General features: G+C 44.2%; 66 protein-coding genes and 1 riboswitch (1 of these 67 running past the window's edge). Of the genes, 9 read left to right on the forward strand and 57 right to left on the reverse strand.

The annotated features are described in order from the left end of the window. Positions 1-10: 10 nt before the first annotated feature. The 30 genes from ACQRBN_RS05950 to ACQRBN_RS06095 form a co-directional block, all read right to left on the reverse strand. Complete coding sequence (locus ACQRBN_RS05950; protein WP_427738068.1) at positions 11-646, reverse strand: major tail protein; 636 nt, start codon at positions 644-646, stop codon at positions 11-13. Positions 647-648: 2 nt separating this feature from the next. Then, the gene (locus tag ACQRBN_RS05955; protein ID WP_117800697.1) at positions 649-1,011 is read right to left on the reverse strand and encodes a hypothetical protein; all 363 of its coding nucleotides are present in this window, start codon (positions 1,009-1,011) and stop codon (positions 649-651) included. A 9-nt stretch (positions 1,012-1,020) separates the two neighbouring features. Further along, positions 1,021-1,470, reverse strand: a complete 450-nt coding sequence (locus ACQRBN_RS05960) for an HK97-gp10 family putative phage morphogenesis protein (protein WP_427738069.1) — start codon at positions 1,468-1,470, stop codon at positions 1,021-1,023. A gap of 29 nt (positions 1,471-1,499) precedes the next feature. After that, complete coding sequence (locus ACQRBN_RS05965) at positions 1,500-1,817, reverse strand: phage head closure protein (RefSeq protein ID WP_427738070.1); 318 nt, start codon at positions 1,815-1,817, stop codon at positions 1,500-1,502. Continuing rightward, positions 1,814-2,122: a head-tail connector protein gene (locus ACQRBN_RS05970; RefSeq protein ID WP_173899388.1), complete on the reverse strand. Its 309-nt coding sequence runs from the start codon at positions 2,120-2,122 to the stop codon at positions 1,814-1,816. Before ACQRBN_RS05970 ends, ACQRBN_RS05965 begins: the two co-directional genes overlap by 4 nt. A 51-nt stretch (positions 2,123-2,173) precedes the next feature. Beyond that, positions 2,174-3,406: a phage major capsid protein gene (locus ACQRBN_RS05975; protein ID WP_427738071.1), complete on the reverse strand. Its 1,233-nt coding sequence runs from the start codon at positions 3,404-3,406 to the stop codon at positions 2,174-2,176. A 19-nt stretch (positions 3,407-3,425) separates the two neighbouring features. Continuing rightward, on the reverse strand, positions 3,426-4,253 hold the full coding sequence (locus ACQRBN_RS05980; protein WP_427738072.1) for a head maturation protease, ClpP-related: 828 nt from the start codon (positions 4,251-4,253) through the stop codon (positions 3,426-3,428). A 2-nt stretch (positions 4,254-4,255) separates the two neighbouring features. Then, positions 4,256-5,587 (reverse strand): phage portal protein, encoded by a 1,332-nt coding sequence (locus tag ACQRBN_RS05985; RefSeq protein WP_427738073.1) that lies wholly within the window; start codon positions 5,585-5,587, stop codon positions 4,256-4,258. 75 nt (positions 5,588-5,662) lie between these two features. Then, entirely contained in the window at positions 5,663-7,462 is a 1,800-nt protein-coding gene (locus tag ACQRBN_RS05990; RefSeq protein WP_427738074.1) for a terminase large subunit, read from the reverse strand. 3 nt (positions 7,463-7,465) lie between these two features. Further along, the gene (locus tag ACQRBN_RS05995; protein WP_427738075.1) at positions 7,466-8,005 is read right to left on the reverse strand and encodes a phage terminase small subunit P27 family; all 540 of its coding nucleotides are present in this window, start codon (positions 8,003-8,005) and stop codon (positions 7,466-7,468) included. A 77-nt stretch (positions 8,006-8,082) separates the two neighbouring features. After that, positions 8,083-8,592, reverse strand: coding sequence for a hypothetical protein (locus ACQRBN_RS06000; protein WP_427738076.1), 510 nt, complete (start codon positions 8,590-8,592; stop codon positions 8,083-8,085). Positions 8,593-8,819: 227 nt separating this feature from the next. After that, positions 8,820-9,263: a hypothetical protein gene (locus tag ACQRBN_RS06005; RefSeq protein ID WP_427738077.1), complete on the reverse strand. Its 444-nt coding sequence runs from the start codon at positions 9,261-9,263 to the stop codon at positions 8,820-8,822. Further along, the gene (locus ACQRBN_RS06010; RefSeq protein ID WP_427738078.1) at positions 9,232-9,597 is read right to left on the reverse strand and encodes a hypothetical protein; all 366 of its coding nucleotides are present in this window, start codon (positions 9,595-9,597) and stop codon (positions 9,232-9,234) included. Before ACQRBN_RS06010 ends, ACQRBN_RS06005 begins: the two co-directional genes overlap by 32 nt. Positions 9,598-9,620: 23 nt before the next feature. Continuing rightward, the gene (locus ACQRBN_RS06015; RefSeq protein ID WP_427738079.1) at positions 9,621-10,049 is read right to left on the reverse strand and encodes a single-stranded DNA-binding protein; all 429 of its coding nucleotides are present in this window, start codon (positions 10,047-10,049) and stop codon (positions 9,621-9,623) included. Next, positions 10,024-10,176, reverse strand: coding sequence for a hypothetical protein (locus tag ACQRBN_RS06020; RefSeq protein WP_427738080.1), 153 nt, complete (start codon positions 10,174-10,176; stop codon positions 10,024-10,026). The genes ACQRBN_RS06015 and ACQRBN_RS06020 overlap by 26 nt, the downstream gene beginning before the upstream one ends. Next, positions 10,169-10,747, reverse strand: a complete 579-nt coding sequence (locus tag ACQRBN_RS06025; RefSeq protein WP_427738081.1) for a hypothetical protein — start codon at positions 10,745-10,747, stop codon at positions 10,169-10,171. The genes ACQRBN_RS06020 and ACQRBN_RS06025 overlap by 8 nt, the downstream gene beginning before the upstream one ends. Then, positions 10,744-11,259, reverse strand: a complete 516-nt coding sequence (locus ACQRBN_RS06030; RefSeq protein ID WP_427738083.1) for a type II toxin-antitoxin system PemK/MazF family toxin — start codon at positions 11,257-11,259, stop codon at positions 10,744-10,746. The genes ACQRBN_RS06025 and ACQRBN_RS06030 overlap by 4 nt, the downstream gene beginning before the upstream one ends. Before the next feature lie 189 nt (positions 11,260-11,448). Then, a complete protein-coding gene (locus tag ACQRBN_RS06035) occupies positions 11,449-12,753 on the reverse strand; it encodes a ParB/RepB/Spo0J family partition protein (RefSeq protein WP_427738084.1) in 1,305 nt (434 codons plus the stop codon). An 18-nt stretch (positions 12,754-12,771) separates the two neighbouring features. Next, complete coding sequence (locus ACQRBN_RS06040; RefSeq protein WP_427738085.1) at positions 12,772-13,167, reverse strand: hypothetical protein; 396 nt, start codon at positions 13,165-13,167, stop codon at positions 12,772-12,774. Further along, on the reverse strand, positions 13,152-13,304 hold the full coding sequence (locus ACQRBN_RS06045) for a hypothetical protein (RefSeq protein WP_427738086.1): 153 nt from the start codon (positions 13,302-13,304) through the stop codon (positions 13,152-13,154). The genes ACQRBN_RS06040 and ACQRBN_RS06045 overlap by 16 nt, the downstream gene beginning before the upstream one ends. Positions 13,305-13,306: 2 nt before the next feature. Further along, positions 13,307-14,086: a ParA family protein gene (locus ACQRBN_RS06050; protein ID WP_427738087.1), complete on the reverse strand. Its 780-nt coding sequence runs from the start codon at positions 14,084-14,086 to the stop codon at positions 13,307-13,309. Further along, the gene (locus ACQRBN_RS06055) at positions 14,083-14,979 is read right to left on the reverse strand and encodes a DNA cytosine methyltransferase (RefSeq protein WP_427738088.1); all 897 of its coding nucleotides are present in this window, start codon (positions 14,977-14,979) and stop codon (positions 14,083-14,085) included. The genes ACQRBN_RS06050 and ACQRBN_RS06055 overlap by 4 nt, the downstream gene beginning before the upstream one ends. Positions 14,980-15,142: 163 nt before the next feature. Continuing rightward, a complete protein-coding gene (locus ACQRBN_RS06060) occupies positions 15,143-15,445 on the reverse strand; it encodes a hypothetical protein (RefSeq protein ID WP_427738089.1) in 303 nt (100 codons plus the stop codon). Further along, on the reverse strand, positions 15,442-15,924 hold the full coding sequence (locus ACQRBN_RS06065; protein ID WP_427738090.1) for a VRR-NUC domain-containing protein: 483 nt from the start codon (positions 15,922-15,924) through the stop codon (positions 15,442-15,444). Before ACQRBN_RS06065 ends, ACQRBN_RS06060 begins: the two co-directional genes overlap by 4 nt. Beyond that, a complete protein-coding gene (locus tag ACQRBN_RS06070; RefSeq protein WP_427738091.1) occupies positions 15,896-16,039 on the reverse strand; it encodes a hypothetical protein in 144 nt (47 codons plus the stop codon). The genes ACQRBN_RS06065 and ACQRBN_RS06070 overlap by 29 nt, the downstream gene beginning before the upstream one ends. After that, positions 16,036-16,344, reverse strand: coding sequence for a hypothetical protein (locus ACQRBN_RS06075; protein ID WP_427738092.1), 309 nt, complete (start codon positions 16,342-16,344; stop codon positions 16,036-16,038). Before ACQRBN_RS06075 ends, ACQRBN_RS06070 begins: the two co-directional genes overlap by 4 nt. Beyond that, positions 16,341-17,072: a transglycosylase SLT domain-containing protein gene (locus ACQRBN_RS06080; RefSeq protein WP_427738093.1), complete on the reverse strand. Its 732-nt coding sequence runs from the start codon at positions 17,070-17,072 to the stop codon at positions 16,341-16,343. The genes ACQRBN_RS06075 and ACQRBN_RS06080 overlap by 4 nt, the downstream gene beginning before the upstream one ends. Continuing rightward, on the reverse strand, positions 17,017-17,985 hold the full coding sequence (locus tag ACQRBN_RS06085; protein WP_427738094.1) for a rolling circle replication-associated protein: 969 nt from the start codon (positions 17,983-17,985) through the stop codon (positions 17,017-17,019). Before ACQRBN_RS06085 ends, ACQRBN_RS06080 begins: the two co-directional genes overlap by 56 nt. Positions 17,986-18,249: 264 nt before the next feature. Next, complete coding sequence (locus ACQRBN_RS06090; RefSeq protein WP_427738095.1) at positions 18,250-18,432, reverse strand: hypothetical protein; 183 nt, start codon at positions 18,430-18,432, stop codon at positions 18,250-18,252. Continuing rightward, positions 18,419-18,865: a hypothetical protein gene (locus tag ACQRBN_RS06095; RefSeq protein WP_427738096.1), complete on the reverse strand. Its 447-nt coding sequence runs from the start codon at positions 18,863-18,865 to the stop codon at positions 18,419-18,421. Before ACQRBN_RS06095 ends, ACQRBN_RS06090 begins: the two co-directional genes overlap by 14 nt. 85 nt (positions 18,866-18,950) lie before the next feature. Here ACQRBN_RS06095 and ACQRBN_RS06100 point away from each other — a divergent pair, with 85 nt between their 5' ends. Beyond that, positions 18,951-19,217: a hypothetical protein gene (locus ACQRBN_RS06100; RefSeq protein ID WP_004605243.1), complete on the forward strand. Its 267-nt coding sequence runs from the start codon at positions 18,951-18,953 to the stop codon at positions 19,215-19,217. Here the strand turns inward: ACQRBN_RS06100 and ACQRBN_RS06105 are convergent. Next, positions 19,212-19,589, reverse strand: coding sequence for a hypothetical protein (locus ACQRBN_RS06105; RefSeq protein WP_427738097.1), 378 nt, complete (start codon positions 19,587-19,589; stop codon positions 19,212-19,214). The genes ACQRBN_RS06100 and ACQRBN_RS06105 overlap by 6 nt on opposite strands. 90 nt (positions 19,590-19,679) lie before the next feature. Between ACQRBN_RS06105 and ACQRBN_RS06110 the strand changes: the two genes are divergently transcribed. Next, complete coding sequence (locus ACQRBN_RS06110) at positions 19,680-19,859, forward strand: hypothetical protein (RefSeq protein WP_427738098.1); 180 nt, start codon at positions 19,680-19,682, stop codon at positions 19,857-19,859. Between the two features lie 16 nt (positions 19,860-19,875). Here the strand turns inward: ACQRBN_RS06110 and ACQRBN_RS06115 are convergent, their stop codons facing one another. Then, entirely contained in the window at positions 19,876-20,085 is a 210-nt protein-coding gene (locus ACQRBN_RS06115) for a hypothetical protein (protein WP_427738099.1), read from the reverse strand. Between the two features lie 307 nt (positions 20,086-20,392). Here ACQRBN_RS06115 and ACQRBN_RS06120 point away from each other — a divergent pair, with 307 nt between their 5' ends. Beyond that, complete coding sequence (locus tag ACQRBN_RS06120) at positions 20,393-20,773, forward strand: helix-turn-helix domain-containing protein (protein ID WP_427738100.1); 381 nt, start codon at positions 20,393-20,395, stop codon at positions 20,771-20,773. 252 nt (positions 20,774-21,025) lie between these two features. Here ACQRBN_RS06120 and ACQRBN_RS06125 read toward each other — a convergent pair whose 3' ends face one another. Then, entirely contained in the window at positions 21,026-21,223 is a 198-nt protein-coding gene (locus tag ACQRBN_RS06125; protein ID WP_427738101.1) for a helix-turn-helix domain-containing protein, read from the reverse strand. 66 nt (positions 21,224-21,289) lie between these two features. Between ACQRBN_RS06125 and ACQRBN_RS06130 the strand changes: the two genes are divergently transcribed. From ACQRBN_RS06130 to ACQRBN_RS06140, 3 genes are all read left to right on the forward strand, one after another. Then, the gene (locus ACQRBN_RS06130; RefSeq protein WP_427738102.1) at positions 21,290-21,745 is read left to right on the forward strand and encodes a hypothetical protein; all 456 of its coding nucleotides are present in this window, start codon (positions 21,290-21,292) and stop codon (positions 21,743-21,745) included. 173 nt (positions 21,746-21,918) lie between these two features. Beyond that, positions 21,919-22,971, forward strand: coding sequence for a tyrosine-type recombinase/integrase (locus ACQRBN_RS06135; protein WP_427738103.1), 1,053 nt, complete (start codon positions 21,919-21,921; stop codon positions 22,969-22,971). Between the two features lie 9 nt (positions 22,972-22,980). Beyond that, positions 22,981-23,319 carry a hypothetical protein gene (locus ACQRBN_RS06140; RefSeq protein WP_022164639.1) on the forward strand — a complete coding sequence of 113 codons (339 nt, stop codon included), beginning with the start codon at positions 22,981-22,983 and terminating at the stop codon, positions 23,317-23,319. Between the two features lie 217 nt (positions 23,320-23,536). On the opposite strand, the gene rpsI is transcribed toward ACQRBN_RS06140, so the two are convergent. Continuing rightward, the gene (gene rpsI, locus ACQRBN_RS06145; RefSeq protein WP_427738104.1) at positions 23,537-23,929 is read right to left on the reverse strand and encodes a 30S ribosomal protein S9; all 393 of its coding nucleotides are present in this window, start codon (positions 23,927-23,929) and stop codon (positions 23,537-23,539) included. 26 nt (positions 23,930-23,955) lie between these two features. Further along, positions 23,956-24,384 (reverse strand): 50S ribosomal protein L13, encoded by a 429-nt coding sequence (rplM, locus tag ACQRBN_RS06150; protein ID WP_427738105.1) that lies wholly within the window; start codon positions 24,382-24,384, stop codon positions 23,956-23,958. A gap of 256 nt (positions 24,385-24,640) precedes the next feature. Between rplM and ACQRBN_RS06155 the strand changes: the two genes are divergently transcribed. After that, positions 24,641-26,005: an MATE family efflux transporter gene (locus tag ACQRBN_RS06155; protein WP_427738106.1), complete on the forward strand. Its 1,365-nt coding sequence runs from the start codon at positions 24,641-24,643 to the stop codon at positions 26,003-26,005. A 112-nt stretch (positions 26,006-26,117) separates the two neighbouring features. Next, the gene (locus tag ACQRBN_RS06160; protein WP_427738108.1) at positions 26,118-27,428 is read left to right on the forward strand and encodes an alpha-amylase family glycosyl hydrolase; all 1,311 of its coding nucleotides are present in this window, start codon (positions 26,118-26,120) and stop codon (positions 27,426-27,428) included. Between the two features lie 160 nt (positions 27,429-27,588). On the opposite strand, the gene ACQRBN_RS06165 is transcribed toward ACQRBN_RS06160, so the two are convergent. Next, entirely contained in the window at positions 27,589-28,782 is a 1,194-nt protein-coding gene (locus ACQRBN_RS06165; RefSeq protein WP_427738109.1) for a glycine C-acetyltransferase, read from the reverse strand. Positions 28,783-28,844: 62 nt separating this feature from the next. Further along, positions 28,845-29,882, reverse strand: coding sequence for an L-threonine 3-dehydrogenase (gene tdh, locus ACQRBN_RS06170; RefSeq protein WP_427738168.1), 1,038 nt, complete (start codon positions 29,880-29,882; stop codon positions 28,845-28,847). Positions 29,883-30,224: 342 nt separating this feature from the next. On the opposite strand from tdh, the gene sstT reads away from it, so the two are divergent. Further along, positions 30,225-31,436: a serine/threonine transporter SstT gene (gene sstT / locus ACQRBN_RS06175; RefSeq protein ID WP_427738110.1), complete on the forward strand. Its 1,212-nt coding sequence runs from the start codon at positions 30,225-30,227 to the stop codon at positions 31,434-31,436. A gap of 47 nt (positions 31,437-31,483) precedes the next feature. Here the strand turns inward: sstT and ACQRBN_RS06180 are convergent, their stop codons facing one another. The 20 genes from ACQRBN_RS06180 to ACQRBN_RS06275 form a co-directional block, all read right to left on the reverse strand. Next, complete coding sequence (locus ACQRBN_RS06180; protein WP_427738111.1) at positions 31,484-32,875, reverse strand: glycine--tRNA ligase; 1,392 nt, start codon at positions 32,873-32,875, stop codon at positions 31,484-31,486. Between the two features lie 70 nt (positions 32,876-32,945). Then, complete coding sequence (gene recO, locus ACQRBN_RS06185) at positions 32,946-33,689, reverse strand: DNA repair protein RecO (RefSeq protein ID WP_427738112.1); 744 nt, start codon at positions 33,687-33,689, stop codon at positions 32,946-32,948. After that, on the reverse strand, positions 33,637-33,807 hold the full coding sequence (locus ACQRBN_RS06190) for a hypothetical protein (RefSeq protein WP_427738113.1): 171 nt from the start codon (positions 33,805-33,807) through the stop codon (positions 33,637-33,639). Before ACQRBN_RS06190 ends, recO begins: the two co-directional genes overlap by 53 nt. Before the next feature lie 124 nt (positions 33,808-33,931). Further along, entirely contained in the window at positions 33,932-34,828 is an 897-nt protein-coding gene (era, locus tag ACQRBN_RS06195; RefSeq protein WP_427738114.1) for a GTPase Era, read from the reverse strand. 28 nt (positions 34,829-34,856) lie between these two features. Continuing rightward, a complete protein-coding gene (locus ACQRBN_RS06200; RefSeq protein ID WP_427738115.1) occupies positions 34,857-37,778 on the reverse strand; it encodes an insulinase family protein in 2,922 nt (973 codons plus the stop codon). Positions 37,779-37,926: 148 nt separating this feature from the next. Next, positions 37,927-39,537 (reverse strand): Na+/H+ antiporter NhaC family protein, encoded by a 1,611-nt coding sequence (locus tag ACQRBN_RS06205; protein ID WP_427738116.1) that lies wholly within the window; start codon positions 39,535-39,537, stop codon positions 37,927-37,929. A 98-nt stretch (positions 39,538-39,635) separates the two neighbouring features. Continuing rightward, positions 39,636-39,805, reverse strand: a riboswitch (Lysine riboswitch). Positions 39,806-39,941: 136 nt separating this feature from the next. Next, positions 39,942-43,481 carry a pyruvate:ferredoxin (flavodoxin) oxidoreductase gene (nifJ, locus tag ACQRBN_RS06210; protein ID WP_427738117.1) on the reverse strand — a complete coding sequence of 1,180 codons (3,540 nt, stop codon included), beginning with the start codon at positions 43,479-43,481 and terminating at the stop codon, positions 39,942-39,944. 148 nt (positions 43,482-43,629) lie between these two features. Beyond that, positions 43,630-44,571, reverse strand: coding sequence for a GTP-binding protein (locus ACQRBN_RS06215; RefSeq protein ID WP_427738118.1), 942 nt, complete (start codon positions 44,569-44,571; stop codon positions 43,630-43,632). A 53-nt stretch (positions 44,572-44,624) separates the two neighbouring features. Beyond that, the gene (locus ACQRBN_RS06220; protein WP_427738119.1) at positions 44,625-45,797 is read right to left on the reverse strand and encodes a CobW family GTP-binding protein; all 1,173 of its coding nucleotides are present in this window, start codon (positions 45,795-45,797) and stop codon (positions 44,625-44,627) included. A 296-nt stretch (positions 45,798-46,093) separates the two neighbouring features. Continuing rightward, positions 46,094-48,076: a sodium-translocating pyrophosphatase gene (locus ACQRBN_RS06225; RefSeq protein ID WP_427738120.1), complete on the reverse strand. Its 1,983-nt coding sequence runs from the start codon at positions 48,074-48,076 to the stop codon at positions 46,094-46,096. A 166-nt stretch (positions 48,077-48,242) separates the two neighbouring features. After that, a complete protein-coding gene (locus ACQRBN_RS06230; protein ID WP_427738121.1) occupies positions 48,243-49,004 on the reverse strand; it encodes an acyl-CoA dehydratase activase in 762 nt (253 codons plus the stop codon). A 56-nt stretch (positions 49,005-49,060) separates the two neighbouring features. Further along, entirely contained in the window at positions 49,061-49,321 is a 261-nt protein-coding gene (locus tag ACQRBN_RS06235; protein WP_427738123.1) for a DUF3343 domain-containing protein, read from the reverse strand. 31 nt (positions 49,322-49,352) lie between these two features. Next, positions 49,353-50,627, reverse strand: coding sequence for a double-cubane-cluster-containing anaerobic reductase (locus ACQRBN_RS06240; RefSeq protein ID WP_427738124.1), 1,275 nt, complete (start codon positions 50,625-50,627; stop codon positions 49,353-49,355). Between the two features lie 130 nt (positions 50,628-50,757). Next, positions 50,758-51,912, reverse strand: coding sequence for an aminotransferase class V-fold PLP-dependent enzyme (locus ACQRBN_RS06245; RefSeq protein WP_427738126.1), 1,155 nt, complete (start codon positions 51,910-51,912; stop codon positions 50,758-50,760). After that, entirely contained in the window at positions 51,902-52,645 is a 744-nt protein-coding gene (truA, locus tag ACQRBN_RS06250; RefSeq protein WP_427738128.1) for a tRNA pseudouridine(38-40) synthase TruA, read from the reverse strand. Before truA ends, ACQRBN_RS06245 begins: the two co-directional genes overlap by 11 nt. 96 nt (positions 52,646-52,741) lie before the next feature. Continuing rightward, positions 52,742-53,566, reverse strand: coding sequence for an energy-coupling factor transporter transmembrane component T family protein (locus ACQRBN_RS06255; protein ID WP_427738129.1), 825 nt, complete (start codon positions 53,564-53,566; stop codon positions 52,742-52,744). Continuing rightward, entirely contained in the window at positions 53,563-54,417 is an 855-nt protein-coding gene (locus ACQRBN_RS06260) for an energy-coupling factor transporter ATPase (protein ID WP_427738130.1), read from the reverse strand. The genes ACQRBN_RS06255 and ACQRBN_RS06260 overlap by 4 nt, the downstream gene beginning before the upstream one ends. Further along, complete coding sequence (locus tag ACQRBN_RS06265) at positions 54,402-55,253, reverse strand: energy-coupling factor transporter ATPase (RefSeq protein ID WP_427738131.1); 852 nt, start codon at positions 55,251-55,253, stop codon at positions 54,402-54,404. The genes ACQRBN_RS06260 and ACQRBN_RS06265 overlap by 16 nt, the downstream gene beginning before the upstream one ends. 337 nt (positions 55,254-55,590) lie before the next feature. Then, positions 55,591-56,109, reverse strand: coding sequence for a peptidylprolyl isomerase (locus ACQRBN_RS06270; protein ID WP_427738132.1), 519 nt, complete (start codon positions 56,107-56,109; stop codon positions 55,591-55,593). A gap of 85 nt (positions 56,110-56,194) precedes the next feature. Continuing rightward, positions 56,195-56,207: the final stretch of an aryl-sulfate sulfotransferase gene (locus ACQRBN_RS06275; RefSeq protein ID WP_427738133.1), read on the reverse strand. It continues 1,637 nt past the right edge of the window; only the last 13 of its 1,650 coding nucleotides appear in the window; its start codon lies beyond the right edge, outside the window; the stop codon is at positions 56,195-56,197.

Raw genomic sequence — 56,207 nt, forward strand, 5'->3', positions numbered from 1 at the left:
TATCCTCTTATTAGCCTAAACCGCCGTTTTTCTCCTGCACTTTGCCGAACCAATTCTTGATTGCCTCTGCTGCCTTTGTATCTTCTGTTACAAGGTTTGATTCATCAACAGAAATCTCATATGCATTGTCAAGACTTCTCTCATAGAATGAACCCTTGACGCTCTTTGTTGTCGGAGACAATTTTCCCTCTTTTGTGCTTGCCTCCTCGCTGATTCCCTCTGCAAACTTTCCGGCGTACAACCATTTGAAATCATACTTTCCGTTGAGTTTTCTTTCTCTCCATCCTACAGCGACCTCCGGTGCTTTGTCATCTGCCGTCTTTACAAGGAAACCATTTTCGTACAACTGACCGAAAAGAATCTGTCTGTCCTGTGGTGCAAGGGCGTTGACCTCAAGTTCGATTTCAGTTCCCTCATATGAATTGATGACCTCCTCTGTTCCGTCGTCAGAGTAGATTTTCTCCGAACTCCATTTTTCATCGATTTTCGCCTTGATTGCTCTTGCCAGTTTTACGGGTGTACCTGCTACATACCCCGTTGCATCATTCTGTGTGAGTTTTGCGATGTAAAAATCTCTACAACCGCATGTTCTACTTCTGACAATCTTCTGTTCTGTCTCGCTAACCTGTGTTACTGTTTCGCTCATGTCTATTCCTCCATTTCATAAAACTTTGAAAATCTTTGTGCTTTCATATAGATTCCGTCCTCCGGCTTGGAATCGTCTCCGTTCCTGCCCTCAAACGAAAAATCATTTTCTTTCATGATTGACTTGATTTCCCTTGCCAGTTCAACCTCGTCACTTTCTGAAAATATAGTGACCTGCACTGACAGCGTCACTCCCTCTGCATCGTCGTCCGAAAAATTCTCGTCATTTTCTCCCAAATCCCACAATGTCACATGTCTGTCATGGATGTCTTTGTCATACCATCCTTGCATCACAGTGATCCCTCTGTCTGATATAGGTTTCAATGCGTCGGATGCATCTTTGATGATGTCCGGACTGCTGCTCATGCTCTCACCTCATTTCAATGTGTTGTCTAAATAGGATTGATATTCCTGTTCTGCGATTTTTTGCAGTTCCGCATCTGCCTCACGCCCTGTTGCGTAAATAAATTCTTGAGGCGGTTGATAGATAGTTCCCCAGTTTATGAATTTCACATAAAAGTGTTCGCTATTGTCCGACTTTTCCCATCCGACATCTGCTGTCGCTCCTGTGTCTTTCATCTTGACTGCTCCTATTGGTATGCTGTCTGCTGCGTGTGATGTCACGGATGACTTTGAACCGAAACCTCTACCGGACAATTTGATGTCCGCTGATTTTGGAATCTTTCCGGACATGATGTTTTTCACGACTGGTTCACTTTGTTTGACAATCTTTTGATTGACCTCTTTTATATCCTCGTCGCTTGCTGCGTCCTCGAACGCTTTCATAAGTTCTTTCAATCCTTGAAAATCCATCTCAATTTTCATTGCATCACCTCCGGTGTCAGATTATGACACTACGCTCCCGCTCTGCATTTCAACTGATATTTTCTGTCATCGACAAACATCGGACACGCATCATATATCTTGAACTCAACGCCTTTATATACTGCATAGAACTCTTTCAGATTCAATCTGATTTCCTCCATCTTGTCGCAGGCTCTCGTTTCAAACACAATCGTGTTCTCAAGACCTATCTGCAACGCATTGTATTTCTCGTTTGTTCCCAAACTCTTGACATCGCACCAACATGAGAAAAATTCCTGTTCCTCCTGCTGTCGTCTGCCGTCAACGACGCTTGCTGTCTTGCGAATTATCTTGATTCTGCCTGTCATTCTGCTGCACCTCCGTATATTTCTTTCAATAGCATGGAGGAAACGGCAGCAGAGAGCGTTTTTGTGTCGCTCCGGTACTTGTCACGGTTGTCGTACAGTTCTTTCACGGACATGAATGCAAGCAGTTTTTGACGGCTTGTGAGGTTGTTCCGGTCGAAATTCGGAATCAGTTCCGTCATTTCATCCAGTGTCGTGTCAAGCATCAATTCAAGGATTTCGATGTCGTCATCATAGTCGATGTGACAATATGTCTTGCATGTAGCAATCAGACCGCCTCTGTACTTCTCTTTTTCTTCATCCGTCATGTTCTCACCTGCTTTCAATTAGCAGGACGGATTCACCGCCCTGCTGCCATATTACCCGTTGATAACTTCTGTAATCTGACCCTTGATGACTGCTGCCTTGTCAACAGGCTGCACATCGAAACGGTCACGAACCTTGAGACCTGTCAAGTCCTTATCCCATAAACCTGTTCCCTTGTCATTGAGGTCGATTGTGAGGACATTTCTGTCAAAGAGTGTGATTGCCTCTTTTAAGTCGCCACAATATACAGGATGCTTGTACCCGTCGATTGTGTGACCGTCGCTGTTCATAATCTTCTCGGATGCAAGAGTTTTCTTTGATAACTTGATGATAGGATATTCACCAAAAAGCAGTTTTCCCTTTGTCTGCTGTGTCGGGTCTTTCTGCAAAATATAGTTGCCGTCCTTATCCTTTAACTTGTCGAGATAGTTGAAACCGCTCTGATTAGTGATGACAACCGCTCCCGCTGCGATTGCAGGGTCTAAATCCTCATTGAATACATCCTTGAGGCTGTCGAGATTCTCGATTGTTACCTCTTTTCCCTTTGTCATCGCATCAAGTGTCTTGAGAATCATTGCGTTACGGGTTGCCTTTGTCTTTTTAGCAATCCACTTGTTGATGTACGCCATGATATTGGCTGCTGTGTCCTCAAGCAGTTCGGCGGTCATCTTGAGGATTCCACCCTTTTTCTTGATTTTGTACTCAACCTGTACAAATGTCGGCTCGTCCATCTCCGGAAAATCCGCAGCCTCCTCCACGTTGTCGAACGGTGTAGAATCTGCATCAACCTCAATGTTTCGTGTTCCTGTCTTGGTTGTTACTCCCTCAACATTGACATACTGCTCAAGGTTGTCGGCTGAACGACGCAGTTCAATGATGTCCGTTCTGATGTCCTCCGGAATTGTAACTCCGATTCCGACCTCTCCCTCTCCTTTGTCAGATGTGTCGGATGTGATTGCAGCGTTATACACTGCAATGTCTGCCTCGTCTGCCTTTTTGTGCAGGAATCCGGCTTTGACAATGTTGACGAATGATTTCACGATGTTCTTTTTGTCCGGTTTTACATCACCACCGACCCGCTTTGCAGTTCCGTTGTTGAATTTGTCCTCGATGTTGTCCTGTTCATCCTCGTCCAAATCATAGAGGAGGTCAAATCTGTTCTGTAACTCCTTGAGTTCCTCCTTTGCTGCCTTTGCCTTGTCGAGTTTTCCATCGTTCACAAGGCTCTTGACCTCGTTTTTCTTGTCGTTAATCTGCTTTAGTAACTTCTGTAATTCCTTATTCATGCTTTCTTTCCTCCATTTCTTACATACCATAAAGGTATAAATCTTTTAGAATCTCCTGCTTTTCTGCCTCGATTCTCTGTTTTTCTGCCTCTGCTGCTGCGTTGCTCCGATTCTCAAGTTCTGCAATCACCGCATCGACGATGTTCTTTGTGTCGATTCCTTTGAGTGTCTCCGGAATATTGTTGTATTTCTCGAAAAAGTCGGATGCACATGCTGCAACTGCTGCCTTTTCCTCGATTTCAACATCGAAATACTGCTGCATCCTCTTACTGTCGAACCATGTCTCATTGCTCATGAGAGATTGAATTTTGTCTCTTGTGACACCCTCCTGCACATGTTCCATGTAGACATCAAGAATTGAATCCTCGCAAAGATTCAACTGCTTTATAACCGCCTTGAAATCGTCTGCGTTTCCGTATGCCATGCATAACGGTTTGTGAATCATTGCTTGAGCACCTGTTGCAAAATGCAGTTCATCACATGCAAACATGATGACTGATGCGATAGATGCTGCCATACCGTCGACATATCCGACTTTGTGTCCGTCGTATCGCTTTAACTGGTTGTATATTGCCAGTCCTGCAAATACGTCTCCACCTCCGGAATTGAAATAGATGTCAATGTCCTCATATCCATCTAACTGGTTTAGGAAATCTGCGATGTCCTGCGGACATCTGTCCTCCTCGTACCACATAGATTCCCATGTCGCTGATACAATGTCACCGTAGAAATACAAGGAACATCTGCTCTGCTCCTCGTCCTGTTCTAAATCCAAATAGCCGACATTTTCAACTTTCCCGCTGCGTTTATTTTTCTTTGTAAAATCAAAACGTCTCTTTTTTGGCATTATTATTCACCTCCCTCCTGTTCATCCTCGTCCTCTGCCTCGTCGGTTTCGTCCGGTTCTGTTGCTGTGTCCGGCTGCTCTGTGTCCGGCTCTGTTTCTTCCTCCGGCTGTTCCGGTTCATCGGCGTTCTCCTGTTCGGATCCGCCTTTCAAATATGCTGCACCCGCCATCGTCAACGGTACGATGCTACCGTTCGCAAGTAGGACATCGCCTCCCTCCGCATCTTCCATGTCGAGTTTACGTCTTGCCTCATTCGGTTTGATAATCATTCCACCTACACCGTTTCTCAAATATTCCATCTGTGTTTTTGAATCAGTTCGGAATAATACTTTTTCGTTGAATTTGTAATAATATCCGTCGTCTGCATCTTCATCCGGCAGCATTTTGAAATTGATTTCCTCCTCATACTGCTTGATGATGAACAGTTCTGTGTCAACGTAGAACGATAACTGCTGCATTTCGCTGTTACTATATGACGACTTTGAATAGTCGTTGATTTGATTCGGTTTCACTCCGAACGCTCCGGCGATTTGCAGGGCATTATATTTTTTCAGTTCAAAGAACTGTGAATCAGTCAGTTTGATGTCAAGGGGCGTGAGTTTCATTCCTAACGGAACAGGCAGAATTTTTCCTGTATTCTTTGCCCCGCTGCCGAACTCCTCAAACGATTTGACAAGTGCCTCTTTTGCCTTTTCGTTCAACTCTCCCGTGTATTCGAGTGTTGCTTTTGCTGTCAGACCGCTCTCATACAAGTTATTCATGAACGCCTGTGATTCGGATGCACCTGCAACCGTGTCTCTCAAAATCTGCTGCACTGGTAGTCCTGTGATTCCATCGAAACTGAATGATGTTTTGAAATGCATCACCTCGTCCGTACTGAACACATATTGACGACCGGATGTCGGGTCTGTGTAGACGTACCACAAACGCCCCACTCCTGCGAATATCCCTGCATCGTCAACGACTATCTGCACACAATTTGACTGCATGACCCACAAATCAACGATTTTGATTTCACCGCCGAATTTTTTTCGGTCAAACTTTTTTCTCATATACACATAGGCGTTCCCGTAATGGTTTCGGTTGATTTCAACCGTGTTCCAAAATGTTGTTGGTGTCATAAACGGATTCGGTCTCTTTGATAACAGTTTCGATGTGTCCGTCGCCTCTGCCTCGATGATGCCCTTGTCCGTTTTCTGATAATATTTGATAGGCATTTTCGCAAGGGTCTCCGACAGCATCTTGAGACAAGTGAAATATGTGACCTCTGATGTCGGTTTCCCTTTTCTTTTCAATCCTATTCGCTCAAGGAGCGACGGTGAGTTCAATGTCATTTTCCCTCCGTCGTTCTGTGGTTCGCCTCTCCACCAATTTGAAATTTTTACTCCCAATCTCTGAAACGGATTCATTTATTTCTCACCGCCTTTCTTCATGTATTTTTCATATTGCTCAAGCCATTCATTGACAGTTTCGTTCACATCCTGACGGTATTCCTCTTTCATTGCGTGTTTCCATGCGTCGATGATAGCGTCAATCGGGTCGATTCGTTCTGTCGTGATGTCTTTGTCAATCTTTATTTCACCGTAATTGTTTGAAATGGTCTTTGCATTCGCAATCGACCAAACAAGCAGGCTGTCAACCGGAACAACTATCTTGTTGCCCTCTTTTCCGACTTCCATTCCCTCAATCTCCACATTGCCCGCAAGAATCTCAAGTCTGAAATCAACTGTCGCATCGTTCAATTCTTTTGCTGTCTGTGTGACAGAGATTGAATCGAATCCCATCGCCTCAAGGTCTGACAGGAACGCCGATGCGTTGTGCGGGTCGTAACAAATCAACTGCGGTTTGAGGTTGTATTCCCTCACTAAATCCTCAAGGTATCTGATGATGTATTTGTAATCTGTCTTGATTCCTCCCAGTGTTTCCGTTACCGTCACAAGACCTTTTTCAATCCATACGTCGTATGGTACTTTGTCAGTCTTGATGTGTTCATCCACCCTTGAGGACGGGATGAACGAATGTGTGTGAATAAAATATTTTTTCGTGTCCTCCACCATGAACGGAATCACGATTGCGATTGATGTCAAGTCTCCTCCGGATGACAAGTCAACGCCGACATAGCACTTTGACCCTCTGAAATCCTTGAGTGATTTCAAAACTGCACATGCTTTCCATGATGCAATGTCCTTGATGTACAATGAATTTGACCACTGCATCCACATGTTGAGCTGCTTGACAAGAAAATCTCTCAAGTCCTCACCGCCCATGTCCCGGGCAGTGTGTGCAATCGGTATCAGATTTTCAAGTGCATCCCTGTCAAATTCAAGAATCGGGTTTGCTTTTATCCAATTCTCCGGCGTGTATCTGTCATCGTGTTCGTCCATCTGTGCGATATACACAAATTGACTGTCGTTCTCGAAAACGCCCTTGAGTAGATTGCAGCAATACTCATATAACTTGTAACACGGCGACTTGAGGTCGAATCCCGCTGTCGTGATGACCGATATCAACGCCGACTTGAGTTTCTTGATACCACCCTCAAGCAACTTGTACATCTGATTTGTTTTGTGTGCGTGATACTCGTCGACAATTCCCAAATATGCACGATGTCCGTCGAGTGACTTTGTATCACCGGACAACGCTTTGATTTCTGAATGTGTCAACAGACAATCAATCGTGTGGTTGTGGTCATGTACCTTGAACCATTCTGACAAATCCTCGTCAGAGTTGATGAATTTTGCAACCTCGTCAAAAACAATGTTCGCTTGGTCTTGCTTTGTAGCCGTACAAAAGATTTTTCCGTACTTGTACCCGTCAAAATTGCCATAATAACACGCAAGAATACCATTGATGAACGATTTTCCGTTCTGTCTACCTAATTGCACATAGGATGTTCTAAAACGTCTATATGACTTTTCCTTTGTTCTCCATCCATTGAGTGACCCTAAAATAAAACACTGGAACGGATATGCCGTCACATGCTCATTTTCCTCACCCTCTGCAATGGTCAACTCCTCTGCAAAATTGATTATTTCCTCCGACTTTTCAACGTCGAAATAGTATTTGTACGGTGCTGCTTTTGATTTTTCAATGTCGTCAAGATGTCTCTGACACGCAAGACGGACATATTCTCCGGCTGTTATCTTGCCCGATACGACATCAAGGGCGTATTGTGTGCAGCGGTCTTGTGTTTCTCCTGCTTTCGCCATGCCTTAATTTGCATATTTCGCAAATTTATTCTCCGGCTTTTGCTGCTGTGGTTTCGGTACAACCAAACGGCATCTTGAGGAGACTGTTAGTCCGAAATCTGATGCTCCCTGTCTACACTGTTTCATGCAGCGGTCTTGAATAATCATGAGGCGTTCTCTTTCACCGGACACGACCTGTCTTGTACCGACCTGCACACGTTCCTTTTCTCCTGTGTCCGGATTTTCTCTCGTCTCATATATTGGAACATCCTCCATCAATGGAGTGTTTCTGATTTGCTCTGTGATTTCGATGTATTGTGTCTGTGCTATGAGTAACCTTGCCAGTGCATCGCAATCAAGATTTGAAATCAGTTTGATTTCGAGTAATTCTTTCGCAATCTTCCGGAACTGTTTCTTTTGTTCCGGTGTTAAATATGACGGAGGTCTCACTTTGTCACACGGTGCTACGACCTCGGCGTTTTTTCGTGCCTCAATTTCTGCTTTTGTGAGGTGTTTTCGCCCGTTCATAACAACCAAATCTGTGGGTTGTCTTTGTCCTGCCATGATGCAACAAACCTCCTTTCCGTCAGCATTTCAGTATTTTTGTGTCACATTCTGACACCTCTTTCGGATGTACCCATCTACTGAAATTCTCGTGGGGAGTTTTCTCCAAAGAAAAGAGGGGGTGCGACTAAAAACGAATCGCACAAAACTTTTTTATATCCCCCTGCCTCTCGAAAGTGGTACTCAATCAGTGACCTCAACTGTTTTTGTGTTGCTCTCATACTTGCTTTGCTCTGCTTGTATAAAGCAGTGATTGTGTTGTGTGTCTTATGGTTGAGAGGTATGAGGTTGAGCGGATTCAAACGCTGTTCCCAGTCGTCCTCAAGTTCAACGATATGGTGAACCGGATTGCATGTGAGCAACTCATGCTCGACATATAATGCGTATATATCTACGTTGTCATAGACCTCAATGATACGCTCTCGCATCGCCCGCCATTCCTTTGATACATAGAACTCTGCTGCTCTCTCGTCTCGCCGTGTGTTGTTATATATCATGTGTCTCGACTGCTGCCGTTGTTCACATTCCTCGCACATCTTCATTGACTGCGGAATCAACTTCCCACACCTGCATGATTTCAATAGCATCTGTGTTCTCCTCTCTTGCTGTGTTCTCCTGCTGTGTTATCCACAAGAGGCGGGCAGTAATGCACATTGCTGTGTATATCCCACCCGCATATAACAGGAGGGCAAACAGGCAAGAAAAAAGCGACTGCATATCTGCAATCGCTCGTCTCAACTGTTCACGCTAACATATTATCACGTTTATTTTGTCTTTTGTTCACCCACTTTTTACCCCCATTTTCACCCTCATTTCACCCTGTTTTCACTCCATTTTTATCATTTTCAATCGCTTTTGCACCGAATAATTTGATTGACAAGCGTTGAATCATCACTCTGCACCACTTTTTAGGTGAGTTTCTTCCGCATCCTGTCTCCCTCACTATATCCTCATATGACATTCCCTTTATATACACCGCCTCAAGTGCCTCGTATTTGTACCCCTCTCCTGCTGCCTCTGCATCCTCTTTCAGTGATGCAAGAGCCTTTTTCAAGTGTTCAAATAGAATCACCGTCTCTGCACGGCACTCTCTGACTGATTGCAGGAACGCCTGCTCTGCTGATATGTTATATTTTCCTATATCCGGAATTTGAGAGGTCTCTGACACTGCCTCTTTGATATACCGCTCCATTTCACGATAATTTTCAAGATATAGCAGTGTTTTGTCAATGACCGTCTGCTCTTTTTCCTCTTTCATGCTTTTTCCTCACTTTCTGCTTTCTTCTCATAGGCAGACCGTGCATTTTACGCCAGTTATTCGTGTTTTTGCGATTTTCCGCATTTTGTAAACTGTTCATTTTCAAAATCGCCGTTTTTACCTGTTCCATAGTTACACCCATTCGCATGACTGCCTCGACGAACTCCTCTGCCGATGTTGTGACCGTTATTTCCGGTTTTTTATATTCTTTTTTCTTCAATGCGTCTCTGTTTACCGATGCTTTATCTGCTGCCTCCTCAATAATGCTCGAAATCTCATTTTCTGTTTTTCCGGATGCTCGAAATCTCTCAATTATTCTTTTTATGATTCCCATGTTATCACACTCCTCCTTTTTGCTTATGAAAAAGGGAGTTCATCGTCAACTCCGTCCGGTATATTCATGAATCCGTCTCCTGCATCCGAATAATCCGCATTTTGTTCCTGTTCTCCTGCTGCCCTCTTGCTTTCTGCAAATTCCTGTTCCTCAATCACAACCTCGGTCGTATATACCTTTTGACCGTCTCTGTTGGTGTATGAACCTGTCTGAATCCTGCCCGTTGCAGCAATTTTCGTTCCCTGTTTCAAATACTTCTCTGCAAATTCGCCATTTTTACCGAATGCGACGCATGATATGAAATCCGCTGACTGCTGCCCGTCTCTTGCACCTCTGCGGTCGACTGCCAGTGTATAACGTGCCACGCACATGGATTCCTGTGAACTGTTCTGCTGTGTATATCTGACATTCGGGTCTCTTGTGAGCCTACCCATCAATATGACTTTGTTCATTCTCTTTTTCCGTCCTTTCTTGAATCAATCTCTCGTATAAACGCAAATCATCCGGCTGGATGTCGAGATTCCAGTCTCTCGCAAATTCTATCCCGCCGATGAACGCCTCTTTTTCTCTATCAGTCATTTTCCCGCTGCATGACATATTCATTTTGCATTTTCTGCAATCTGACAAGTCCTTTTTTGAACTCAAGGTCATCACCGTTCATGCAGACATCGAATATTTTCTCATAGTCGACAATGTGCGTCTTGATGAACTCTGCCTCTGCTGCTGTCCGGCTTTCGTTGATGAACATTCCCTTGACTGCCTCTTTTATCATTTCGCAGTGTGTCCGTTCCTCCTCCGTTGTTGTAGGCGTGTTCGCAATCATATTCTCATAGGCTTTGTCGATTGCTACTGCAATGAGTTCTCTCCAACCTTTGCCCTGCTCTCCAATCAACTGACACTCGATGTCCTCGAAACTGTTTCCCTGCCCTGCTGCCGTGATTCTGATGTCCTTTTTGCCCTTTGCTGCAATCAGAATCAAATCGTCATCGTATGCCTCCATGTAGTAGTCAAATTTCGCATCAAAATTCGCATTCGGATTGATGATGATTTCCGGTTGACTGCTGCCCTCTGTTTGGATGCTCACTCCGATGTATTTCGCATCCGTTGCCTTTGCATTGATAAATATTGCCTTTAACTCGCTTTTGTTCATGCTGCTCCTCCATTCACTAATCTGTTGAGTAACTGTTCATACATGGTCTTGTATGTGTCTCTTTCTGTCTGTAATCTGATTGCATCCTCTGTCTGTGTCATGTTTTCAATCTTCTTATTTTCCTCGACATAGACTGCTGCATCCTGTTCAATCTCTGCGATTGTGTCCTCATGCTCCTGCTGCAACATCTCAATTTCTTTCTTGAGACTGTCGATTTCCTCCTGCTGCTCTTTTATTGTCTCATTGTATTTCTTTGAGGTTTTCATGTTGCCGTCAAGCTGCAAGGAAATCATGAGAGCAATGTCGATGTTCTCCATTTCCTTGTCTGTACACTCTCCGATGTATGTTCCTACACGCTCCGTTGATACCGAATAGACCTGCTCACACAATACTGTGCTGATTCTCCCTGTTGACCTCACTGTCACATGTGTCGGGAGGTCTGTTTTCGGTTGTGTCGTCATATATACGATTTCAATAACATTGCTGTTCTCATTGTTCTTGTTGTTGCTCACAACTACCGCCGGACGGTCGGAGTGCTGTTCGCTCCCGTTGTAGGATGCCCCCCTCTGCTGATATATAACATTTCGCCTCTTTTGATGTCATTCATTGATTTTTACCTCCAATTCTTCAATCTGTATTTGATTATATATACAATCTGCATCAAATACGGGTGTCTCTGTTTATAACTCATTCTGTCTCCTCTATGCCTCGCCTAAACCGATAACGCACCAACCGTCTGACAGTCCGCTGCATGTGATGTCATCGTCTTTGCATGTGATTCTCATGTCTGCCGTCTCTCCGGTTGCTTTGCCTGCTGCAAATACTACTAATTTGACGACATTTCCGACCTTGAATCCGTCGTCTTTTGTTATCATGTACGGTTTTCTATATTCTCCCGTGTATTCCTCGAATTTGTCCTGTGACACTCTGATTGTCTTTATTTCCTCCGGTGCTGTTGACGGGAGTTTCTGCATCTTCTCCTCCTGCTCCATCTCACGGAGTTTTTTCTTTGTCTCACGGTCGATTGCATCCTGCTCCTCTGAATATCTCTGCTCGTCGGTCTTGTATGCCTCTGTACGGTTCTTGTACTTGTCGCATGAGGTGCATGTTCCGGTTTTGACGTTGCATGTCTCATATTCGGTGCAGGAATAACAGATTGATGTGATTCCCTCCGGATGCGGTGTCTCGTAGTCGTCGCCCGCTCTCACTTCCGGCGGGTTCATGCCGATTTCTGTCTCTGTGTCGGATTCTGACACCTGCTGTCCTGCTGCCTTTTCTGCTTTCATGTCTTTCACATCTTTGTGTGTGAGTTCTCCGGTCTCTGTGAATTTCCCCAGTGCCTCCCGCTGCTCGTCTGCTGTCATACCGCTCAATTCATAAGCTGCGGAAAATGTGAGGCGTTCTCCCTTGAGTTCCTCTTTCCATTCCGGAATCAGATTGTTGTTGACTGCCTCAATTTGTGCAATCTTTGTTTTGCTCACATGCAGCATTGAGGAAATCACCTCTCTCAATCGTCCGGATTGCAGGTCATATCCCTTGATTTTCTTCCCTGCTGCTTTCATACGCTCAAGAGATGCCTTGAGGCGTGTTTCCTCCTCAATCATGTCGGAGGTTGTCTTTGTACGGTATGCGTTCGCAATTATGATTTCAACCTGCTCCTCGTCGTTATCCTGCGGTGTCGTCAATTTACTGGTCGCAAGTTCAAATTCTTTATATCCCTTTGATACGAGATACTTGAGAGCCTCCCACCGTCTTTCACCTGCCACGATTCTATATTCTCCCTTTTCGCACGGTGCATATACAAGTTCGAGATTCTGTTTCAATCCATACATGAGGATGTCTCCTGCCAGTTCCTCAATCTGCTCTACACTGTAAAAATTCATATCATTCCGGTACATCTTGAAAATTGAGATGTCCTTTGTCCGGAATCTTGCTCTCGGAGATTCATCAATCCCCGCTTTGCTGTTCTTGTTGAGTGCGTCTTTCACGCTGAATCCTGCTGCCATCTGTTCAACCTCCTGTCATTACTCTGTGAGTTTCTGTTTCTTTGTCTCTGTACGCTCGACGTTGATTTCACCCTTTGCATTCTGTGAAATTGATGCTTTGACCCCCCCTCGGAGGTTCAATGTGACTTTTGCAAGTCCTCCGGTGTAAATCTCCTCGACTGCTGCCTTTAAGATGTTCACGATGCCCTCACCGCATCTCTTGTCCGGTGCTGCGTTCTCTCCAAACAAGGCAGATACATTCATCATCGCTTTTTCTTTTCTCTGCCTCTCTTTCTGATACTCTACCGCCTCCGTGCAGTTACATGTCATTGTTGCCTGTTCCTCTGCCTGTGGCTTTGTCAATTCCTCGTCGCTTTCAATCTGCACCATCTGACCGCAGAAACGACATTGTGCTGTTTTTACGATGTTTCCCATTCTGATTCCTCCTTTTTGTCTTTCACTATTAAATCCGGACACTTGCAACAATTCTGTCCTTTTTCTTCACACTGCTGCTGTTCATGCTCTGACAGGTTCTCCATGTCTTTTTCATACCATCTGCAATATGCTGACATTTTCATCCCTCCATTTCCTTGATAATCTCATGAACCACGCATCTATAATCTTGAGACACAATTCCTCTCTTTGAAAATTTCGGGAGTGGCATCATTGCCGTTGTTGACTTTTCTGCAATGATTGAACGACGAATCGGTGTAACAAACATGTCAAATCCGGATTCCGTTTTCAACCACTCCTCAACCTCAAGAGATGTCTTGTTTTTCTGTCGCATTGTCATGAGTGCCTTGATTCTCAAATCTGGATTGATGTCTCTCAAATCCTCAATCTGCTCCTCAAGGTTTTGTAGTGCCTCGATTTCATATCCTCCCACTTTCACGGGTGCTATGACTAATTCTGCCGATAAAAGAATATTGATGACCACCATGTCAAGCAGACGACCACAATCACAAATGCAATAATCGTATGCATCCGCTACCTCTTCCAGTGCCTCACGCAATCTTGTGACTTGATTTTCCTCCTGCTTGAGCAGCAGATTCATGTCTGTTTTCATGAGATAACCATTCGCCGGAATGATGTCAATGTGTGAATACTCTGTCGGTCTAATTAAATCACCTGTTTTGTATGTACCGCCGACGCACTCGTGTTTCTCAAGCAGTTCACTCATTCCTATTCCGTCCGGTTCGTATGCTCCGAATGTCTTTGATGTATCTCCCTGTGGGTCTCCGTCTAATACAAGTACCCTCTTTTCGTATTCCTCGCCCAACATATAGGCGATTGAATCGGATGTCGTTGTTTTCCCGATTCCTCCCTTTGGTGACATTACTGCAATAATTTTCATGTTGTTTCCTCCTGTTCTCCTGCCGTTTTTTCCATGTCCTTTTTTAGATAACCAAAAAAGTGTGCTATCATGTCCGCAGTCCACGCATCTCCGATTACGTCCTCTGCTTCATTTTTTGTCAATCCTGCAGTGTAGCCAACTGGTAACGTCTGCCCGATTTCCAGTTCTCTTGTTGTTAAATATCTGCAAAAATCCTTGTACTCTACAAGTCCGGAGTTTTTCCATCTGTCTTGTTTTAATGTGATGCAGTTTATTTTTTCTCTGTTGGTTACGTTCGGACACTCGCCGTTTCCGTCGCCCCACATCCTCTCTCTGCTCGGCGTTCTTTTTACCATGAATCTGTCGCAATATTCCTCGTCAGTGTCCTTGTAGTCTTGAAAATTTATGTGTCTATCTTCCGGCAATTCGATTCCCGGAATATTAGTCCAATACAAACGGTCTCGTTGTTGGTAGGAAACAAGACTGCTGTTCGCTCGAATCGGTTCAACTCCCAAAAGACGATTGATGATTTTTTGGTCATCAACTGGCATCCATACGTTTTCAAGAAAGAAATATTTCGGTCTATTCTCTTTCAGTATTCTCAAATATTCAAAGAAAAGAGAACTCTGTTCCCCCGCCAGCCCGTCAATAACATTGCAATGTGACGTTCTCGCTCTGCTGAAATTCTGACATGGCGAACCTCCTATGAGGATGTCGACATCGTATTTTCTGCCGTCAACATTTCTCACATCCCCTATTTGTTCAATCGAATCTCCCCAGTTGTTAAAACTGCATTTCATTGCTTTTGCTTTGATTTCTGATGCGTAGTATCTTTCTACCTCAAACCCCGCTCTCTTTAGTGCTAACATTCCGACGCTTATTCCGTCGAATAAACTTAAAACTCTGATTTTCATTTTGTGTTTTCCCTCCTGGTACTCTTGTTTTTTATTTCATGTGTTTTGTGACTATATCGAACACGACTGCTGCCACAAACAAAATCAATGCCGTAACTGCAAACACTGACATTGTCATCACTGCGATTCCTAACACAATCAATGCAATCATCCCTCTGCCTCCTTAAATGTAAATCGTGTAATACAATTTCATTTGCAAATCGCTGAAACTGAAATCCGTCGTTTCCTCCGGTCGTAGTGGCTGCATGAGGTTCAATTCTTTCCATCTCTTGTGTGTAATCTCCGGAACGCATCTGAATGATTTGACTGTCTCGTCTTTGTACTTGTCGAACAGTTCTCCTCCGAACTCCGTTCCGTTTCTCAATGCCAGTCCTGCAAGATAACCCGTGAACACTTCTGTCTTGTCCTTGAATATCCTCAAAAGGTCGGGGTTTTGCAGTGTTCTCAATAATTCCTCAAGTCTCACTTTCCTCTCCTCCCCTGTTTTATCTTTCCATCCTTGAGGATGCTGTTGTTCGGGATGCTCATGACTGTCTTTTCTGTTTCCTCGAAAATGTCATACTGCTCGAATCCCGTAAGTTTCAGATATTCCTCAATGACCTTGATTGCCTCCTCTGCCGAATAGCATGTCGCAACGAAATGTCCTGCCTCTGCCATATCTGCAAGAAACTCTTTTTGTGTGTCCTGCTGCCTGTTGTCTCCGAATTTCATTTCGATAAATAATCCGCAGTACATCCCCCTCGGAAATGGCAGGCATAAATCAGACACTCCCGACTTGACACCCATCTGTTTGAATTTGACTGCCTCTGCTCTGTTCCTGCTACCTCCGTTTGGTACATGGAACAACCATCTCAATTCCGGATAACGGTTCATGTTCCAATTCGCCCACGACACGACATTGATTTGCTCTGTGTCCTCACTTCTCATTGCGTATTTCATGTTCATCCGCATTCACCTCTCTTTTGCATATTTCGTAATATTCGCATGTCAGACATAAATGTCTGCAATCCTTGACCTTGAACATGTGTCCGATTCTCTCTGCGACTTCTCTTATTTTCATCTGTCCTGCTCCTCCATTTCTAAAATCATGTAGGCGTGAATGAAAATGCTCTTGTGTTTCCTGCCGAACTGGTCTTTTGTCGGAGGTACTTCATGCATATTCTCAATCGTTCTCTTTGCCTCCCACCATCGGCGTGTTTTTCCATCTCTTGAAATCGGCTTGAAATGTACCTTGACCGTTCCTTTGATGACGGAAAACTGGTCTCTGTCTACCCGCAGGATGTCATCGAATCCCGCTGCCTTGACTGCTGCCTCTGCTTTTCTGAAATATCTATCTTTTGATTCCGGTTTCCAGTCAAATCTCATTTCCCGACCACCTCCTCAATCTCTTTCATTCTCTGCATGATTGCCGTGTTGTATGAATATACATACACGCCGTTGCTCCACAAATATTCCCTTGCACCTTTTTCACCGTAGTTGTACGCTGCAAGTGTATCTTGAATCGTGCCGTATTTCTTGAGCAGGTATGATAGGAAATCAATCCCGACCCTCACGTTTTGATATGGGTTCATGAGGTCGGTGCATCCTAGATTCTGCATCCGGTCGGTGTGCCATTTCTCATATATCTGCATATATCCCTTTGACTGCCCGCCGTCTCCGGTTTTGTCGAACTCATATCCGGATTCTTGCTCTATGATTGCCAATACAAGGGCATACGGAACGTCGTATTGCTTGCATAGACATCTTGTGTATATCTGCATTTTCTCCGGAAAATAGCCTTTGTCTGCATACTGCTCCGGCAGGTCATAGAACACGAATCCCTCAAGGTCATCGCTCCCCCAGTCCTCGGACATGGTGTCAAATACCTTGTATTTGTCCTCGATGTTCTCTGTTGTCTGTGTCATCGTCTCCGGATTCTGCATCACTTCCGCTTGTATCTCCTCCGTTTCTTTCTCCTGCTGTTCCGGTTCTTTGACGTTGAACAATATCACGCAAAATCCCGTCATTAATACCGCAATCAATGTGATGTGAAACGCATCATACAAACCTGCTCTTTTCAATGCCCGTCTTATCCGTCTTATCCGTCTTTTCACCTGTCGACCTCCTTTTCCGCATTCGTGCATGTATGTAAAACATGCAATTAAAATCGTTGTAGTACACTTTTGCATTCGTGAAATCCATGTCCGGATACCACTTTTTCAGTATCTCCGGAATGGAATCCATGTCCTTGACCATCTTGTCAACGAATGAGCCTATTTTTTTATAACTTCCTCCTGCTGCCGGACGTTTGGAATGAACGACCTTGATTCGTGGGTCTCTCAATCCCTGTGAGCTGTTCCACCTCTTTTCCGACGGAACACGGTTCTTTTCCTCGACGATGTAATTTGCCATACCGGACAAACCGTTTTCGTCTGTCTGTAATCGGCGAACCTCATTCCTGCTTGACTGTTTCCAACAGGATTCAACCGTCTCCATGTCTAACGCCCCATCCATGACAATGTGATGATGCCATCTGATTTCCGCATCCGGATTGTATGCGGTCACATAGACATATTTTGCATTCGGGAGACCTCTCTTTTTTCTCTGATAGTTGATGCGTCGGATGTAATTTTGCACATTCTTGATTGCTGCATCCACATCCCCGTCCGGTGGTAGATGCTCGTCATCATAGGTCAATGTCATCCAAATATCACGGTCGCTGAAATTCTCATTGATTAGCCTCTCAACATATTTCCGTGCATTCTTATCATTCAGATTCTTTTGAGCCTTGTTGTTGTCTTTCTTGATTGTCCTCCCCTCCGGAGGTACTTCATCCATGCTCCGGAACTGCGGATATATCTCAATTTCAAACTGGTCTCCTGCTGTTATCTCTTTCAGTGCATATATAACTTTCTTTCGATGTTGGAACAGGTTCTCAATGAACCACTCATGCATGTCCTCCATCGCTTTGTTATATGCTGTCTCATAGTCATACGGGATATATTGCATCCCTCTTTTTCTTGCCATCTGACACATACCTCCTGTTATGTTTTCGTAGACTTGTTATTATCTATTACAAGGACGATAAAAGTTCCGAAAACCCTTGATTTTATAGACCTTTTCGGTCTCTTTTCAAGTTGCTTTTTTGTGTCAGATTTGCTATAATATTTCTATCAGTTAGCGACTGACACAATCAGTCGATACAAGGACGACCACTGCAATGGTTGTCCTTTTTCTTTGCTCTCATGCTCCTGCTATGTACTGCCCCGCCGTTATGACGGGGCGTTTTCATTAAACGGCTGCAACCGCCTCTTTCTGTTCCCATCTGCGACGCTCCTCTGCTTTTCCCGCTGCCTTACCCTCTGCATACGCAGACATCACCATGATTGTCATTGATTTTCCCTCAAGGTCGTCAATGCTCATGAATCTCTCTGCCATATTCTCAATCACTGCCTTTTTCTCATTTCTTGTCATGCTCAACACCTCCTCTGATTCTCTCAATCTCTTTTTCTATGTTTTTTCCGGAATAATCTGCAAGCAGTTTTTCCGAAATGTGATACGTCCAAATTGAGGACATCTGCACCGCCGTTCCTATCGGGAGTTTCCCTTGTTGCATTGCTACCCTCACGAATTGCGGTGACACATTGAGTATTGCTGCTGCCTCTGTCGGCAATATTCGTCCTATTTCCATCTTGATTCCTCCTGTTGGTGGTTCTCTCGGTCTTTTCATCCCGTCCACCTGCTTTCCGGCGTTGTCTACCGTGTTGTGACTTTTCACCTTAAAAAAATCACGGAAAACCTGTTGACCATCCACGCACTTTCTAGCAGGTGCGACCGCTGCCATGTTTCCCACGGTATCGCTGCACGATGTCTTTCGGCTTGCCATCGTCAGAGTGTCGGTTGCCATCCGGACACTGACAGGGCGACTGCTGCCCCGTTTCGGCTTTTATTTTCCGCCCTGCATTGTATAATCATTACAAGGAGGTGATTTCATGAGAGATTCAATCATTGTTAGCATTTCGGAACTCCGTTCCCTCGTTCAAGATGCTCGTCGCACCGGAAAACAATATGTGCAACTTTCCATTCTTGAACCTCTTGACGATTCCGACGGTGGAGAGCCTGTTCCCGCAGAACTCTCTCTTTGTGCTTTTGATTCATCGGAGTGCATCGAGTTTGACAATATCTATGCACCCGAAAACGAATCCGAACTCAATGAGCAAATTGCAACCGCTGTTCACATGAGTTCTAATCTGCTATGAATTTAGGTCTATCACGTACCGGGGATTTGAGGTTTCTGCCTTATGTCTCCGGTATTTGATTCTCCGGATTTCCTTGTCAATCACCTCTTTGAGGCTTTCTTTTTCATCCTCTGTTAATCCTTTTACTATAATTTCAAATGCATCCTCCTCAATCCAAATCGTCACCGTTTCTGCTCCCATGTTCACCTCTAATCGAGTATTGAGGTCTGAAATGTGGAATCCGGAAAAAATTTCGTCTGTTGAGGTTGTCTTATAAATCGGATAGCCTGCTCTTTTGCTGCTTTCCTCGTCTTTTTGGTAGTCTGTTGGGAAAATGCTTGCAGCTACCTCCCACGCTGTTGATATGCTGTTCACTTTAATGTGTTTCGTCATCCTGTTTTACCTCCTGTTCTTCCTTGTCCTGCTGCATCTCCTGCCATATAATAAATGTGCGACCATTCCAAAATGACAGGAGGTGACAACATGGCGGTTTACCATGATACTTTCAAAAGTGCGATTGCAAATGCATTTGAAAATAGCGACATCAAATTCTCAAAAGTTTCTGATTTATCAAAAGAAGAATTTGAGTGTCTGCTTGCAGCTGCTATCAAGGCATGTGTTGAAACACAAGATTTTGCACAACACGTTCGCACTTTGAAATAATTCTCGTGGAGGAGAATCACCACTCCTCCACAATCTTCCCTATTTCTTTCGCTGCCTTTTCGACAACTTCTGAAATCTGCTTGATTTGTTCCGGTTCGGGGTCGCCCTCAAATTCAGCTTTTACTCTGATTTCTTGATATTCCAAAACTTCCGTCTTGTAGGCGATTTTTTTCTCAATCGTTCCCATTCCCCATGTTCTTACATTTGAAATTTCATGTTTTGGCATTTCTTTTCGCCTCCTATACGTTTCATTTACTAAAACAACAGTGCTGTGTCATCTCGCTCCCCCGCATAAGTGTTGAACTCTCCATCACAAGCCGTTCGCCTTTTCACAATCGGGGCATTCAATGGGGCAGATTGACCATCGTTTTCACTTCTCGCACATCCCATCTTCCTGCTTTCTGTTTGTTCTATAAACATCATACTTTGTTGAACAAACTTTGTCAACACTTTTTTGTTTGTTGAATAAACTTTTTTATTGATTTTTGTTTCGATGGGTGTTATGCTTTATAAAACAGAGGAGGTGAATCTATATGACACAGAATGAGCGTATAAAAGAAGTTAGAAAATCGCTCGGTCTTACACTTGATAAATTCGGTGAGCGTATCGGTTTGAAAAAAAGTGCCGTCAGTCTTATTGAAAACGGAAAAAACTCCGTTACTGATGCCAATATAAAGGCAATATGCCGTGAGTTCGGCGTTGATTATATATGGTTGACTACTGGTGACGGAGAGATGTTCGTTGACACGGACGATGATTTCATCGAACGCATTGACCGCATCATGGCGGGTGAGGATGAGGCACGGAAAAACCTTTTCAAGTTTATGCTTGAATTGAGCGATGATGACATCCATGCTCTTGAGCATTTAATGCAAAGTGCGATAGATTTCGCACAAAAGAATAAAAAAGACTGACAGTCTTTCAACTGCCAGTCTCATGGGTGTAGAGATACAACACGAATTTGTATATCCTCTTGAGGATGCGTTCGTTTCGTATCTTTCCGACTATTTCGACAATAGCCTCTTTGTAATTCAAGGGAGACACCACCCCCTTTCCGAATTGCATTGTATCATATATTTCCATGATTGTGGAAATATCGAGGTTGATTTCCATAATTGTGGAAATCGTTCCTCTTGTTGCCTGAATCCCGCTGCATTATGGTACAATTATTTGTATTCGGATTCAAACAGGTCGGTGATGTTCACGCCTAATGCAATCGCTATCATTTCAAGTTGAAACAATGTCGGTGACACCTTACCGTTTTCGATGTTGTTTATCGTAGATTTTCCGATTCCGGATTTCTTCGATAACTCCATCAATGTAAACCCTTTTGAGGTTCTTACTTCCCACACAAGGGTTTTCATTCTGCTCACCTCCTCTCTTGAGGAAAGTTTACAGAATGTTGATTTTATAGAAATGGAGGTGTGTTCATGAAATACGGTGTCAGAAAGCCAAACATCAAGAAAAGCATCAAGGCAAGAACAACAGGAAAAGTCAAACGACAGGTCAAAAAGGCGGTCAATCCCCTTTATGGTAAAAAGGGAATGGGAATCGTCAACGACCCGAAAAAGGCAGCATACAACGCAGTGTATAACAGAACTACCGTCGGCGTGTCCGACATTGCAAAAGGATTGACGGCTGCAAACGGAAATCCTACTGCATCCAGTTCAACAAATGCACCGCAGAAAAAGGAATACTCTGCAAATACATACAGTGTTTGCGGAATCCTCATGATTGTTCTCGGTGCTGTCCTTGCACTTTTAGGATTGATTCTATTGCTTGCTGTTCCGGTTGCCGGAATAGTTGCTGTTGTGGTCGGTGTCGCATGTGTTGTCATCGGTCGCAAGTATAGAAAAGTCGCAAAAGAACGCCGTGCAAATGAATAATGCACAATAAAAAAGACGACCCACACTGCAATGTGGATCGCCTTTGTGAAACCTCCGTTTCATGCTCCTGCAAAAAGCACCGACAGAATGTTCCTTCAAATACCATTCTATCATAAAACCGTGCTTTTTGCATTGGTTTTATTTTTTATACTCTTTTTTAGGATGGTGATTTTATGAAACTACCGAACGGATTCGGAACGGTTTACAAATTATCGGGAAATCGCCGGAATCCTTATGTCGCCAAAAAGACAAAAGGATGGGAAATCGACCCGAAAACAGGTAAATCAAAACAATTATATACGGTCGTCGGATATTACCCGACCCGTAAAGAGGCATTGACCGCACTTGCGGAGTTCAATGCAAATCCTTATGATGTGAACGCTGCAAAGGTTACATTCGAGGATGTATATGAGCGATGGTCTGATGAACATTTTCCGACTGTCAGTGATTCCAACGTCAAAGGCTACCGTGCAGCATGGGCGTTATGTGATAAACTTGCACGGATGCGTTTTGTTGATGTAAAACTCGACCACCTGCAAATGGTCGTTGATGAATCCTGCAAAAATTATCCTACACTCCGGAAATTAAAAATATTATTCGGTCTGATGTACAGATACGCTGTGATTCATGAGATTATTCCAAAAGAACGAAACCTTGTCGAATACCTCGACATTAAAAAGGCGGGCAATCCCAACGCATACAACCGTGAACCGTTCTCAAAAACAGAGGTTGCGAAATTATGGGATGTCAAGGATTCAAATATATATTATACTGTCATCCTCATGTTGATATATAGCGGATGCAGAATCGGCGAACTCCTCGACCTCAAGAAAGAAAATGTGAACCTTGAGGAAAGATATTTCAAGATTGTCGCCTCGAAAACTGCTGCCGGAATCCGTACTGCTCCAATCTCCGAAAAGGTTTATCCGTTCTTTGAATACTGGTACAACCTCAATGATTGTGAATATCTCCTCTCTACTCCGGAGGGTGAACATTTCAAATACCGGAATTATTATGATTCGTACTGGTCGCCACTTATTGAGACCCTCGGAATGAAACACCGCCCTCACGATACCCGTCACACATGCATTTCCATGTTGACGGTTGCCGGAGTGTCAGACAAGGTCATCAAGAAAATTGTCGGTCATAAAGGGCAGGGTGTGACAGAGGTCGTATATACACATTTTGAAATTGAGGAACTGATTGACGCTATCAACAAAATATAGAGGTGTGCCATGAATAGAACTGAATACAAAAACAATTTCGGGCGTGAGCATTACGAACGAATCAATCTCGTTGTACCTAAAGGCATGAAAGACATCATCAAGGCTCTTGCATCCAGTAAAGGGATGTCGGTCAATGCGTACATGCAAGACCTTGTCAGAAAAGACCAATGCGGTTTATTTGATACAATGCAGATTGCAGAAAAGAACAGAGAAATGATTTCCGGAATCACCGGAAACATGCACGACGGATATGACATCATTTTCAAGGACGGTCATTCCTGCCATTGCCGGACGAAAAAGGATGTCCGGTCATGTATTATTGAATACTGCAACGAAAAGGGCGATTGATTCGTCCTTTTTTTATTGCAAAATGTGTCTTACATAAGACTTTCAATGTCTTACACAAGACAAGGTTTTCCGTGTTAGTTACCTGTTAGTTATTTGTTAGTTACCGTTGAAATTTCGTGTGTTTTTGTGGTGTCTGATAGATTTATCGGAATATAAAGAAATCCCCGAAAACTCGATGTTTTCGGGGAAATTTGCTCTTTTGTGATATTCGCTTGAATTATCGCTTGCTGAACTGTGGAGCTCTACGAGCTGCTTTGAGACCGTATTTCTTACGTTCTTTCATACGTGGATCACGTGTTAAGAATCCTGCTTTCTTAAGAACCGGTCTGTAATCCGGATCTGCCTGAAGCAATGCTCTTGCGATACCATGACGGATTGCTCCTGCCTGTCCTGTGTATCCGCCACCCTTAACATTAACGATTACATCGAATTTACCATCTGTCTCTGTTGCAACCAATGGCTGGCGAACAACAACTTTTAATGTCTCCAGGCCAAGATACTCATCGATATCTCTTTTATTTATAGTAATGTTACCTGTTCCTGGTACCAAATATACTCTTGCGATTGATTTTTTTCTTCTTCCTGTTCCGTAGAATTTTGCATTAGCCACTGTAATTTCCTCCTTTCAACCTTTCCTTAAAATTTCAGTTCAACTGGCTTCTGAGCCTGCTGCTCATGCTCTGGTCCAGCATATACATGAAGTTTCTTAATCATAGATCTTCCCAAAGGTCCTTTTGGAAGCATTCCCTTTACAGCAAGTTCGATTACTCTCTCAGGCTTCTTGTCCATCATCTCTGCTAATGTAGTCTCTCTCATTCCTCCTACATAATCAGAGTGATTGTAATAAATCTTCTGATTCATCTTCTTACCTGTTACTTTAACCTTTTCAGCATTTACAACGATTACATAATCGCCTGTATCAACGTGAGGTGTAAACTCTGGTTTGTTCTTTCCTCTTAAAACCTTAGCTACTTCTGACGCCAAACGTCCTAATGTATAATCTGCAGCGTCTACTACATACCATTTTCTTTCAATCTTATCTGGATTCGCCATATAAGTCTTCATTGGTTTCCCTCCTGTGAATCATTAACATTTTCATGATAAATATATCGAAATCAGCAAGACTCCGGGGCTTTGGTTTCTTACTGTTTCTCCTTTTGTCATACTGTTTAATTATATTATGCGGCACCACGTGTGTCAACCATTTTCTTCAATTTTTTCTATACTTTTTCACCTATTTTTTACCATTTTTCTGTGATATACTATCTGATGCATGGCTTATAAATATTTTACGAATTTTCTTTTGGGGGAGGAAATTATCATGCAGAAAAATATAGATTTATTACATGGTCCGGTTCTGCCGTCTCTGACAAGGCTTGCGATTCCAATCATGGCAACCTCGCTGATTCAGATGGCTTATAACCTGACAGACATGATCTGGATCGGAAGGCTTGGCAGCAACGCGGTAGCTGCTGTGGGTGCCGCTGGTATGTATATGTGGCTGTCGAATGGTTTATCTGCCCTTACAAAGATGGGCGGACAGGTGAATGTCGGGCATTCCTTAGGCGCGGGACACACAGAAGAGGCTGCCAGATACGCTGCCAATGCTCTGCAGCTAACTGCCGCTCTGGGACTGATATTTGGAATCATATGCGCTCTTTTCTCCGGACCTTTGATTCATTTTTTCAAATTAAATAGTGCGGATGTTATCTCGGATGCAAGAATCTATCTGCAGATCACCTGTGGATTCGTGATATTCTCTTTTTTGAATCAGATGTTTACAGGCATCTTTACTGCAATTGGCAATAGTAAGGCTGCATTTCTTGCTACTACTGCAGGACTGATTGTTAATATCATCCTTGATCCGGTTCTTATATTTGGAATCGGACCATTCCCAAGGCTTCAAGTCATGGGGGCAGCGATTGCAACCGTAATCGCACAGTTTATCGTTACACTGATGTTCCTATATTATGCATCAAAAGATCAATCCCTCTTCCCGCATGTGAAGATTGCCAGGCTGCCGGACTCTTCCTATCTGGCATCCATCATCCGAATCGGTCTTCCGACTTCCATCCAGAGCATGATCTTCACCGGGATATCTATGGTCATTGCCCGGATTGTTGCCAGTTATGGAGATGCAGCAGTTGCCGTTCAGAAGGTAGGCTCTCAGATTGAATCCATATCCTGGATGACCGCAGATGGATTCGCCGCAGCGGTGAATTCCTTTATCGCCCAGAACCACGGTGCCGGATATCGCGAAAGAATCCGCAAAGGATATCTGTCCGCTATGGGGATCGTCCTGATCTGGGGTGTCGTCTGCACACTGCTTCTGATGCTCTGTCCGGCTCCAATCTTCCGTATATTTATCACGGAAGCCGATGTGCTCCCTATGGGAATCGATTATCTGGTGATACTGGGAGTCTCACAACTTTTCATGAGCGTAGAGATCACCACCGCCGGAGCATTCTGCGGATATGGCAAGACGGTTCCGCCATCTATCGTCAGCATTGTATTTACTGCTGCCAGAATCCCTTTGGCACTGCTGCTTACCCGGACGGTACTTGGTCTGAATGGGATCTGGTGGAGCATTACCATCTCCAGTATCTTGAAAGGAATCGTAATATTAGTATGGTTTCTATATTTTTTAAGGAAGGAACAGAATACAAATCAACGAAAATACACATAAAAATATAGTCACATCTACAATAGAATATTCCCCATCGATTTGTTATAATAATTTCTATCAGTCTGCGGGCAGACTGACAAGCCAAACGAATTACAGAAAGAGAGGACAACTTATGTGGGCTTATAACAGTGTATTTTATCAAATATATCCAATCGGATTCTGTGGTGCTCCCGTTCATAATGACGGCGTATGTGTTCCAAGAATCCGCAAATTAATGGACTGGTCTGAATATCTGGGAGAACTGGGCGTAGATTCCATCCTCCTGAATCCAATCTTCGAATCGGACAATCACGGCTATGATACCCGTGATTTCAAGCTGCTCGACTGCCGTCTTGGCACGAATGAAGATTTTGCCGAAGTATGCAAGGATCTTCACGACCACGGTGTGAAGATTGTGCTGGATGGCGTATTCAATCATGTAGGACGCGGCTTCTGGGCATTCAAGGATGTACAGGAGAAACGATGGGATTCTCCATATAAAGACTGGTTCCATATCAGTTTTGACGGCAATAGCTGCTATAACGACGGCTTCTGGTACGAGGGATGGGAAGGACATTATGAACTGGTGAAACTGAACCTTCAGAATCCTGTCGTTGTAGATTATCTCTTGGAATGTGTGAAGTTTTGGGTGGACACCTTCGACATTGACGGATTACGCCTGGACGTTGCGTACAGTCTGGATCATAATTTTATGAGACGTCTGCGTTCTTATGTACAGGAATTGAAACCAGATTTCGCTTTGATCGGCGAGGTGCTTTTTGGAGATTATAACTTAATCGTGAATGATGAGATGCTTCACAGCTGCACCAACTACGAATGTTACAAAGGACTCTACTCCAGTTTTAACTCCATGAATTTATTTGAGATTGCTCATTCTCTGCATCGCCAGTATGGTTCTGATCCTTGGTGCATCTACCGCGGCAAGCATCTGATGACTTTCGTGGACAATCATGATGTAACCAGACTTGCCAGCATTCTGACTAATAAGAAGCATATTCCACTGGCATATGGACTCATGCTTGGCATGCCGGGCATTCCTTGTCTGTACTACGGAAGCGAATGGGGAGAATTAGGCGAGAAGGCGCCGGATAATGACTATGCGCTGCGTCCTTGCTTTGAAGAGCCAAAATCGAATGAACTTACGGAATACATTAAGAAATTAATCCGCATCCGCCAGAACAGCGATGCAATCTGTAATGGTGCATATAAGAATGTGGTGATCCAGAATCATCAACTGTTATTCGAACGCTGCTCAGAAAAAGAACGCGTAATCATCGCAATCAATGCATCAGATGCTCCCTATACTGCATGGCATCAGGATCTTAACGGAGAGGCTGTTGATCTTCTGACAGATGAGACTGTTAAGATGGAGGGACATTTGGAACTGGCACCCTACAGTGTACAATACTTGAAGTTCCGGTAGTTTGCAGTTTACCGGGCATATGGTGTATCCGCAGGCATGCATTACTGAAATCTAATGTGTTATTGAAATCTATACGTGTTATTGAAATCTATGAATGAAAATCCCAGAATCAGTTACGGGACGCAGGTTTTAACCTGCGTCCCGCTCCTTATCCTATCGCTTATTTCATCTCTTCTCTTACTTCTTTGAAGCATTTCACAATGAAATCAATATCCTCTTTGGTATGGCTTGCACATACCTGTGTACGGATTCTTGCTTTTCCCTTCGGAACTACCGGATAAGAGAATGCAACTACATATACACCCTTATCCATCATACGTTTTGCGAACTCTGCTGCCGTCTTCTCATCATACAGCATAACCGGTACACATGGATGGGTTCCCGGAATAATATCGAAACCGTTATCTACCAGTTCTTTCCTATAATAAGCTGTTACTTCTTCCAGATGGTCACGCAGTTCTGTGCTCTCATCTAACATATCGAACAGTTCAATGCTTGCACCTGCAATTGCCGGAGCAAGAGAATTAGAGAACAGATACGGACGGCTTCTCTGACGCAGAAGATCAATGATCTCTTTACGACCGGATGTATATCCGCCTGATGCTCCTCCAAGAGCCTTGCCTAATGTTCCTGTGATAATATCCACACGTCCCTGAACACCGCAGTGCTCTGCTGTTCCACGTCCGGTCTTTCCTACGAATCCAACTGCATGGCTGTCATCTACCATAACGAGTGCATTGTATTTGTCCGCAAGATCACATACGCCTTTTAAATTACAGATGATTCCATCCATAGAGAATACACCGTCTGTAGCGATTAATTTTACTCTTGCGCCAGCCTCATCAGCCTCTTTTAACTTTGCTTCCAGATCTTCCATATTGTTGTTTTTATAACGGAAACGTTTTGCCTTACACAGACGCACTCCATCGATGATAGAAGCATGGTTCAGTTCATCACTGATTACGGCATCCTCAGCCGTAAGAATCGTCTCAAAGAGACCGCCATTTGCATCAAAACAAGAAGAATATAGGATTGTATCATCGGTTCCGAGGAAATCAGAAATCTTCTTCTCCAGTTTCTTATGAATATCCTGCGTACCGCAGATGAAACGTACGGATGCAACTCCATATCCCTTCTCATCATAAGTTCTCTTTGCTGCTTCGATCAGACGCGGATTATCTCCAAGTCCCAGATAGTTATTTGCACACATGCAAAGCAGTTCTCTTCCATCTTCCATCTTCACTCTTGCGCCCTGTGGAGATACGAACGGAGCCTCGCCCTTGAAAAGCCCTGCTTCTTTGATGCCTTCTACTTCTTTTGAATAAATGCTTAAAATATCGTCTTTACGTGCCATTGTTCTACACTGTCCTTCCTTAAACTTTATATTCTTTTTTAATTATTATTACCTGTAAACTTCTAGTCGTTAATGTGTGCCCAGTCAAGGATTACCTTGCCTGACATTCCGGAAATCATTGCCTCGAAGCCCTTCTCATAATCCTTGATATCGAAGTGATGTGTAATGATTGGAGAAATATCTAAGCCAGCCTGCAGCATAGTAGACATCTTGTACCATGTATCCCATACTTTTCTTCCATAGATACCACGGATATTCAGCCCGTTGAAGATCACCGTCTCCAGATCCACCTTCGCATCTGTTCTCTGAAGTCCCAGCAAAGCAATGTTGCCGCCATGCTTCATATTATGGATCATATCATGAAGCGCCACCTGTGATCCTGACATCTCAAGACCTACATCGAATCCTTCCGTCATACCGATTGCTTTCATAACATCTGTAAGTTTCTCTTCTTTCAGATTCACTGTTCTGGTTGCCCCAAGTTTTTCTGCCAGTTCCAGACGGTATGGATTCATATCCGTAACCACTACATGTCTTGCCCCTGAGAACTTCGCGATTGCTGCTGCCATGCATCCAATTGGACCCGCACCTGCAATCAGGACATCCTCTCCCAGCATATCATAAGAAAGTGCCGTATGAGTTGCATTACCAAACGGATCAAAGATTGCATACATCTCTTCCGGAATATTCGGATTACATGGCCATACATTCGAAGATGGAATTACCAGATACTCAGCAAATGCTCCATTGCGATTCACGCCAACACCTTTTGCATCTTTACAATTCTCTTTGTGCCCTTCCAGACAGTTTCTGCACTTTCCACAGGTAATGTGTCCCTCACCAGACACCAGATCCCCAATTTTAAATCCCTGTACGCCTGCGCCGACCTCAACTACTTCACCAACATATTCATGACCTGCAGTCAGACCAACTGGAATCGTGTGCTGCGCCCAGTCATTCCACTGATAGATATGTACATCCGTCCCACAGATAGCCGTCTTATGAATCTTAATCTTTACATCATTCGGACCTACTTCCGGAATCGGAACTCTCTTCATCCACAATCCTTCTTCCGGCTTCTCTTTTACTAATGCCCACATTAATCCATCATTCTTTTCGCTCACGCTCTTATACCTCCCATTTCCATCGTCTCCCCAGACGATATTATCATTGTCGTTGTCATTATAACATTCATGACTGCTATGTACAACGCCTTTCCAAAGATTCTTTTGTACATTTTGTCTTTTTTTTTGTATTTTAAGATTGTTATTATGTTAACTTTCACAATTTATATTTACAAACTCTTCTATACTCTTTATAATGCTACTTGTTGGTATTGATATGTTTTCCAAACCAATATATCAATATTATCGGGGAACAAACTTTTAAAAGAGAAAGAGAGGAGAGGCAGATATTCATCACACATATCTGCGAAAAATGGTATGAAAAACGCTATCAAAAAATGGAACAGCATCAGTCTTGTATTGAGAATCATATGCGGTCTTATCGTCGGTATTATTCTCGGACTGACAATTCCTCAGGTAACTGTAATTTCCCTTTTAGGCGATCTATTTGTTGGGGCATTGAAAGCGATCGCTCCGCTTCTGGTATTCTTCCTTGTAATGAGTGCTCTCGCACACATGGGCGAAGGACAGAAGACGAATATGGGATTCATCGTTGCACTTTACCTGCTTGGCAACTTATTCTCTGCACTTGTATCCGTAGTTGCATGTAAGCTTTTCCCAGTAACTTTGACACTGGCAGAAGCTGCCGGCGAAGATATGGCTCCTCCGAGCGGTGTAGGTGAAGTATTAAAGAACCTTTTACTTAACGTAGTGGCTAACCCAGTGGCATCTATCGTGAATGCGAATTATATCGGTATCCTTGCATGGGCATGTATTTTCGGTATTGCGCTTAAAATGGCATCTCCGGCAACCAAATCCATGCTTGACGACATTTCAGAGGCAATTTCTACCGCTGTTAAATGGGTAATCAGCTGTGCGCCATTTGGTATTATGGGACTTATTTTCAATGTTATCTCCACAGCAGGCCTTAGCGCTTTATTGTCTTATGGAAGATTGATTCTTGTATTAGTGGGAAGTATGGCATTCGTAGCACTCGTTATGAATCCGATTATCGTATTCCTCTGCATTAGAAAGAATCCATACCCACTCGTATTCAAATGTTTATCAAGAAGTTTTATCACTGCATTCTTTACACGTAGTTCCGCAGCCAATATCCCTGTAAATATGGAACTTTGTGAAGAACTCGGATTAGATGAGAATACATATTCCGTATCGATTCCTCTGGGAGCGACAGTTAACATGGCAGGCGCCGCTATTACAATCTCCGTTATGGCATTATCTGCTGCTAATACAGTAGGAATCAGCGTGGACTTTGGAACAGCCCTCATCCTTTGCGTACTTGCAGCGCTCAGTGCGGCTGGCGCTTCTGGTGTTGCCGGTGGTTCTCTGTTACTTATTCCTATGGCATGTAGTTTATTCGGAATTCCATCCGAGATTGCTATGCAGGTTGTAGGTGTTGGTTTCATCATCGGTGTGATTCAGGATTCTTGCGAGACAGGGCTTAACTCCTCTACAGACGTTCTCTTTACAGCCGCAGCTGACATGAGAGACAAAAGATTACATCCATAACCTTTTTGGGGACGTAGTAAAATGCATTTTTACTACGTCCCCAAATACTACCACTCGAATTTCTTTGCAAAATAAGTATCCAGATCTTCGATCTTGATTCTCTCCTGCTCCATGGTATCACGGTCACGTACCGTTACTGCTCCATCCTCCTCGGAATCAAAATCATAAGTTACACAGAACGGTGTTCCGATCTCATCCTGACGGCGATAACGTTTACCGATATTACCACGCTCATCATATTCGCAGTTATATTTCTTGCACAACTGAGTATATACTTTCTCAGCGCCTTCATTCAGTTTCTTAGACAATGGAAGCACTCCAATCTTAACCGGTGCCAGTGCCGGATGGAAACGAAGAACGGTTCTCTTGTCTCCACCTTCTAATTCCTCCTCATCATATGCACTGCACAGGAATGCCAGTACCATACGGTCTGCTCCAAGTGACGGCTCAATTACATATGGAACATATTTTTCCTTCTTCTCATCATCAAAGTACGACATATCCTGCTTAGATACATTCTGATGCTGTGTCAGGTCATAATCTGTTCTGTCTGCAATTCCCCACAACTCGCCCCAGCCAAATGGGAACAAAAATTCTACGTCTGTCGTTGCACGGCTGTAGAAGCATAATTCTTCCGGCGAATGATCTCTTGGACGCAGCTCTTCGTCTTTGATTCCAAGTGCTTTTAACCAGTCAAGGCAATACTTCTTCCAGTATGCATGCCATTCCAGGTCTGTTCCAGGCTCACAGAAGAACTCTAATTCCATCTGCTCGAACTCTCTGGTACGGAAGGTAAAGTTACCAGGTGTGATCTCATTTCTAAAAGACTTACCGATCTGGCAGATACCGAATGGAATCTTCTTCCTGGATGTACGCTGTACGTTCTTAAAGTTCACGAAGATTCCCTGCGCCGTCTCCGGTCTTAAGTATACCGTGTTCTTAGCATCTTCCGTTACTCCCTGAAATGTCTTGAACATCAGGTTAAACTCACGAATCTCTGTAAAATTATGTTTGCCGCATGTCGGACATGGAATTTCATGCTCTCTTACAAACGCTTCCATCTGCTCATGGCTCCAGCCGTCAATGTTATCTCCGATATCAATGCCATGCTCATGTGCATAGTCTTCAATCATCTTATCCGCACGGAAACGCTCATGACATTCCTTACAATCCATCAACGGATCACTGAAGCCGCCAAGATGACCGCTGGCAATCCATGTCTGCGGATTCATAAGAATCGCACAGTCAACACCGACATTGTATGGATTCTCCTGTACGAACTTCTGCCACCATGCTTTCTTTACATTATTCTTTAACTCTACTCCAAGATTACCATAATCCCATGTATTCGCAAGACCACCGTAGATCTCAGATCCCGGATATACAAATCCTCTGGACTTCGCCAATGCTACGATCTTATCCATTGTTTTTTCAACCATTTCCTCTTCCTCACCTTCTATAATCATAATTGTAAATTATTATACAGTTTACCCATTTGGTTTTCAAGTGTTATTCCACAATTGTTTCCAGGATTTCCAGTGATTTAAAACGTTTATCCACATATGTATCCATATATGCTCCCATAACCTTCCCTAATTGCTCAAGCACTTCTTCCTTCACCACGAATGTATACAGTTTCTCCACCGGAGAACTAATGATATACTGCATCGTATAAAGTGTAGACGGCAGAAGCCGAACACCGTCCCTCACCTGATATGCACATTCTCCGCACACCAGACCGCCTTTTCTTACACTGAACACCTTATCCCTATCTTTATCCCCGCATGTCACACACTCGAACACCTGCGGTCCCTCTCCATTAATACAAATGGATTTCAACTCATATATGTAGCGAACCAGTTTATCCGGAATCTTCGGATTCGTCAGCGCTCGCAGCGTCTGATAAAGAAGTTTTAAAAGCGCCGTCTCATTATTCGCTTCTCTTGCATAATAATTCGCCAGATCCATAAAATAGAACCCGTAGTATGCGCCCTCCACATCCATCCGCAATTCCGAAAAGTAATTGGAAATAGAGGCCGACACCAGCGTATAAGATGTCCGCCCCTCATATACAGTAAATTCTCCAAAAGAAAATGGACTTGTCACTCCCATCAGCGCACTGTGCGGTCTTCTTGCACCTCTTGCAAATGCCGCAATCTTTCCACGTTCTTTCGTCAGAATTACGATTCGTCTATCAAATTCACCAACAGGTGTCGCTGCAAGCACTATGCCTGTCACTGTAATCTGATTCACTGTGTCTGTCTCCTTCGTAGCAATCCATAACCTGTTTGCAGATTGCCATTCCCTTATAATTAAGATAATCTGTAATCTTTCCCGTTTCCACAAAACGGTTCCAGTATTCCTGCTCCATAGAATTCACCTCATCCTCAGTTATTATCATTCTGCAAATGCGTAAACGCTACAGTAAACTTCCCGTCTGCATCTTCTTCACACAATGAAATGATAAGGTTAGGTTCTCCCATTCACAGCCAACTTTATTCCTCTTCCCGATATCCAAAATTTTTCATCAGGAATTCACTATCGCGCCAATCCTTCTTCACTTTCACCCAAAGTTTCAGATTTACCTGGCAATCCAGCATTTTTTCAATCTCATACCGTGCGGTGCTGCCAATCTTTTTCAACATATTTCCTTGTTTTCCAATAATTATCCCCTTGTGGGAATCTCGTTCGCATATAATCGTTGCATCTATATGCATCACCTTATTCTTCATCTTCATACTGTCAATTGCAACCGCGATTCCATGTGGAATCTCATCCTGCAAGCAATGAAGCGCCTTCTCCCGGATCAGTTCTGCAACAATCTGACGCTCCGGCTGATCGGTAACGGTATCTTCATCATAAAACTGTGGACCATACGGAAGATATTTCATGACTACCTTCAATAATTCCTCCGTATTATCCCCATTTCTTGCCGATACTGGCACAATCTCCGCAAAATCATAGATATCCTTATATGCTGCGATCGCCGGCAGGACATCCTCTTTTTTCACACTGTCAATCTTGTTAATGACAAGAATAACTGGTGTCTTCACCTTCTTAAGCTGCTTCGCGATATGCTGCTCTCCCGCACCGATGAATGTGGTCGGTTCCACCAGCCACAGAACCACATCCACTTCATTTAGCGTGCGCTCCGCCACATTTACCATATATTCTCCCAGTTTATTCTTTGCTTTATGAATGCCTGGAGTATCCACAAAGACAATCTGCCCTTCCTCTGTCGTCAGCACCGTCTGAATACGATTTCTCGTCGTCTGAGGCTTATTCGACGTAATTGCAATCTTCTGACCGATCAGATAATTCATCAAGGTCGATTTCCCTACGTTTGGTCGACCGATTAATGTTACAAATCCTGATTTATAATCCTTTTTCATACACTCTCCTGTTCACTTGGGTCCCCTGTTAAAAACTTGTCACAGTTTCGAACAGTTCCTTATCCGCTTCTATCTTCTCTTCACTTCCAATCACACACAACTGCTCTGCCTTAAGCATCGCCTCAACCACTCTCGCAAGCCGGCGGATATCATCCTGTCCGGCTTCTAATATCTCTCTTCTCTCTTCCTCTATCATCTCTTCTGTCACTTTATTCATATACAGATTCATAGAGCGGTCCCCCTTCGCCGCCGGTGTCATCGGCTGATCAATATTACTCATAGTTCCGATAATATACTTGGTCATATCTCTTTCACTTACTGTAAAGTTCTTAAGATAATCCACCACGCCTTCGTATACCTCCACCGTACGCTTCAGATGCGGATCACGGTAAGATACCAGATAACCCTCGCCAATTCGATTAAAATTGCTCATACATCCATATGCACCGCCTTTGACGCGAATATTCTGCCACAGATATTCATAACTTAAGATTACTTTTAATATCTGCAAAGCACCGGAATAAGATGCGCCATTGTCAATGAAGTTTCCGGTTCTTGCCACATACTGAACCTTAGACGCCGTCTTGAATCCCTCATTCTTCTTCTCGCAATGGATCACGCAGGCAGCCTCTTGTACTACGCCCTTATACAGCCCATTCTTCATACCCTCAATCATGGACTCCATATCTTTCAATCCATCTTTCGATGCCGTATAACTAAGCATCATATTATCTCCACGGAACAATCTCTGCGCCAAAGCCTTGAGCATCTCTACAAGCGTATCCTTCTCTTCCTCAAAATGTTCTTCTATATAAGCAACTTTCTCATAGAACTCGATTCCGCTTGTCATGTCTTTTAACTTCGCAGATGGGGAATCATAAGACATCGCCCTAAGTGCAGCCGTCGTATGCCCGGAAGACTGGAACTTCATCAAGAGTCTGGATTTTAACATAGCAAGGATCTCTCTTAACCGCTTGGTATCATCCAGTTTCGATTGTGTCAGTATCTCACTCATCATCTCGAAGGCTATCGGCATCTTATCATACAATGCCTTCGCCTTAATCTCAAATGTTGCCTTGAACGCTTTTTCCCGTACATGAGTCACATCAGAATATAATTCCAATGACGTTCCGATTCCTCCGGTATGCATATTGATCTCATTGAATAATTCACCATATTCATAATGATTCGTATCAATAATCCCCAATACAGACTGCAGGATTCCCACATACGGCAGCATCTCTTCCGTCACACCGGACAAGTCAAACAGCACATCCACATAGCCAATCCCATTCGTCTCAATCTCATGGAAGATCATCGGAACACCGCCAATCGTCATCTCTTTATTAATAATCGGCTCAATCTTTCTGGAAATGTCTTCACGCTTCAAGATTGGAATCCGCTCCACATCTTCTTCCTTATCAGGCGCAGACTGATACTCCGTAAGTGCAATCGTACGCGCCACAAGTAACTCTTGTTCCTCCTTACTAAGACTTGCCTTATAAGCCTGAAGCCTTTCGTCTAATTCCCTGTCCATACGAGCCGTACGCCCCTTCTCCGGCTTCACAACAACGATAGCACCATGCGTATTATCCAGAAGATACTCCTGGATCAATCTTTCATAATACCCGGTTCCCATCTGTTCTTTTAGAAACTCGAACGTCGCCAGCGCCTCAATATGCATAAACGGCTGATCATCCGCATACAGCCAGCTGTCCATCATCTGCAAGCCATACATCAGCCCCTTCGGATAGTTGCCAAAATCCGCCTCTCGGTAACGGAATTCATGATAATTAATTCCCGCCTCTAAAGCCTTCTGATCCATGCCATTCTTCACAGCATCTTTTAACACACCTTCAATGACCTGCACAAACTCCTCTTTTTGCTCCACATTGGCATTCTTAGAGATCACAGAAAATATCGGCTGATAGATTCCATTATCATAAGATCCCATAATGTCTTTTCCGATTCCGGCATTCGTAAGCGCTTTCTTAAGTGGCGCTCCCGGCGCAGACAGAAGCGCATAATCCAGAATCTGGAATGCCAGATACAACTCCCGATCAAGGCTCGTTCCGATAACTTTGTTATAAGAAAGGAACGTATTGTCCTCTTCAGATTCATCGCTTGCTATCGAATACGGAATCTCTTTTTCTACGATTTGTGCAAATGGCTTCTGATATTGAATCTCTGAATCTACTTGAATGCGGTCGAAATCTCTCAGATACTCCTTATCAAGCCAGTCCAATTTCTCCTCCATATCCATATCACCATATAAATAGATATAACTATTGGATGGATGATAATATGTTCTGTGGAAATCCAGGAACTGCTCATATGTCAGTTCCGGAATCACCTCCGGGTCCCCGCCGGATTCATTGGCATAAGAAGTATCCGAGAACAAGGTATTCAGCACCACCCGGTCAAGCACTCCTTCCGGTGAAGAGAACGCCCCCTTCATCTCATTATACACAACACCATTGTACTGTAGCTTATCATCTACAGAATCCAACTGATAACTCCATCCTTCCTGACGAAAGATCTCCTCATGCTGGTAGATATTCGGATAGAACACCGCATCCATATACACATGCATCAGATTCTGAAAATCCTTGTCGTTACAGCTTGCCACCGGGTAAACCGTCTTATCCGGATAAGTCATCGCATTCAGGAACGTATTCAACGATCCTTTCACCAACTCCACGAAAGGATCTTTCGTAGGAAAATTCTTAGAACCGCACAACACAGAATGTTCCATGATATGCGGAACTCCCGTGCTGTCCTTTGGCGGCGTACGGAATCCAATACTGAACACCTTATTATCATCATCATTCTCTATCAGAAGGACTCTGGCTCCACTCTTCTTATGCCGAAGCAGATAGCCATATGCCTTGATTCCTTTTAACTCTTCTTCTTTTAGTAATTCATAAGCACTTAAGTCTTTTATACTCATAAACTCCCTATATTCTCCTTTCTACATACCACTCTTGTTCATCACTGCTGATAATTATACCACTTTTTCCCTATTGAAAAAAGCCCGGAAATCGGGCTTTTTACTGATATACATAGTGTATTCATTTATTTGATAAATATTCAACAGGTTAGTTATCTGATTTCAACTTCTTGATAACCACCAAAGTACCAATCATCAATACAATTCCAATCGGAAGACAGATGAATGCATTCTGCACAAATCCGGCAATCACATATGTAACAAAAGATACTGCCGCAGCTGTTACCGCATAAGGAAGTTGAGTTGATACATGGTTTACATGATTACACTGTCCACCTGCCGACGCCATAATCGTGGTATCCGAGATCGGAGAACAGTGGTCTCCGCAAACAGCTCCCGCCATACATGCAGAGATAGAGATAATCATCATCGTCTCATTCGTTCCGGCAAATACAGCAACAACGATCGGGATCAGAATTCCGAAAGTTCCCCAGGAAGTTCCGGTCGCAAATGCCAGGAAACAGCCTACCAGGAAGATGATCGCCGGAAGCAGATTCACAAGTCCACCTGCCGCAGATTCCATTACACCGGCAACATATTCAGCAGCACCCAGACTGTCTGTCATAGCCTTCAAAGTCCATGCAAATGTCAGAATCAGGATTGCCGGTACCATCGCCTTGAAGCCTTCCGGAACACAAGACATAGACTCGCCAAACTTCAAGACTCTTCTTACTGCATAGAATACAATCGTAATAATGAATGCGAAGAAACTTCCAAGCATCAGTCCTACAGAAGCATCACTGTTAGAGAACGCCTCAACGAATCCTGTTCCTCCGAAGAATCCGCCTGTATAGATCATTCCGATTACACAACAGACAATCAGCACAACAATCGGGAATACCAGGTCAATGACTCCACCCTTGCTCTCATTAATCTCTTCTTCTGCATTCGCATACGGTCTGTCAGGAGTGGTATACAGATCTCCCTTCAGAGCATTAGACTCATGCAATTTCATCGGACCATAATCTATATTCATCACAATAATTGTAATCATCATTACAATCGTAAGCAATGCATAATAGTTATAAGGAATCGCTCTAATGAAAATGGAGAATCCATCTTCACCCTCTACGAAACCAGTAACCGCTGCCGCCCAGGAAGAGATCGGCGCGATGATACATACCGGTGCTGCCGTAGCATCAATCAGGTAAGAAAGTTTCGCACGGGATACATTATGCTTGTCTGTAACCGGACGCATAACGCTTCCTACTGTCAGACAGTTAAAATAATCATCAATGAAGATCAGTACTCCAAGCAAAACGGTTGCAAGCTGTGCTCCTACACGGCTCTTAATATGCACGCTTGCCCAACGTCCGAAAGCAGCAGAACCACCTGCTTTATTCATCATACATACCATAATTCCAAGAACGACCAGGAACACCAGAATACCAACGTTGTAACTGTCAGATAACACTCCGACAATACCATCCTGGAACACATGCGTAATCGTAGTCTCGAACTCGAATCCTGAATAGAAGATTCCTCCGATCAGAATTCCGACAAATAATGAACTGTAAACTTCTTTTGTGATCAATGCCAGTACAATGGCAACAATTGGCGGTACCAATGCCCAGAATGATGCATACATCTCCGGAACATACTCTGCTGCTTCATCTGCTGCAAATACTGTCATCGAACTGCATGCCAGTATGCACAGAAGAGTCAGTATGCCCCAAAGAGTTTTTTTCTTTCCTCTCATTGTAAATTTCCTCTCTTTTTTCCTTTTATAGTTGCAAAAATGCCATGAACAACGCTAGCCGGGCGCGCTCATGGCATAATCATCTCTTCAAATTCTTATACTCCGATAGCGCTCCACTGATGTGACAGTCCGCAGCATATTCTGACTACGTCCCAGGAATAACTCTTAGGAGATGTCATTCCTTCGGCAGATTCCCCTTTCCCGAATAAGCAGTTTCCCACGCTATCGCTTATTCGTTACTCTTGAAATCCGCACCTCTATCAAGTCTTATTATTCATATAGTACAGTTTTATCATGTTTCTTAAGAAATGTCAACAAATGATAGTTTTTTAGCAATATTTCGCGAAGTTTGAAAAAGAGCGGTCGCGTAAGCGACCGCTCTAATATTATCTTAGAACTAATTCTTATTCTTCTGTTCCGTACAGAGTAACCAGTTTCTTCAGATATGCATATCTTTCCATAGCCTCTGCCTCATTCTTAGCGAAGAGTTTCTCAGCTTTTTCCGGATTAGCTCTCTTCAGAGCATTGTAACGAACTTCTCCGTCAAGGAATGCCTGGTATCCATCCTGCTTAGGTTCTTTGCTGTCAAGTGTGAACTTAGCGCCTTCTGCTGCAGGATTGAATCTGAAGTTGTTCCAGTATCCGCATTCTACTGCTAATGCTTCCTCTGTCTGAGCCTTGCTCATACCCTTCTTAATACCATGGTTGATACATGGAGCGTAAGCAATGATGAGTGATGGTCCTGGATAAGCCTCAGCCTCTGCAATTGCTTTAACAGTCTGGTTGAAGTCAGCACCCATAGCAATCTGTGCTACGTATACATAACCATAACTCATTGCGATACCTGCAAGGTCTTTCTTCTTGGTTTCTTTTCCGCCTGCTGCGAACTGTGCTGTAGCACCAGTCTTAGTAGCCTTAGAGGACTGTCCACCTGTGTTAGAGTAAACTTCTGTATCGAATACCATAACGTTGATGTCTTCGCCACTTGCTAATACGTGGTCAACACCACCGAATCCGATATCGTAAGCCCATCCGTCACCACCGAAGATCCACTGGGACTTCTTAGCGAGGAAGTCTTTATTCTTAACGATGTCTTTGCATACATCACAATCGCATCCTTCTAATGCTGCAACCAACTTAGCGGTTGCATCTCCGTTAGAAGCGCCGCAGTTAAATGTATCCAGGTATTCCTGGCAAGCTGCTTTTACTTCTTCAGAAACTGCCTCTGCTGCTGCAACAGTCTCAACCTGCTCTTTTAATCTCTTTCTGATTGCTTTCTGAGCAAGTAACATACCATAACCAAACTCAGCATTATCTTCGAATAAGGAGTTAGCCCATGCAGGACCCTGTCCTTTTGCGTTTACTGTGTATGGTGTAGACGGTGAAGAGTTACCCCAGATAGAAGAACATCCTGTTGCATTAGCGATGTACATTCTGTCACCAAATAACTGTGTGATCAGCTTAGCGTAAGGTGTCTCACCACAACCTGCACATGCTCCTGAGAACTCAAGGAGTGGCTGTTTGAACTGGCTTCCCTTAACTGTCTCTGGTTTGAACTTAGCAACAACTTCCGGTTTAACTTCAATCTCTTTACCGAAATCGAATACTTCCTGAGAAGCAACATTTGCTTCCATGTTCTCCATAACGAGAGCCTTCTCGCCCTTCTTGCCTGGGCAAACGTTAGCACAAGATCCACATCCTGTACAGTCAAGTGCTGATACAGTCATTGTGAACTTCATGCCTGGTACGCCGATCATATCGATTGCCTTTGTTCCTTCCGGAGCATTAGCCAATTCTTCTTCTGTCAGTGCTACCGGACGGATAACTGCGTGTGGACACACATATGCACAACGGTTACACTGGATACAGTTCTCTTCTTTCCATACCGGGATATCAACTGCGATACCACGTCTCTCGTATGCAGAAGAACCAGATGGTGTAGAACCATCTACATAATCGTTGAATGCAGATACTGGAAGTGAGTTACCTTCCTGAGCATTAACCTTAGCCTGAATATTCTTAACGAAATCAACAACGTCTTCTCTTCCGCCCTTAACTTCTGGTGAGAATAATCCTTCGTCTTCGCAAGATTTCCAAGATTCCGGAACTTCTACTTCTACTACCTGCTTAGCACCAGCATCGATAGCATCGTAGTTCATCTGTACGATCTTGTCACCTTTTCTTCCGTAAGTAGCCTTAGCTGCTTTCTTCATCAGATCGATTGCCTCTTCTTCTGGAATGATAGCTGCCAGTTTGAAGAATGCTGACTGAAGTACTGTATTGATACGTCCGCCAAGTCCGATCTCTTTACCAATCTTGATACCGTCGATTGTGTAGAACTTGATGTTGTGATCAGCAATATATGCTTTAACCTGTCCTGGCAGATGCTTCTCAAGACCTTCCATATCCCATGGACAGTTCAGAAGGAATGTTCCTCCATCAACCAATTCCTGAACCATGTTATACTTGTTCACATAAGAAGGATTGTGGCAAGCAACAAAGTTAGCCTGACGGATCAGGTATGTTGATTTGATTGCTTTCTTACCAAAACGCAGGTGAGACATTGTAACACCACCAGACTTCTTAGAGTCATAATCGAAGTAAGCCTGTGCGTACATATCTGTGTTGTCACCGATAATCTTAATAGAGTTCTTGTTAGCTCCTACAGTACCATCTGCTCCAAGTCCCCAGAACTTACAGTTGATTGTTCCTTCTGGTGTAGTAACAAGTGCTGGTCCTGTTGGAAGAGAAAGATTCGTTACATCATCTTCGATACCGATTGTAAATCTTGCTTTCTCTGCGTTATTGAATACTGCAACGATCTGTGCAGGTGTTGTATCTTTAGAACCTAATCCATAACGTCCGCTGTTAACTGGAACTGCATCGAACTTTGTTCCCTTTAATGCAGAAACAACGTCAAGGTATAATGGCTCTCCCTGAGCTCCTGGCTCTTTTGTTCTGTCAAGAACGTTGATGTACTTAACAGTATCCGGAATAGCATCGATCAATGCCTGTGCGCAGAATGGTCTGTAAAGACGAACTTTAACAACACCAACTTTTTCGCCTGCTGCTGTCAGGTAATCGATTGTCTCTTCGATTGTGTCACATACAGAACCCATAGCTACGATAACTTTCTCAGCATCCGGTGCTCCATAGTAGTTGAACAGTTTGTAATCTGTACCGATCTTAGCGTTAACCTTGTCCATGTACTCCTGAACGATTGCCGGCATAGCATCGTAATATGGGTTACATGCTTCTCTTGCCTGGAAGAAGATATCCGGGTTCTGAGCAGAACCTCTCTGGCATGGATGATTTGGATTCAGAGCGTGATTTCTGAATGCGTCGATCGCGTCCATATCTACCAGATCTTTCAGATCTTCGTAATCCCATGTCTCAATCTTCTGAATCTCGTGAGATGTACGGAATCCATCGAAGAAGTTGATGAATGGAAGTTTTCCTTTTAATGCTGCACAGTGAGCAACAGGTGTTAAGTCCATAACTTCCTGTACGCTTGATTCGCAAAGCATAGCAGCACCAGTCTGACGACAGGCATATACATCAGAGTGATCTCCGAAGATTGACAGCGCATGGCTTGCAAGAGCACGTGCAGATACATGGAATACGCCTGGAAGCTGTTCTCCGGCTACTTTATATAAGTTAGGAATCATCAACAATAATCCCTGAGATGCTGTAAATGTTGTGGTCAGAGCACCTGCTGCCAGTGATCCGTGTACTGCTCCGGCTGCACCTGCTTCTGACTGCATCTCTGTTACCTGAACAGTCTGTCCAAATATGTTCTTTCTACCTTCGGTAGCCCACTCATCTACATGCTCCGGCATAACGGATGACGGGGTAATAGGGTAAATAGCTGCAACTTCGGTATACGCATATGATGCATGAGCCGCAGCCTGATTACCATCCATGGTCTTCATTTTTCTTGCCATTTTTGTTGTTCCTCCTTAAAATAATACAAATTAAAATATAATTTGACGTGTGTTATTATTATAGTCCACGCTACCTTAAAAGTCTAGTGATTCTTGTCTATATTTTTGTTCCTTTTTCTGTACAAACCGAGTATACTCTGTCCTGAAATCATCCAAGATACACGACTTCTTCTTCCGGTTTCTTAGCCGGCTCCATGCTAATCAGATGCAGCACCGGCTGCTTATTGCCAAATGAAGTCACCGACTCATATTCGAATCTTGCCCGCAGCCTGATCCATTCTCCCTTCTTGATATCCATCTTCTGTTCCATCTTACATGGATATCCATAGAATCTCGTATCAGCCGCACAACAGGTCATAATCTTTCGTACCGGCACAAACATATTCTCTTTCATTCCTCTTGGCCGGAATGTCTGCGCCACAAACTCAATCTCTTTGTGAAGATATAACTCCGGATGGTCATATGCATCTACATACCAGATTCCAAAATCCATATCTTCTACCACGATTTTGTCTCCCTTAACATCATAAGGCAGATCTTCTTCAGACGGTTCAATAATCTTCCCGTCCAAGCCTTCGAATATCAACTGTGCCATCGGATTCTGAACCTTCAGCGCACGTCTGAATCCTGAACGGTCTACCCCTTCCGGGCAACGGTTTACGACGATCAATTCTGATTCCGTCAACTGTTCCATCAGCATATTGCGCATATTCATAAGATACATATCCAAAGTCGTACCGTCAACCGTAGAGTATACTCCCTGCAGTTCCCAATTCCGAGGATATTTGATTGCTAATAATTCTTCCAGTTTCCACATACCGTTGTATTCAATCACCACCTGCATCGGATGATAATTCTTTTCACAGTTCTTAAAAAATGTTGAATTCAACTGCTCAAATTCGTCAATCTTAAGAAGAACCATCTCTTTTTCGTCCAGATATTCCTTCGGATATTCTTCCTCTCCCTCTTCGCAAAGAATCAGAAGCGTCAGCCCCGGCTCTATCCATTCTTGTTCCATCAACGTCTCTTTTACCAGAGTTGTCTTCCCGCTATCTAAAAAGCCTGTACACACAAATACTGGCGTCACCATACAATCACCTTCATTCTAATCTACATTATTATTCCACTCATCTTCCCGCAATCTTATATGTGAAATAACTTCAAAAGTTCTTCTTCCTTCAGATCTGTTCCAATCACACACAGACGCCCGGTATAATCAGCCTGGCCGACTCTCACCTCATACTCTTCCGGAACAAAATCAAACTGCTTCCATGTACCGTCCGCCATAGGGATGATTCCCTTGGAGCGGAGAATCGTTCCATATGCTTCCGTCTCGGACAATGCTTTCAATATGAAATCCAATTCCTCTTCCGTGTACTTATGAGCCGTCTCTTTTCCCCAACTTGTAAATACTTCATCTGCGTGATGATGGTGGTGGTCATGACCGCAGCAACCGTCATGGTGATGCTCATGATGGTGATGCTCATGCTCGCAGCACTCGTCGTGATGATGCTCATGGTGATGCTCATGTTCGCAGCACTCATCGTGGTGGTGCTCATGTTCGTGGTGATGCTCATGCTCGCAGCACTCGTCGTGATGATGCTCATGGTGATGCTCATGCTCGCAGCACTCGCCGTGATGATGCTCGTGATGATGCTCATGCTCGCAGCACTCATCGTGATGTTCATGATGATGCGCCTCCAGCAGTTCCTCTATCTCTGCTCCCTGCTTCAAAGCACGTCCGATGGCTTCCGCACTCAACTGTTCCCATGGTGTAGAGATAATGGCAGCATCAGTATTCTCTTCCCGCAGCATGTGGATACACTCCTCAATCTTCTCATCCGTCATCATCTGTGTCCGGCTGACAACGATCGTAGACGCATGTTTCACCTGATCCTCGAAGAATTCTCCGAAATTCTTAAGATATAACTTCGCTTTCTTTCCATCAACCACTGTAATTCTTCCATCAATCTCAATGTCTGCATCCTTCTTCACATCTTCAATCGCTTTTACAATATCTGACAGTTTACCGACACCAGATGGCTCAATGATGACACGGTCCGGGTGGTATTCCTCTAATACTTTCTGAAGTGCCTTGCTAAAATCTCCTACCAAAGTACAGCAGATACAGCCGGAATTCATCTCTGTAATCTCGATTCCTGCATCTTTCAGGAAACCTCCGTCAATTCCAATCTCTCCGAATTCATTTTCAATCAGGACCAATTTCTCACCTGCGAATACTTTGTCAATCAACTGTTTAATGAATGTAGTCTTTCCGGCTCCTAAAAAACCTGAAATAATGTCAACTTTTGTCATGTAAATGCCTCTTTTCTATCTCAATTTTATTCTTATAAAATATGTTCCGTCACATATATTACCACAAAGTTTTACGGGTTGCCAGTTTTATAGTTAAAAAACGGGCAGGGGACGCGGTTCTGCGAGGAGATATCCCCCACGCAAACGGGGCATATCTCCTCGCAGAACTGCTGTTTACTGGCAATGTGTAACTATATAACGGCAGTATTCCCGGTTTTCGCTGGAAAATACTGCCGTGTTTATCTAATATTAATTTCTTATAATTCCGCCGATATAACCCAACTGTAACAATAGATTTACAGCAATCCGCCAACCGATAAGAAAAGTGGGGCGAATACCAGGGATACGATGGTCATTAACTTGATCAGAATGTTGATGGATGGACCTGAGGTGTCTTTAAATGGATCTCCTACGGTGTCACCTACGACGGCGGCTTTATAGGCTTCGCTTCCTTTGCCTCCATGGGAGCCGTCTTCGATGAATTTCTTCGCGTTATCCCATGCTCCGCCGGAGTTGGACATGAAGATTGCCAGCATAACGCCTGTTACAAGTGCGCCTGCAAGGAGTCCGCCTAAGGCTGCCGGTCCCAGGAGAAGCCCTACCGCCAGCGGGGCAAGTACTGCCATAATGCCTGGGATTAACATCTCTTTTAAAGCTGCTGTGGTCGAGATTGCAACGCAGGATTTATAATCTGGCTTCTCTGTTCCCTGCATGATGCCAGGCATGACCCTAAACTGCCGCCTTACTTCTTCAATCATCTTGTACGCCGCTTTTGATACCGACTCCATGGTCATAGCCGAGAACAAGAACGGAAGCATGCCTCCGATGAACAATCCGATAATGACACGGCTGTCCAGAAGATCTATGCTTTTCATCTGTACCGCTTCCGCATAGGATACGAATAATGCAAGGGCTGTCAGTGCTGCCGAGCCGATGGCAAATCCCTTTCCCATTGCCGCTGTCGTATTGCCAACTGCGTCTAATTTGTCCGTAATTTTACGAACCTCAGGCTCAAGTCCTGACATCTCTGCGATACCGCCTGCATTGTCCGCAATCGGTCCATATGCATCTACCGCTACCGTAATCGCAGTCGTAGACAGCATCCCCACCGCTGCCAGTGCGATTCCGTAGAGCCCACAGAACTGATACGCCACGAAGATTCCCACGCAGATCAAAAGGATCGGAACAGCAGTAGACTTCATTCCTACTGCCAGACCACTAATAACGGTCGTTGCGGTTCCCGTCTCTGACTGTTCTGCGATTACTTTTACTGATTTGTAATCGCCAGACGTATAGATCTCTGTAATAATTCCGATCAATAAGCCGACCAAAAGCCCCGCCACAATAGAAATCGCCGCATTCAGATTGCCGAAGAGACATTTGCTGAATACGAATGCCACAACCAGCACGATTGCACTGGCTACATAAGATCCCATCTTAAGCGCCTTATGCGGATTGGAATTCTCATCGCCCCTTACAAAGAAAGTCCCAAGAATCGAAGCAACTAATCCAAGTCCCGCAATCATCAATGGATAGATGGCACCTTCTACTTTATAGTATACGATTCCAAGTGTCAGTGCTGAGATCAGCGCACCGACATAAGATTCGAACAGGTCTGCACCCATACCTGCCACATCACCTACATTGTCTCCCACATTATCTGCAATTACCGCCGGATTACGCGGGTCATCCTCCGGAATTCCTGCTTCTACCTTGCCTACCAGATCAGCGCCTACGTCGGCAGCCTTCGTATAGATACCGCCGCCAACACGGGCAAAAAGCGCGATAGACGATGCCCCAAGACTGAAGCCTGACAGCACATCTACATTCTTCGTAACGATGTAGATTGCACTCACTCCAAGAACGCCAAGTCCCGCCACGCACATTCCCATAACCGCTCCGCCGGAAAATGCGATAGAAAGTGCCCGGTTCATTCCGCTTTCTCTTGCAGCATTGGCAGTTCTTACATTCGCCTTTGTAGCCACACTCATTCCAAAATATCCCGCGAGTGTAGAGAATAAAGCACCCACTACAAAACAAACTGCTGTCACCCAGTTACCGATTCCCACTCCGATCAATACAAACAGCACAACTACAAAAAAGATCAATATCTTGTATTCTGCTGTCAGGAATGCCTGGGCACCTTCACTAATAGAAGCTGCAATCTCTCTCATTCTTTCGGTTCCTGCATCCTGCCTGTTCACTCTCGCCGCCAACACTCCCGCGAACAACAGTGCAACAATCCCCAGCACAGGAACAATGTTCAATAACATTTCCATATCTAAACCTCCCTCAGATTTATTGTACCCTTATATTATCATAAAATTTAAAATTGTATATAGTTTTTTGCGATATTTTATCTTTTGTTTTATTTTTATCAAACTATTTTGAAGAATTTTTTGCAATTTTCAGTCACATAAAATAGTCAAAAAAGAGAAGTCAATCCTATCTTGACTTCTCTTTTGCTAATAAAGCCGCGCCCAATGCACCGGCATATCTTCCATGTTCTGTCGGTTCTACAGTCTGACCGATCTTCTCTGATAAAATCTGTGTAAAATATTGGCTATGACTCAATCCTCCTGTCAGAATCACCTTATTCGGAAGGCTCTTCCTCTGGCTTAACTGTGCCACCTTCGCCGCCACAGAATCCACAACTCCCGCTGCAATATCTTCTCGTTTTCTTCCTTCGCCTATGTAATTGATGACCTCCGATTCAGCGAATACCGTGCACAACGAACTGATCGGGATGACGGTTCCGGCTGCTGCCATATCGAATAATTCCTGCAAAGTAACACCTAGACGATTTGCCATAATCTCCAGGAATTTGCCCGTTCCTGCCGAACATTTATCATTCATAAGGAAATCCTGTACCATGCCATGCTCTACCAGAATCACCTTCGTATCCTGACCGCCCACATCGATAATCGCACAGTCATTCCCTGCCATCTCTCTTCCGCCTCTTGCGTGGCAGGTAATCTCAGTGATCACATAATCAGCAAAATCCACTGCGATACGACCATATCCTGTCGCTACAACCTTCGTGTCGTCAGACAGGACATCAATACCTTCTTCTTTCAGTTTTTCTTTAATTGTCTGAGTTGTCTCTTTACTGCTCCATCCGGTCGGAAGAACAAACTGGATATCCTTCACGCCTCTGGCAACTACTTTGGATGCTGTTGAGCCAATGTCAATTCCTACATAATTCACGTTTCTCTACCTCATTTATCCATATTTCTTCTAAACGATATCTTGTAATATCAGTTTTAGCAATACCGATCCCTCTTCGGGTTAATATCCCTCTCAATGGCTGCAATCTTCAGAATCTCAATCCCATGCTCATCAATACATGCCTGGATAGTATCAATATCTTTCTCTTCTATTAAGAGTGAGATTCCACAGCACTTGCTTGCGGCTCTGGGGGTGGGGGCTATGGTTGCCCGAACCCCCAGTTTCTTCAATTCTTTGTAAAGCCGCATGCCATTATCATGATTGGGAAATAATACATAATGCTGGATTTTTGGCATATGCATACTTCCTTTTCTAATATTTTACGAATTAATTGTTCAGCATTTCAATAAATGCACTGACTCTTGTACGAAGCTGCTGTGCATCGCTGTCTGTATAATCTGTCTCGATTCCAAGCACCGGAATTCCTGCTTCTTTCAGCGCACGCTCTACCAGGTATCCTTCAGTATCATACAGGTTACAGAACTTCAGATTCACATCGATAATACCGTCAACCTTGTACTCTTTTGCAAGGCGTAAGATGTCATCGATTCTTCCCTCATTCGGAGTGAAGCATGCACAGTTGATATTCATATATCTCTCTGCAAGAGCCGTAATCTGCTCCTCTACCGTTGTCTTGGTCTCATCTACCAGATTTTCAAAATAACGTGTTCCTGTACACATCTCTTCACAGACAACCGCACCGCCGCTTGTCTCTACAATGTTATGTAACTTCCAGTTCGGAATTGCAAGCGGAGTTCCTGTCAGCATAATACGCTTGGTTCCAGCCGGCACTACGCTAACACCATCTTTGATGCGCTGCTCAAGTTCATCACACAGAGCATTGGTCATCTGTGTAAATCTTCCCGGATCGTCATAGAATGCAATCTGAGAGATTAACAGAGCGTCACATCCGCTGATCGGAAGCGTGTCATTCTTACGTGTTTCATACAGTCTCTCTAACGCTTTTCTCTTTCCATTGATCAGTTTGATACTCTCAGCAAGTTTCTCAGCAGTAACACTGTTGCCAGTGAATTCTTCTACTACATTCTTGAATTCCGCAATCTCTTCTGCCCATGCTTTGATATCTTTTGCACGTTTCATCTGCGGAAGATCCATCACATGAACCGGAACATCCTCACCTAAAATCTCCCATGCCTTCTTCTTGCCGTCACAGGTTGTCTCTCCAACGTACATATCTGCAATTCTGAAGAATGGACAGGTACGATCCAGTCTCGCGCCTACGGAAGCCTTAATCAATGGACAGGTATTCTTCGGAAGCACTTTCTCGCCACCTGGCACCCAGAACTGGGAGCCGCCGCACAGACCTGTCGCAATTGCATCTGCTGCAAATACGATCTCATCAGGTACATATACGCAGAAAGTTCCGAATACCTTGCCGCCTTTTTTCTGATGCTCAATCAGTTCTGCCGGACGGATTCCATGGATATCTGCTACAACCATATTGTAGTAGTCCATGCCCTCCGGACGATTTTCCTGAGACAGATAGACATCCCCAAATGCCTGTGGCAGAACGGCACATAATTGATCGTGCATCTCCACATCCATCCCCAAATCTTCCCACATTTTACGATAATCAGCCATAATATTTTCCTCCTTAGTATCATTTATCGTACTGATATTTTACTAAGTTTACCGTACCATGTTTGTAAAGCCTGGGCAATGGAAAAACCCATTGATTTTTATTATATTAAAATCGAATTATTTATGCTATCTATACTGATAATAATTCTCGGAATCCTTCCACACACCGGTCGATTTCCTCCATCGTGTTGGCAGCGCTGAACGCAAAACGTACCGTTCCCTGCGGATATGTTCCCAGCGTCTGATGCGCCAGCGGAGCACAATGAAGCCCTACTCTTGTCATGATTCCATACTCTTGTTCCAGTTCAAAAGCCATCATCGCATTGTCTGCATTTACAAAATCCAACGACACCACAGCCACACGATCTCCGACTTCTGTTTTTCCGGCGATACGGATACCAGGGAATTCCTTCACACGTTCCAGGAAGTAGCGGGTCAGTTCCATCTTCTTTGCATGGATCTTAGCAAGCCCAATCTCCTCTATATAAGAAAGGGCAGCATGTAATCCAATAATCCCCGGCAAATTCATCGTTCCGCTCTCATATTTATCCGGAAGGTCAAGAGGCATATCCAGAGAATCCGACTGGCTTCCCGTGCCTCCGGCAATATAAGGCTTCATCTGGCTGTTCAACTCCTCCGATATGAGAAATCCGCCAATCCCCTGAGGTCCAAGCAATCCTTTATGCCCGGTAAATGCCAGAAAGTCAATTCCATCATCCTGCATATTCACCTCAATCGTTCCGGCACTCTGCGCCGTGTCCACCACGAAGAAGATATGATGCCCGCGGCAGATCTCTCCAATCTCTCTAATCGGGAGAACCGTGCCACAGACGTTGGAGGCATGGAGCATGATGACCGCTTTCGTATTTTTCCTGATTGCCTTTTCTACATCTTCCGGATATACGGTTCCATCCTTCTGAGTTCTTACCACATCATAAGTCACACCACAGGCTTCCATCTGTCTGAGCGGACGCATCACCGCATTGTGCTCCAAACCTGATACAAGCACATGATCGCCAAATTGTAAGAATCCTTTTATAAAATAGTTCAGTGAATATGTAATTCCAGGTGTAAAGATCACGCATCTGGAATCTGCCGCATGGAAGAGTCTTGCAAGCTGCTCTCTGGTATCCAGCACGATTCCCTCCACTTCATATGCGCCTTCATAATTCCCCCGGTTAATATTAAAAGCACCATTGGTCAGAAGGTCCGACATCGCTCCGGCTACTCGCGGCGCTTTCGGCCAAGAGGTACTTCCGTTATCAAAATAAATCTTATTCTCCATAATGAATCTCCACCAATACCAATCCATTCGGCGGTGCTGTCACGCCCGCCTCCGTCCGTTCCTTTGCATCTAATATCTCTTTCACCCGCTCGGGAGTGTAAAAGCCTCGTCCCACGCGAATCAACGTTCCCGCGATGATCCGCACCATATTGTAGAGAAAGCCATTTCCCGTAATGCGGATCGTAATATCCGCCCCCTTCTGGTCAATCTGTATCTCATGTACCGTGCGCACCGTATCCTCCACGTTCGTACGCACATTGCAGAAACTGGCAAAATCATGTTCTCCCACAAGACAGGCCGCCCCCTGGCGCATCTTCTCTACATCCATGGGGAAAGAGACGAATGTACTGTACTTCCGTTTCAAGGGATTCGGAACCGAGGCATTATAGATATGGTATTCATAGGTCTTAATTACCTCATCCTGATAACGCGGATGCCAGGTCGCCGGCACTTCCTCAGACTTCACAATCACAATATCCTCCGGAAGTTTCTGATTCAGGGCATAAGCCATCCGCTCCGGCGGAATCTGCGACTCTGTGTCGAATACCGCTACATTCCCCAGAGCATGGACTCCGGAATCCGTACGGCTTGCGCCGATGACGCGGATATCCTCGCATGTCAACTTGTTTAGCGCCTTGTTAAGAACCTCTTCAATTGTAATTCCGTTGGGCTGAATCTGCCAGCCACAGTAATTCGTGCCATCATAGGCAACGACAATTTTCACTCTTTTCATACAATACCTCTTGGGGACAGGGGAAATTCAAAAAGGGACAGGGCTATTTCAATTGGGGACGGGGAAATTGAAAAAACCCCCGTCCCCAAATACAATTTAGAATACCCAGATATGCAGCGGCACGTATTTTCCAATAACCACCACCGCAATTACATATACAATTACAACAATATAAGCCATATGATCTCGTTTCTGGTAATGGAGCGGCTTCATCTTCGTCCTGCCCTCTCCTCCCCGGTAGCATCTTGCCTCCATCGCCATCGCCAGGTCATTGGCACGTCGGAAGGCTGATACGAACAAAGGCACAAGAATCGGAATCATGCTCTTGGCTTTCTGTATCATATTCCCGCTTTCTAAGTCTGCGCCGCGGGCAATCTGTGCTTTCATGATCTTATCTGTCTCTTCCAGAAGAATCGGGATAAAACGCAGTGCAATGGACATAATCATTGCAATCTCATGTACCGGCACATGAATCTTATTCAATGGACCCAGCAATTCTTCAATTCCATCCGTCAGTTCATTCGGCGTTGTGGTAAATGTCATCAGCGATGAACCGATAATCAGATAGATCAGCCTAATCGCCATGTACACCGCCGTTACCAGCCCGCCTTCTGTGATCGTGAATATCCATGCATGGAACAGCACATCCCCATCCCTTGTTAGGAACAGATTAAACAGCACCGTAATCATCAACAGCATGATGATCGGCTTCAATCCCCGCACAATATAAGCAAACGGCACTTTCGACATCCTGATAATTGCCATCAGGAATACAGTCGCCACCAGATATCCCGATATGCTTTTGAACAAAAATAAAGACACCAGATACAAAAGCGTAGACACCAGTTTCGTTCTGGGATCCAGCCTGTGCAGTATGCTTTTTGCAGGATAATATTGTCCTATAGTTATATCTCGAATCATTCTTTCTTCTCCAGTACCCGCATGATCTCATCTGCCGCCTCTTCCACCGTGGTCACACCAGTCTTCGCCGGCATCCCTCTCTTGGCAAGATCATGCATAATATAAGTAACCTGCGGAGCCGCAAGCCCCACCTTCTCCAGTTCCTGATAATGTTCAAATACTTTCTTCGGCGCATCATTATACATTACCGTTCCTTTATTCATAACAATAATGCGGTCCGCATATCTTGCAATATCCTCCATGCTATGAGACACCAGGATGACCGTCATGTCACTTTGCCTGTGAAGATACGCAATCTGATCCAGGATATCATCCCTTCCTTTCGGGTCAAGCCCCGCCGTCGGCTCGTCCAGCACCAACACCTTAGGTCGCATCGCCAGCACGCCGGCAATTGCCACTCGCCGCTTCTGTCCGCCGGACAGTTCGAACGGTGATGACTGATAATATTTCTCCTTAAGCCCTACTAACTGCAATGCCTCCAGCGCCCGCTGCTTACACTCTTCGGGACTAAGCCCCTGATTCTTCGGTCCAAAACACACATCCGTCATCACATCAATCTCGAACAACTGATGCTCCGGATACTGGAATACCAGACCAACCTGATTCCTCAGTTCCCGCATATGATATCCTTCTTCGTAAATATTCTCACCATTATAGTACAACGCGCCACTGGTCGCTTTAATCAGACCGTTCAAATGCTGGATCAGCGTTGATTTGCCAGACCCTGTATGTCCGATAATTCCCACAAACTCACCATGCGGAATCTCCAGGCAGATATCCTTAAGCGCCTTCTTCTCATATGCAGTCCCCTGGCTATATACATAATTCAGATGTTCTAATTTAATTGACATAGCACTTCCACCAACTCTTCTTTTCTTAAGATGCCATCCGGGATCTGAAGCCCTCTCTTCTTCAGTTCATGCGCCAGAATCGTCACCTGCGGCACATCCAGGCGGTAGTTCTTCAGTTCGTCCACCCTGGAAAATACTTCTCGCGGCGTCCCTTCCATCACTACACGTCCATGATCCATCACGTAGACTTTATCAGCATCTACAACTTCTTCCATATAATGAGTGATCAGAATCACAGTAACCTGCTTCTTCTCCCTTAACTTCTTCACCGTCTTCAGGACTTCTTTTCTTCCTACCGGATCTAACATCGCCGTAGGCTCATCCAGCACAATACACTTCGGTTCCATCGCCACAACTCCGGCAATCGCCACTCGCTGTTTCTGTCCGCCGGATAACTTATTCGGCGAATGATGGCGGTACTCAATCATTCCCACCGCCTTCAGGCTATCCTCCACACGCTGCCAGATCTCATCCGTTGGAACCCCCAGATTCTCAGGTCCGAATCCCACATCCTCTTCAACAACTGTTCCGATAATCTGATTGTCCGGATTCTGGAATACCATCCCCGCCGACTGGCGAACATTCCATAATTCCTCCGGATCACTGGTGTTCCTGCCATTCACCCACATCGTTCCTTCTGTCGGGACCAGGATTGCATTGATGTGCTTGGCAAGCGTAGACTTTCCCGAACCATTATGACCAAGGATAGCAATGAACTGCCCCTCCTTAACGTCAATATCCACCTCATCAATCGCGCGGGACATTCCGATGACATTGCCCTCTTCATCCCTCTTCTCATATTCATATACCAGTTTTTCTGTCTGAACCATATCCATGAGGTCTGCCTCCACCTAATCTTACGACACGCTTTCGCGCGTTTTTTATTCATTTTCTTCTATCATCTCTCAACACTTACCTATTGTACGTTATCCCATTCTTTTTTGCAAGGTGCAGTTTTACTCATATAACACATGCCAATCTCATTCCTGCTGCCGAAATCCACAGACCATCCTTACACCCACAGAATCTTACGCCGTCCGATCCCCCGGAGGATTTTGTATCATAGGGAACGAAGTTTCCTATGATACAAAAAATGTGCTGCCCTATAAGGCGCAGCACATCAATGTCAGTAACATTCCGGCAATCATATTCTGATACATCTTCCAGACAGGACTATGCTTTCTCCGGTTCCGGATAGTCCACTCCCTGCGTATCCACGGTAACCTTCTTCATCTTCTGCTCGTTCAGCGGTCTGTCACTATAATCTGTATCTGTCTCAGCAATCTTATTGACCACATCCATACCCTCGATAATCTTACCAAATGCAGCATATGCTCCGTTCAGATGCGGTGAATTCTTATGCATGATGAAGAACTGTGATCCTGCAGAATCCGGATGCATGGCTCTTGCCATAGACAAAACACCTTCTGTGTGCGCCAGATCATTCGCGAAGCCATTCTGTGCGAATTCTCCCTTGATGTTATATCCCGGACCGCCCATTCCCGTTCCGTTCGGACATCCGCCCTGAATCATAAATCCTCTGATGACACGGTGGAAGATCAGACCATCATAGTATCCATTCTTCACCAATGAGATAAAATTGTTAACCGTATTCGGCGCGATCTCCGGATACAGTTCTGCTTTCATAATGTCGCCATTCTCCATTTCAAATGTAACAATTGGATTTGCCATAGTGATTTCCTCTTTTCTATACTCTTATTATTCAAAACTGTGCTTATTATTGTAACGGATATTCCCCAATTCGTAAAGTAGCTATTTAGCCTTCTTCA

The sequence above is a fragment of the Bariatricus sp. SGI.154 genome, assembly GCF_050313795.1.
GTDB lineage: Bacteria > Bacillota > Clostridia > Lachnospirales > Lachnospiraceae > CAMBRQ01.

Excerpts from the sequence above, each read along its gene's own strand:
- ACQRBN_RS06085 (WP_427738094.1), bottom strand. The coding sequence starts at position 17,985 with ATGGCAAGAAAAAGAGGGATGCAATATATCCCGTATGACTATGAGACA.
- ACQRBN_RS05980 (WP_427738072.1), bottom strand. The coding sequence starts at position 4,253 with ATGCCAAAAAAGAGACGTTTTGATTTTACAAAGAAAAATAAACGCAGC.
- ACQRBN_RS05975 (WP_427738071.1), bottom strand. The coding sequence starts at position 3,406 with ATGAATAAGGAATTACAGAAGTTACTAAAGCAGATTAACGACAAGAAA.
- ACQRBN_RS06220 (WP_427738119.1), bottom strand. The coding sequence starts at position 45,797 with ATGACAAAAGTTGACATTATTTCAGGTTTTTTAGGAGCCGGAAAGACT.
- ACQRBN_RS06140 (WP_022164639.1), top strand. The coding sequence starts at position 22,981 with ATGAATAGAACTGAATACAAAAACAATTTCGGGCGTGAGCATTACGAA.
- ACQRBN_RS06260 (WP_427738130.1), bottom strand. The coding sequence starts at position 54,417 with ATGTCAATTAAATTAGAACATCTGAATTATGTATATAGCCAGGGGACT.
- ACQRBN_RS06105 (WP_427738097.1), bottom strand. The coding sequence starts at position 19,589 with ATGACGAAACACATTAAAGTGAACAGCATATCAACAGCGTGGGAGGTA.
- ACQRBN_RS06070 (WP_427738091.1), bottom strand. The coding sequence starts at position 16,039 with ATGAAAATAAGAGAAGTCGCAGAGAGAATCGGACACATGTTCAAGGTC.
- sstT (WP_427738110.1), top strand. The coding sequence starts at position 30,225 with ATGAAAAACGCTATCAAAAAATGGAACAGCATCAGTCTTGTATTGAGA.
- ACQRBN_RS06025 (WP_427738081.1), bottom strand. The coding sequence starts at position 10,747 with ATGAACAAAAGCGAGTTAAAGGCAATATTTATCAATGCAAAGGCAACG.
- ACQRBN_RS06270 (WP_427738132.1), bottom strand. The coding sequence starts at position 56,109 with ATGGCAAATCCAATTGTTACATTTGAAATGGAGAATGGCGACATTATG.
- ACQRBN_RS06160 (WP_427738108.1), top strand. The coding sequence starts at position 26,118 with ATGTGGGCTTATAACAGTGTATTTTATCAAATATATCCAATCGGATTC.
- ACQRBN_RS06045 (WP_427738086.1), bottom strand. The coding sequence starts at position 13,304 with ATGTCAGCATATTGCAGATGGTATGAAAAAGACATGGAGAACCTGTCA.
- era (WP_427738114.1), bottom strand. The coding sequence starts at position 34,828 with ATGAAAAAGGATTATAAATCAGGATTTGTAACATTAATCGGTCGACCA.
- rplM (WP_427738105.1), bottom strand. The coding sequence starts at position 24,384 with ATGAAGACTTATATGGCGAATCCAGATAAGATTGAAAGAAAATGGTAT.
- ACQRBN_RS06215 (WP_427738118.1), bottom strand. The coding sequence starts at position 44,571 with ATGGTGACGCCAGTATTTGTGTGTACAGGCTTTTTAGATAGCGGGAAG.
- ACQRBN_RS06015 (WP_427738079.1), bottom strand. The coding sequence starts at position 10,049 with ATGAACAAAGTCATATTGATGGGTAGGCTCACAAGAGACCCGAATGTC.
- ACQRBN_RS06125 (WP_427738101.1), bottom strand. The coding sequence starts at position 21,223 with ATGAAAACCCTTGTGTGGGAAGTAAGAACCTCAAAAGGGTTTACATTG.
- ACQRBN_RS06110 (WP_427738098.1), top strand. The coding sequence starts at position 19,680 with ATGGCGGTTTACCATGATACTTTCAAAAGTGCGATTGCAAATGCATTT.
- ACQRBN_RS06180 (WP_427738111.1), bottom strand. The coding sequence starts at position 32,875 with ATGGTTGAAAAAACAATGGATAAGATCGTAGCATTGGCGAAGTCCAGA.
- truA (WP_427738128.1), bottom strand. The coding sequence starts at position 52,645 with ATGAAAAGAGTGAAAATTGTCGTTGCCTATGATGGCACGAATTACTGT.
- ACQRBN_RS06190 (WP_427738113.1), bottom strand. The coding sequence starts at position 33,807 with ATGGAGCAGGAATACTGGAACCGTTTTGTGGAAACGGGAAAGATTACA.
- ACQRBN_RS05995 (WP_427738075.1), bottom strand. The coding sequence starts at position 8,005 with ATGGCAGGACAAAGACAACCCACAGATTTGGTTGTTATGAACGGGCGA.
- ACQRBN_RS06100 (WP_004605243.1), top strand. The coding sequence starts at position 18,951 with ATGAGAGATTCAATCATTGTTAGCATTTCGGAACTCCGTTCCCTCGTT.
- ACQRBN_RS06245 (WP_427738126.1), bottom strand. The coding sequence starts at position 51,912 with ATGGAGAATAAGATTTATTTTGATAACGGAAGTACCTCTTGGCCGAAA.
- tdh (WP_427738168.1), bottom strand. The coding sequence starts at position 29,882 with ATGTGGGCATTAGTAAAAGAGAAGCCGGAAGAAGGATTGTGGATGAAG.
- ACQRBN_RS06265 (WP_427738131.1), bottom strand. The coding sequence starts at position 55,253 with ATGGATATGGTTCAGACAGAAAAACTGGTATATGAATATGAGAAGAGG.
- ACQRBN_RS05970 (WP_173899388.1), bottom strand. The coding sequence starts at position 2,122 with ATGACGGATGAAGAAAAAGAGAAGTACAGAGGCGGTCTGATTGCTACA.
- nifJ (WP_427738117.1), bottom strand. The coding sequence starts at position 43,481 with ATGGCAAGAAAAATGAAGACCATGGATGGTAATCAGGCTGCGGCTCAT.
- ACQRBN_RS06225 (WP_427738120.1), bottom strand. The coding sequence starts at position 48,076 with ATGGAAATGTTATTGAACATTGTTCCTGTGCTGGGGATTGTTGCACTG.
- ACQRBN_RS06240 (WP_427738124.1), bottom strand. The coding sequence starts at position 50,627 with ATGGCTGATTATCGTAAAATGTGGGAAGATTTGGGGATGGATGTGGAG.
- ACQRBN_RS06205 (WP_427738116.1), bottom strand. The coding sequence starts at position 39,537 with ATGAGAGGAAAGAAAAAAACTCTTTGGGGCATACTGACTCTTCTGTGC.
- ACQRBN_RS06000 (WP_427738076.1), bottom strand. The coding sequence starts at position 8,592 with ATGCTATTGAAATCATGCAGGTGTGGGAAGTTGATTCCGCAGTCAATG.
- ACQRBN_RS06010 (WP_427738078.1), bottom strand. The coding sequence starts at position 9,597 with ATGGGAATCATAAAAAGAATAATTGAGAGATTTCGAGCATCCGGAAAA.
- ACQRBN_RS06040 (WP_427738085.1), bottom strand. The coding sequence starts at position 13,167 with ATGGGAAACATCGTAAAAACAGCACAATGTCGTTTCTGCGGTCAGATG.
- ACQRBN_RS06005 (WP_427738077.1), bottom strand. The coding sequence starts at position 9,263 with ATGAAAGAGGAAAAAGAGCAGACGGTCATTGACAAAACACTGCTATAT.
- ACQRBN_RS06115 (WP_427738099.1), bottom strand. The coding sequence starts at position 20,085 with ATGCCAAAACATGAAATTTCAAATGTAAGAACATGGGGAATGGGAACG.
- ACQRBN_RS06120 (WP_427738100.1), top strand. The coding sequence starts at position 20,393 with ATGACACAGAATGAGCGTATAAAAGAAGTTAGAAAATCGCTCGGTCTT.
- ACQRBN_RS06255 (WP_427738129.1), bottom strand. The coding sequence starts at position 53,566 with ATGATTCGAGATATAACTATAGGACAATATTATCCTGCAAAAAGCATA.
- ACQRBN_RS06165 (WP_427738109.1), bottom strand. The coding sequence starts at position 28,782 with ATGGCACGTAAAGACGATATTTTAAGCATTTATTCAAAAGAAGTAGAA.
- ACQRBN_RS05955 (WP_117800697.1), bottom strand. The coding sequence starts at position 1,011 with ATGAGCAGCAGTCCGGACATCATCAAAGATGCATCCGACGCATTGAAA.
- ACQRBN_RS06050 (WP_427738087.1), bottom strand. The coding sequence starts at position 14,086 with ATGAAAATTATTGCAGTAATGTCACCAAAGGGAGGAATCGGGAAAACA.
- ACQRBN_RS06075 (WP_427738092.1), bottom strand. The coding sequence starts at position 16,344 with ATGAGATTTGACTGGAAACCGGAATCAAAAGATAGATATTTCAGAAAA.
- ACQRBN_RS06155 (WP_427738106.1), top strand. The coding sequence starts at position 24,641 with ATGCAGAAAAATATAGATTTATTACATGGTCCGGTTCTGCCGTCTCTG.
- ACQRBN_RS06095 (WP_427738096.1), bottom strand. The coding sequence starts at position 18,865 with ATGGCAACCGACACTCTGACGATGGCAAGCCGAAAGACATCGTGCAGC.
- ACQRBN_RS06235 (WP_427738123.1), bottom strand. The coding sequence starts at position 49,321 with ATGCCAAAAATCCAGCATTATGTATTATTTCCCAATCATGATAATGGC.
- ACQRBN_RS05990 (WP_427738074.1), bottom strand. The coding sequence starts at position 7,462 with ATGGCGAAAGCAGGAGAAACACAAGACCGCTGCACACAATACGCCCTT.
- ACQRBN_RS06130 (WP_427738102.1), top strand. The coding sequence starts at position 21,290 with ATGAAATACGGTGTCAGAAAGCCAAACATCAAGAAAAGCATCAAGGCA.
- ACQRBN_RS06020 (WP_427738080.1), bottom strand. The coding sequence starts at position 10,176 with ATGACTGATAGAGAAAAAGAGGCGTTCATCGGCGGGATAGAATTTGCG.
- ACQRBN_RS06035 (WP_427738084.1), bottom strand. The coding sequence starts at position 12,753 with ATGGCAGCAGGATTCAGCGTGAAAGACGCACTCAACAAGAACAGCAAA.
- ACQRBN_RS06135 (WP_427738103.1), top strand. The coding sequence starts at position 21,919 with ATGAAACTACCGAACGGATTCGGAACGGTTTACAAATTATCGGGAAAT.
- ACQRBN_RS06090 (WP_427738095.1), bottom strand. The coding sequence starts at position 18,432 with ATGACAAGAAATGAGAAAAAGGCAGTGATTGAGAATATGGCAGAGAGA.
- ACQRBN_RS05960 (WP_427738069.1), bottom strand. The coding sequence starts at position 1,470 with ATGAAAATTGAGATGGATTTTCAAGGATTGAAAGAACTTATGAAAGCG.
- ACQRBN_RS06200 (WP_427738115.1), bottom strand. The coding sequence starts at position 37,778 with ATGAGTATAAAAGACTTAAGTGCTTATGAATTACTAAAAGAAGAAGAG.
- ACQRBN_RS06065 (WP_427738090.1), bottom strand. The coding sequence starts at position 15,924 with ATGAACATGAAATACGCAATGAGAAGTGAGGACACAGAGCAAATCAAT.
- ACQRBN_RS05950 (WP_427738068.1), bottom strand. The coding sequence starts at position 646 with ATGAGCGAAACAGTAACACAGGTTAGCGAGACAGAACAGAAGATTGTC.
- ACQRBN_RS05985 (WP_427738073.1), bottom strand. The coding sequence starts at position 5,587 with ATGACATTGAACTCACCGTCGCTCCTTGAGCGAATAGGATTGAAAAGA.
- ACQRBN_RS06055 (WP_427738088.1), bottom strand. The coding sequence starts at position 14,979 with ATGAAAATCAGAGTTTTAAGTTTATTCGACGGAATAAGCGTCGGAATG.
- ACQRBN_RS05965 (WP_427738070.1), bottom strand. The coding sequence starts at position 1,817 with ATGACAGGCAGAATCAAGATAATTCGCAAGACAGCAAGCGTCGTTGAC.